The sequence below is a fragment of the Citricoccus sp. genome (assembly GCF_032154715.1).
GTDB lineage: Bacteria > Actinomycetota > Actinomycetes > Actinomycetales > Micrococcaceae > Citricoccus.
Window position 1 is genome coordinate 1 of record NZ_JALDXU010000016.1, and the last position, 46,559, is coordinate 46,559.

Sequence of the window (46,559 nt, forward strand, 5' to 3'; positions counted from 1 at the left end):
GCGGAGTTTTTCGTGCTGCGGAAACATCGGCGCAGCGGCGCCGGCACCGCGGCCCTCGGGGGCCTCGCGCACCGACAGTTCGAAGTCGTCGCCATGCTCCTCGATGCCGCGGCGCACGGCATTCTTGATGGCCGTGCGGGCGTAGTCCCGGCGGATCGCCTCCGGGTCCGTGGACAGGTCCCGCAGGAAGGCGACCACCATGAGCAGCAGTATGACGGAGAACGGCAGGGCGATGAGGATGGTCAGGTTCTGCAGGCCGGTCAGGACCGTCTCGCCGCCGACCAGGAGCATCACCACCGCGATGCCCATCATGCACAGGCCCCAGAAGACCACGACGAGCTTGTTGGGTTCGGGGTTGCCGCGGGAGGACATGGTCCCCATCACCACCGAGGCCGAGTCCGCCGAGGTGACGAAGAAGATGGACAGCACCGCGATCACGATGAAGGGGGTGATCTGGGACAGCGGCAACTGGTCGAACAGGGTGAAGAGCAGGGACTCCGAGGAGGCCGAGCCGTCGGTGCCCTCCACGCCGTTGCGGTTCATCCAGATGGCGGCACCGCCGAAGATGGTGAACGCGAAGATCAGGATGGAGGTCGGTACGCCCATGACCACCAGGACGAACTCCCGGAGCGTCCGGCCGCGGGAGATCCGGGCGATGAAGACGCCGACGAACGGCGTCCAGGCGATCCACCAGGCCCAGTAGAACCCCGTCCAGATGGACTGGAAGTCCACGGTGTCCGCACCCCAGGACAGGGACTTGCCCATCATGGAGAACATCTCGTCCGCGTACTCCATGACGCCCGAGGGCAGCAGGTTCAGCAGGAACAGGGTGGGCCCGGTGATGAACACGAACAGGATCAGGCCCAGCGTCATCAGGATGTTGATGTTGGACAGGTAGCGGATGCCGCGGGCCACGCCGGAGATCGCGCTGACGACGAAGGCGGCGGTGAGCACGGCCAGGATGATGATGAGCCCGTTGTTGCCCAGGGGCCCGGCCCCGGAGAGGATCTCCACGCCCTGGCCGATCTGGATGGCGGCCAGTCCGAGCGTGGCAGCGGTGCCGAAGAGGGTGGCGATGATCGCGAAGATGTCCACGACCTTGCCCGCCAGGCCTTCGGTCTGCCGTGCCCCGAAGAGGGTCCGGAACACCGAGCTGATCAGGGGGACGCGGCCGCGCCGGTAGGAGGCATAGGCGATGGCGCCGCCCACCAGGGCGTACATGGCCCAGGCGTGCAGGCCCCAATGGAAGTGGGACTGGGCCATGGCCTGGTGCAGGGCGGAGTCCGTGCCGGCGGCCACGGTGTCCGGCGGCGGGGAGAGGTAGTGGGAGAGGGGCTCGGAGGGACCGAAGAAGAAGATCCCGACGCCGATCCCCGCACCGAACATCATGGCCACCCACGAGAAGCGGGAGAACTCCGGCTCCTCGTCGTCACGGCCCAGGCGGATCTTGCCGAAACGGCTGAAGCCGATGAACAGCATGGCCCCGAGAGCCACCATGGCGGTGATGTTCAGCAACCAGCCGGCGTTGGTCATGGACCAGCCGAAGGCCGAGGCGGAGACCTCGGACACGGATTCCGGTGCTATGACGCCCCACGTCACGAAGGCGACGATCAGGGCACCCGTGATACCGAAGACGAGCTTGTCCAGGCCGAAGCGGTTGCGCTGCTCGTCCACGCCGATGCCTGGCACCAGGCCGGGGTGGATGTCGTGCGGGTACATCCCGACGGCACCGGACGTCTCCGGCGGGCTCGTCGGCAGACCGGGTGTGGCAGGGGAGGGGGTGGTGTCGGGCACCGGGGTCCCTTCGGTTGTGACCCGCCCAGGGTGACGCGCAGACCGGACCGGCCGGGCGCTTCGATGGCGCCCTGGGGGAGGCCGGTGGATGATTCGGCCTCCCAGTATTCCTGCCCGATGGCATGGGCGCAAAGGCGGGGACGCCGGAGAGGGGCCTCGGAGTGGTCTGCCGGGGGGCCTACTCCAGTGCGGCCAGGCGGCTAGAGCCGGACGTACGTGAGATCGAACACGAGCCGTCCCGCGCGCAGCGCCTTGTTCTCGAAACTGGTCAGCGGGCGGCCCTCGAACCGGGGCGCCCACCCGCCCTCGTGGTCCACGGGGTCCTCCAGGCCGGCCCCGGACGTCGCCTCACTGACCCCGGCACGGGCCGATCCGGTGCGGGGAGCGAGGGGCTGAGCCCCGACCTTCAGCTCCCTGCCCTCCAGCCGGACCCGGGTCAGCGGAGAGTCCTCTCCGGTGGCGCGGCCCGGATGGGCGTTCGCCAGCTGAGGGTGGGCCTCCATGGCTGATCGCATGTGCACGGCGTAGCTGGACCAGTCCGTGGCCAGGCGCAGCACGCCACCGGGGGCCAGGACCCGGGCCACGCGGTCGGCGAAGGCCGGGCTGACGAGGCGGCGCTTGTGGTGGCGGGTCTTGTGCCACGGATCCGGGAAGAACACCCAGATCTCCTGCACCCCACCGGAGGGCAGCAAGCGGTCCAGGACCTCGGGGGCGTTGGCCTGGACGCCGCGGACGTTCTCCAGGCCTTCATCCTCGACCCGCACCAGCAGGGCGGCGAGTCCGGGCGTGTAGACCTCCACGGAGATGAAGTCCCACTCCGGGTGGTTGATCGCTCCCTGGGCGGTGGACTCCCCGAGGCCGGAGCCGATGTCCACCACGAGCGGGGCCGTCCGGCCGAAGACCTGGTCCCAGTCGATGTCCGCGCCTTCGGCCACGGATGTGGTGGCGCGGTCCCGGGGCACGTCCACGATGTACGTGCCGTGGGAACGATCCCACGTCTTCTGGCGGCGGGGGTTCAACCGCTCGCCGCGACGCACGAAGGATACCGGCTCGGTGCGGTAAAGCTCTGGATCGGGGCGGTTGTTGTGCCCGTGGGCGTGCTGCGCGGGGGCGGGATGTTCGCTGGACATAAGGATGTCAAGGGTACCGGGATCCGCAGGAGCCGGGGACCCTGTCAGCGGATCACCCCTCCGAAGGGATGAGCTCCTCCACGGCGGTCAGGAAGTCCCGGACCACCGGCCCGTTGTCGTGGCCGCCGCCGAGCCCCACGTTGAAGAACAGGGCCACGGCCAGGTCACCGTGGATCGCGACCAGCCAGGTGTGGGCGAGGTCCTCGCCATCGGCGACGAACTCGGCCGTGCCGGTCTTGGCCAGCACGGGGGCGCCGGGAACGTCCTGCAGCATCTCGGCGGTGCCGGTCTCCACCACCCCGGACATCAGCGTCTGCAGCAGCTCGGACTCCTCGGCCGTGACCCCGGATTCCGGGGCGGCAGGGGCCTCCACGGTCGGATCGGTCACGAAGAGGGGGCGTACCGTCTGCCCGGCGGCCACCGAGGCGGCCACGGTGGCCATGCCCAGCGGCGAGGCCTCCACAACGCCCTGGCCGAAGAGGTTGGCGGCGTGCTCGGTTCCGGTGGAGTCGTCCGGGACGGAACCGAGGAAGGCGGAATCGAGCCCGGTCACCGGCTCGGTGGTCAGCCCCAGCGCCTCGGCGGCCTCGGCCTCGTCAGCGGCGCTGACCTCCTCGTGGGCGCCCACGAAGACGGTGTTGCAGGACTCGGCGAAGGCCTCGGAGAACGGGATCTCGCCCACGGACGCATCCGGGTAATCGTCATAGTTGCCCACCACCATGCCGCCTACATTGAGCGTCTCCGGGCACTGCACCATGTCCCCGGGGGCGGTGCCGGACCGCAACATGGCCAGGGCGGTGACGACCTTGAACGTGGAGCCCGGGGCGTAGGACCCGGACACGGCCACGGGCCATCCCTCGGGGCCGGAGGCCGCGGCGAGCACCTGTCCGTCCGAGGGCCGCAGAGCCACCAGCCCGGCCGGCACGTCCGAGGCGGCGACGACGGCCTCGGCCTCCTCCTGCACGCGCCGGTTGAGCGTGGATGTCAGGTCCTGACCCGGCACCGGGTCGGTGCTGAAGACCGGCCCGTCCGTCTCCTCCGTGTCGGCGCCGGCCGTCGGCGTGGCGGCCGCGGTGGCGCTGGGAGAGCTGGAGCTATCCGGCCCGGACTCACCGGCGTCCGGCTGATCCGGGTTGTCGATGGTGATCTGTACCCCGGGGAGGCCAGCCAGGTGGTCCTCCCACGAGGCCTGCAGGCCGGACAGGCCAACCTCGACGCCGGCCTCCAACGCACCGTCGGAGGCCTCGACCTGCTCGGCGTTGGGTTCACCGTAGGTGCCCAGCACGTCCCGCGCGAAGGCGCGGGTGGGAGCCAGGACGGCGGTGTCCTCAAGGACTCGGCCGCCCGGGACGGCCAGCAGCTGGTCCGTCGGGATTTCGGTGTCCCCGTTGTCGCGCACGGTGATGGCCTGCACGAAGGCCTTCTCTCCGGCGGCCTCAGCCTGTGTCACGAAGGCGTCCTCATCCACCCCGGCGATCTCGGCCACCTGGCGGGCGGCCTCGGACAGGGCCTCCGGGTCGTCGGCCTCGAGGTGGGACTTGTCCAGCCCGAGGACGGCCACATCCCGTTCCATCATCAGTTCCTCGCCCGCGCCGTCGAGGATGCTGCCGCGTTCGGCGGGGACGGACGTGAGACTGACGGTGCCGCCCTCGGCCAACTGCGGGACGACCGTCTCCGGGGCCAACTCCACGAGCCACTCCTGGGACTCCTCGTCCCACTGCATCTCGGCGGTGGTCCGATAGGACCAGGTCCGTTCTGAGCCAGTGCCCGCGCTGGCCTCATCGTCAGCGCTGGCTTCGGCCGCATCGCTGGAGCTTGCGCCGGCCTCGGCGTCCGCATCAGCGTCTGCCTCAGTGTCGCCGCCATCGAGCTGCCAGTCGACGGTCAGGGTGGCGGTGGCACGGTCGTTGTCCTCGCCGTCCACCTCGGCCGAGGCCACGGTGACCGTGCGGTCCACGTCCTCCAGGTCCGCCAACGCTTCGGTGAGCTGCTCGGGGACGTCTCCGGAGTCCGGTGTCAGGGACACGGTGGAGTAGTCGCCGGAGGAGATCGCTCCGGCCAGGTCCGTGGCGGTCTCCTGTGGCGCGGGGCGGGAGTCACCGAAACAACCGGTGGCGGTCAGCACCAGGGCGGCGGAGAGGCCCAGCACCGCCGCGGGACGGCCGAGGCGTGGGCCGCCGTGGGGACGCGTGGCCCGGCTGGACGGCTGGAGAGGATGGGAACGGCCCGCTGACTGGTGCTTCTGCATGAAATCTCCTGACAAGACTCCCGCCAGAGTAGCCGTTGACCCGGACGTGCTGGGAGCATGGGCACATGAATCGTCCCCTGAACCTCATCCTCAACATCATCTGGCTGGTCTTCGGTGGCCTGTGGCTGGCCGTGGGCTACTTCCTGGCCGGACTCATCTGCTGCATCCTCATCGTCACCATCCCCTTCGGCATCGCCTCGTTCCGGATCGCGGGGTACGCCCTGTGGCCCTTCGGCCGCGTGGTGGTGGACACCCAGCCGGGCATGGGCGTCTTCACCGGCCTGGGGAACATCATCTGGTTCATCGTGGCCGGCGTCTGGATCGCCATCGGCCACGTCCTGACCGCCATCCCCATGTTCGTCTCGATCATCGGCATCCCCTTGGGCATCGCCAACCTGCGCATGATCCCGGTCTCGCTCCTGCCCCTGGGCAAGAAGATCATGGACTCCGGCGAGGCGCGCTCGCTGCCGCAGTACCTCCCGGCCGCCCAGGCCGGCTACCGGTAACCCGCAGGAGCGCTACTTGCGGCCGTGCTGGGAGTCGGCGAGGAGGGCCTCCATGCGGGCCACCGCCTCGTCCGCCGAGGGCGGCACGTAGTTCGGGTCCTTGGCGCGCCGGCGGTTGCGGAGGATGCGGGCCGTCGCCCACCACGCGATGAACACGATCACGGCGATCAGCACGAGGTTGGAGAAGACATCCGCGTAGTCGGACACCAGATGCCAGTTGTCCCCGAGCGTGAAACCCGCCCAGACGAAGATGGTGTTCCAGATGCCGGAGCCGATCAGCGTGAAGAGGGTGAACAGCCACAGGTTCATGCGCTCGATGCCCGCGGGGATGGAGATCAGTGAGCGGAAGATCGGGACCATGCGGCCCAGCAGCACGGTCCAGTAGCCGTGACGGTTGAACCAGCGCTCCGTCTTCTCGACGTCCTCGATGTCCACGAGCGGCAGCCAGTCGGCGATCCGGTACAGCCGGCGGCGGCCCAGCCACGCGCCGAGTCCGTAGAGCAGGAGGGCGCCCAGCACGGAGCCCACGGTGGCCCAGATCAGGGCCTCCCACGGACTGAATGACCCGTCGGCCGCGGTGAAGCCGGCCAGGGGGAGGATCAGCTCGGAGGGGATCGGCGGGAAGAGGTTCTCGGCGAAGACGGCCAGTGCCACACCGATGGGGCCGATGGTCTCCATGATTGAGACGACAATGTCCCCGAGCCAGCCATAGGAGGTCTCTCCCGTGGACCCGGCAGCGGACCCGGCGGCTGATGCGGTGGCGATCGAAGGCGTCATGCGCGCTATTCTCCCGGACCACCGGTCTGAACTCCGAACCGACGGGCCGGGGAGGGCAGGCATAATGGGAGGCATGCGGTTTAAACCCGACGCGGCCGGGCTGGTCGGAGCCCATGTCATGAGTTGGGTGTCACTATCCCCCAGTTTCATTCCGCGTGCGTGGTGGATGACGGCCGTGAACACGGGAATCTCCCAGACGTTCGGCTATGTGGTCGGGGCCGGCGGGACGGCAGCGGCCCGGGCGGTCGGCCGGCAGTTCGGGATCGAGATCAGGATCGACGAGGAGAAGGCCCGGCCCGCCACCGAGGCCCTGCCGTGGCTCATGTTCGGAATCAGCGGGCTGTCCTGGCTGCGCAACCTCCGGGCCCAGACGGAGATCGCCGGCCTGATGGAGACCCGCCCCATCCGCAGCCGGGAGCATATGGTCGGCGTGATCGGCGGCCTGGCCCTGACCGCCGGGCTCGTGTCGCTCGGCCGGGGCATCAACGCGATCGCCACTCACCTCTCCGGGGCGCTCAAGCCGGTGATGCCCGCCCCCGTCGCCGCCGCCATCGGTGCGGGCGCCACGGCCACGGGTACGGCCTTCGTCCTGGACAAGGTGGTCTACCGCCGGCTGCTGGAGTGGCTGTCCAAGACCGCCCAGGAGACCAACGCGAAGCTGCTGCCGGGCCGGGTCCCGCCGGTGGAGCCCGAACGCTCCGGCTCGGCCGACTCCTTCGAGGCCTGGAGCACCCTGGGAGCCAAGGGGCAGGCCGTCGTCTCGGACGGGCCCCGCGCCGTGGACATCGAGGAGGCCACCGGCAAACCTGCCCTGACCCCCATCCGGGCCTATGCCGGGTGGCGAGAGGGGCGGGACCTGGAGGAGACCGCGGCCGCCGTCGTCGCCGAGCTGCACCGCACCGGGGGCTTCGACCGCGAGGTGCTCCTGGTGCTGACCTCCACGGGCACCGGCTGGCTGCAAGAGTGGTCCGCTTCCTCCGTGGAGTTCCTCACCGGCGGCGACTGCGCGCTGGCGTCCATGCAGTACACCTACCTGCCCTCCGGCGTGGCCTTCCTGGCCGACCGGATCTCACCCGTGCTGGCCGCCAGGGCCCTGCTCGCCGCGATCGAGGCGGAGCTGGAACAACGCCCCCCGGAGCGGCGGCCGAAGCTGCTGGTCGGCGGGGAGTCGCTGGGCGCCCTGGGCGGTACCAAGGCCTTCGAGGGCCTCGAGGACATGATCGGCCGCGTGGACGGTGCCGTCTGGTCCGGCCTGCCGCGGTTCGCCGAGTTCTGGGAGTCCCTCGTGCCGTTCCGGCGGCGCGGTACCCCGGAGATCGCCCCCGTGATCGACGACGGCCGGCACGTCCGTTTCGCCACCAGGCCCGAGGACCTGGTCACCGATGTCACCGGCGTCCCGTACGGTGCGTGGGACAGCCCCCGGATCGTGGTGGCCCAGCATGCCTCCGACCCCGTGGTGTGGTGGAGCCCGGAGCTGATGTGGCGCAAGCCCGACTGGGCCAAGGAGAAGGCCGGCTCGGATGTGTCCCGCAGCCTGCAGTGGCAGCCGTGGGTGACGTTCTGGCAGGTGGCCTCGGACATGCCACAGTCCGTCTCCGTGCCGGGCGGCCACGGCCACCGCTACGTGGAGGACATGCTCCAGTACTGGGCCGCCGTGCTCGACCAGGACCCGTTGACGGACTACTCGACCATCGCCCAGGCGATCCGCCGGACGATCGTGCCGAACTTCGCCTGAGCCGGCCGGTTTCCGGCTGAGCCTTCCCAGGGCATGCCCGGGTCCGTCCGGTGCGGTTGGGCCGGCTGGGTCCCTGCGGATCCGGCTGATGGCGAACGGTGGACCCACGTCGGCTGATGGGCGGACACTGGACGCATGAGCGCGTCACGCCCCACCGCCACCGCACGCCAGCTCGTCACCTGCCTGTGGTTCACCGGCCAGGCGGAGGAGGCGGCCCGGTTCTACGTCGACGCCTTCTCCGGCTACCGCCCGGACACCCACGTGGGCGCCGTCCACCGCAGCAACATCGACGTGGCGCCGCAGGGGGAGACCGTGCTGCAGCGTGGGCAGGTGCTGACCGTCGACTTCACGCTGGACGGGCAGCGCTTCGTGGCGCTCAACGGCTCGACCGAGCCGGTGCCCTACACGGACGCCGTCTCCTTCCAGGTCCTGTGTGCGAACCAGCAGGAGATCGACCACTTCTGGACGGCCCTGACTGCGGAAGGCGGGCAGGAGGTCGCCTGCGGATGGGTGACGGACCGCTACGGGGTGCGGTGGCAGGTGGTCCCGCACGTCCTGTTCGAGCTGTTGTCCGGTGAGGACCAGGACGCGGCGGCCCGGGTGCAGAACGCCATGATGGGCATGGGCAAGCTCAGCATCGAGGGCCTGATGGACGCGGCCCAGGATGCCTATGGGGCCGAGGAGGAGTAACCGGCGCCGAGGTGTGGGGCAGTGGTGCCGGCCCGCCGGTCCGGTCCGCAGTGAGGATCAGCGGGAGAGGACCGCGACCAGGAAGTCGGCGTCGTCGCTGAAGGGGTCGAGCTGCCACGAGGAGTACCGGCCCTGGCTGTGGAAGCCGGCCTGGCCGGCGTCGTCCACGAAATCGGCGAAGTCGTAGCCGCGCCCGGCCCCGAAACCGATCACCGCACGGCCGCCGTCCCGCAACAGGCTATGCAGGTGCTGGAGCACGTCCCCGCGGGAGGCCGGGGAGAGGAAGCCGAAGACGTTGCCGGCGGAGAAGACGAGGTCGAACGGCTCGGACTCACCCAGGGCGGCCAGGGCGTCCGTGTCCAGTGCCTCCAGGTCCGCCACGTACCAGTCAGCCTCGGGATGGTCCTCGTTCGCGACCTCGATAAGGTGCTCGTCCAAGTCCACGCCCGTCACCCGGTGGCCGCACCGCGCCAGGTAGCCACCCACGCGGCCGGTGCCGCAACCGGCGTCGAGGATGCGGGACCCTCGGGAGGCCATCGCGTCGATGAGCCGGGCCTCGCCGTCCAGGTCCATGCCCTCGGAGGCGAGGCGGCGCCAGCGTTCGGCATAACGGCGGGAGTGCTCGGGATCATGGGCCACCATGGTGGCCCAGAGGTTCTGGCTCGCGTTCTCATCCATCACCCCAGTATCGCCCCTGCCGGCCCGGGGACGCCTGTGTTGATCCGGGTTCGTCTGGGTTTGACCGGGTTTGTCCGGCCACGATGGCTCAGGGTTTCCGGCCGGTCTCCCCGTGGGCCCCGTGTGCCTATAGGCTGACCTTGGAACCAGACGGACCTTCGGAAGGAAATTCCATGAGCATCGCGCAGCTCCCGCTTCGGCTGACCGCCGGAGCCTTCATCCTGAACTCGGGCATCAACAAGACCAAGCTCACGGACGAGCAGGCTGAACAGATGAGGGACCTGGGGGCCAACGGGCTTCCGTTCCTCAAGGACCTGACCCCGAAGCAGTTCAAGCAGTTCATCAGCGCCTCCGAGATCGGCATCGGTGCCGCCTGCCTGCTGCCGTTCGTGCCGGGATGGCTGGCCGGTGCCGCCCTCACCGCCTTCTCCGGCGGCCTGCTGGCGATGTACAAGAACACCGACTTCATGACCGAGTCGGACGGCATCCGCCCGTCCGAGCAGGGCACCGCCGTGGCCAAGGATGTGTTCCTCTTCGGCATCGGCACCGCCCTGATGGTGGACGGCGCAGTGAACCGCACCGGCCGCAAGAACGCCGCGGCGTCCAAGCGCGCCCACAAGCTGGGGGTCGCCAAGGAGGCCAAGGTCGCCGCGATCGAGGCCGCCAAGGAGGAGCAGGCCGAGACCATCCGTGCCGCCGCCGCGGAGAAGGCTGAAGCCATCAACAAGGCCCGCGTGGAGCAGACCGAGGCGCTGCGCACCGCCCGCAAGCAGATGCAGCAGGCCCGCAAGAAGATCTGATCTCGCTGCGCCGTCAGACGGCGCGTGCGAGACTCCGGGGGCAAACTGTCGCTCTGACGCCGATGTTCCGGCCTCAAAGCGACAGTTTGCCCCCCGGAGTTTTTTGCCTCCGGAGTTTTCTCCGGCGCTTCACCGTGAGCCGACGGGCCCCGAGCTCCCGGCCACGGGCCCTCAGCGCGGGTGGCGGGCCTTCTGGATGGCATCGGCGGCCCGGATGAGCGCGAGGTGGGAGAACGCCTGCGGGAAGTTGCCCGCCAGGCGACCCGAGCCGGCGTCGTACTCCTCGGCCAGCAGGCCGAGGTCAGTGGCGCAGGAGCACAACAGCGTCAGGATCTCCTCGGCGTCGCCCAGCCGGCCGGACGCGGCGTACTGCTCCACCAGCCAGAACGAGCAGATCAACAACGCGTACTCGTGCCCTTCCAGACCGTCGAGGTCGGCACCGGTGCGGTAGCGGTGGACCAGCCCGCGCGTGCCCATCAGGTCCCGTTCGATGGCGGCCACCGTACCGAGCATCATCGGATCGTCGGCGGCCAGGAAGCCGGTGTGCGGCAACTGCAGCAGGGAGGCGTCCACCTCGCTGCCGCCGTAGGTCTGGGTGAACGAGTCCAGTGCGGTGTTGAAGCCGCGCTCCAGGATTTCCGCACGCAGGGCATCCCGGTGCCGGGTCCAGGATGCCACGTCCCCGTCCAGCCCATGCTCGGTGACGGCCCGGATGCCCTCGTTGAACGCCGCCCACATCATCACCCGGCCGTGGGTGAAGAAGTGCGGTTCGCCGCGCATCTCCCAGATCCCATGGTCCTTGCGGTCGATGTTGCGGACGCAGAAGGACAGCAAGGACGTCTGCAGCCGCCACGAGTACTCGTCCTCGGTGACGCCGGCGTCCCGGAGCTCGGCGAGGGCGAGCATGACCTCGCCGACCACATCGGCCTGGTACTGGTCCGCCGCGCCGTTGCCGATCCGGACGGGGCGGGAGTCGGCGTACCCGGCCAGGTGGTCCAGCTCCTTCTCATCCAGCTCCCGTTCCCCGGCGAGGCCGTACATGATCCGCAGCTTCTCCGGGTCCCCGGCCACGGCCCGCAGCAGCCAGTCCCGCCAGTGCAGGGCACCCTCCGTGAACCCGTGGGAGACGAGGACCTCGATCGTCAGGGCCGCATCCCGCAGCCAGGTGTAGCGGTAGTCCCAGTTCCGCGAGCCGCCGAACTCCTCCGGCAGGGAGGTGGTGGGCGCCGCGACGATCCCGCCCGTCTTCAGATTGGTGAGCGCCCGCAGCACCAACAGGGAGCGGGCCACGAGGTGCTCCTGTGGAGAATCAACCTCCAGCCGGGACGCCCAGTCGCTCCAGAACTCCTGGGTCAGGCGCTGAGCCGCCTCCGGCTCCACCGGGACCGGAGGTTGCTCCCAGGAGGGGAACCACGTCAACACCCAGTCCAGCCGCTCGCCGGCGCGCAGCCGGAACCGGCCGGCCAGCCGGGGTGCCGGAAGGCCGCCGGAGTCCGGGGAACCCGCTGGCCGGTCTTGCTCGCCGATCTCGCGCCCCTGCTCGGAGGCCCCGCTGACGGGATTCCCGACGCCGGCCCCGCCCTGGCTGCCGCCGGCCGCCTCCGCGGATCGCTCGTCGTCCGCGGTCGGCCGGGTGGTGGAGTAGAGCAGGGGGCCCGTGACCAGCACACCGTCCGGCCCGGCCGTGCACAGCAGCGCCGGCTCGGGTCCCTCGGTGCGGCGGAACCAGGGCAGGGCGCGGGCATAGTCGAAGCGGATCCGCAGGTCGTGTTCCACCACCACCTCACCGGTCAGGCACTCCACCCGGCGGTACAGGTCATCCTGCGCCTCGGCCGGTGGCAGGAAATCGGTGACCCGCACGGTACCGGTCGGGGTGCGCCAGACGGTCTCGAGGATGAAGGTGTACGGCACGTAGCGGCGTTCCACGACCTCCCCGTCCACGGCCCAGAGCTTCCACCGGCCGTCGTCGGGTCCGCCGAGCAGGGCGGCGAACAGGGCGGGGGAGTCGAAGCGCGGCAGGCACAGCCAGTCGATGGCCCCGCGGCGGGACACCAGCGGTCCGGTGCTCAGATCGGACAGCAGGGCGTAGTCCTCCAGCGGAGTGGCCCCGGTGGGCTGGGGGGACTGCGGACGGGAGGATCTGGGCCATTCCGGTGAACCGGGTGCCGGGTGCCGTCGGGCAGCGGAGGTCTGGTCTGTCATGTCCCCTGTCTACCGAATGACCCGTTCCCGGCATAGGCCCGGGCCGATACGGTGGGTTCATGAGCGAACTGCGCACGCTGGTCATCTTCGGCGCCGGGGGTGACCTGACCCGGCGGCTGCTGTTGCCCGGACTGGCCACAAGTTTGGCCGCCGGGGTGCCGGAACACGGCATCACGCTGATCGGCTCCGGCCTGGACGAGCGGGAGGACTTCGCGGCCGTGGTGCGGGAGGCGTTCGCCGGTGAGCTCGACGAGGACCAGCTGGCCCTGCCGGCGGTGCGCCACACGCTGGATGCGGCGCGATGGATCACCGCGGACGCCACCGATCCCGACCACCTCGCCGCACTGCTGGACGAGGTGGAGGGCCCTCTCGGCCTGTACTTCGCGCTCCCGCCGTCCGTGACTATGGCCTCCTGTGAGGCGCTGTCGAGGGTGCATGACGCGGGGCGGTTGCCCCGGGACACCGTGCTCGTGCTGGAGAAGCCCTTCGGCACCGATCTGGACTCCGCGCGGGCCCTCAACGCCCTGCTGGCCGGGTTCGTCCCCGAGGAGCGGATCTTCCGCGTGGACCACTTCCTCGGCCTTCCCGGCGTGCTCGGCTTCGTGGGCCTGCGCTTCGCGAACCGCATCCTGGAACCCCTGTGGAACCGGGACCACATCGAGCGGATCGAGATCGTGTTCGACGAGGTGCTCGGTCTGGAGGGGCGAGCCGGGTTCTATGAGGCCACCGGCGCCGCGAGGGACATGATCCAGTCCCACCTGCTTCAGGTCATGGCGCTGGTGATGATGGACCCACCGACCCGGTTCGACGGCGTGGAGATCCCCGCCAACACGGCCCACATCCTGCGGGCGGCCCGGTTGTGGTCCCGGGGCGCGTCGGCGGAAGGGGGCGAGGACGACAGGGCCTCTGGCAAGAACGCTGACGGTGACGCGCGGCCTCCGGCCGAGCTGCCGGACGGGACGCCGGCCGTGGTGCGCGGCCGGTACACCGCCGGCACCGTGGACGGCAGGACCATGCCGTCCTATGTGGACGAGGAGGGCGTGGACCCGGCGCGCGAGACCGAGACCTTCGCCCAGGTGGTCGTCGAGGTGGACTCCTGGCGCTGGAACGGCGTGCCGGTGGTGCTGCGGAGCGGCAAGGCCATCGGCTCGCCGCGGCAGGAGATCGCCGTGGTCTTCCGCCGCCCACCGCACGACTACGAGCAGTTCCCCTCGTCAGGACCCCAGCCCCCGGACGTGCTGCGGGTCGGCTTCGAGGACGAACGGATCGACCTGGAACTCAACGCGGGCGGCCCGTTAGATTCCCGGGGCATGACCCGAACGGTGCTCTCCGCGGAGTTGCCCGAGGCCGGGCTCACCGCCTACGGCTCGGTGCTGCGCTGGGTGCTCGAGGACACAACGGCCTTCACCGTCCGCGGTGACGGGGCCGAGGAGGGCTGGCGCATCCTGGCCCAGATCGCGGCTGCCTACGCCTCCGGGAACGTGCCCTTGCAGGACTATGAGGCGGGATCGGCCGGCCCGGCCTCCGCGGGGCTGGCCGGCACGCCCTGACTGGCTAGCCTTCGAACTGGCTAGCCTTCGACCGCCATCCGGGACCACCCGCCGTCGGGATCTGCCGGAAGGTCCTTGACGGGCCGCGCGGGCATCCCCACAGCGACCACGTTCGCCGGCAGGTCCCGGGTGACCACGGCGCCCGCGCCCACCACGGTGTTCTCGCCGATCGTCACGCCGGGACCCACGATCACGCCGCCGCCGAGCCACACGTTGTCCGCGATGGTGATGGGCGCGGCACCCTCCCACTTGTCCCGGCGCGGGCCCGGCTCCAGCGGGTGGGTCGGGGTGAGCAGCTGGACGTTCGTGCCGATCTGCACATCCGCACCGATCCGCACCGGGGCCACGTCCAGCACCATCAGGCCGAAGTTCGCGAAGGTGCGGTCACCGATGCTGATGAACCGCCCGTAGTCCACGTGGAACGGCGGGCGGATCACCACCTCCTCGCCGAGGGATCCCAACAGCTGGGACAACAGCCGCCGGCGGAGGGCCGGCTCGGTGACGGAGGTGGCGTTGTACTGTTCCGTCACCAGGGCGGCCGCCGTGGAGAGTTCCACGAGCCGCGGGTCATCGGCGATGTAGGGGTCACCGGCGAGCATCCTCTCGTACATGGTCCGGCCGTCCGGGAAGAACGGGGACGGGGAGGCAGCGTCACGAGTGGCGGCGTCAGGAGCGGCAGGGGACTGGTCCGGGTCAGGCAGCATGGACCCAGCCTGCCAGAGGGTCCACAATGGGCGCATGCCACGCCATGAAGTGCACCGCGAGCCCACGGGGTCAGTCGTCGACGGTCCGGAGGGCCCCACGATCCAGATCCAGCGCACCCTCGGGCATCCGCCCGAGGACGTCTGGAGCTACCTGGCGGACCCGGAGCTGCTGCGCTGGTACGGCACCTACACGGGGGACCCGGCCAGCGGGAGCGTGCAGCTGGCCATGGTGGAGGCGCCGGAGCATCCGGGCGAGTGCGTGATCGAGGTCTGTGAACGGCCCTCGCGGTTGCACGTGACGCTGGCCGATCCGAACGGCAACCCCTGGCGGCTCCGGGTGTCCCTGGACTGGGCCGCCTCCGGCGCGGGGGCGGACACCGATCTGGTCTTCCGCCAGCCGCTGGCCGGCTCGAAGGATGAGGCCGGGGATATCGGCCCCGGCTGGGAGTACTATCTCGACCGGCTAGCTGTGGCCCTGGACGGCGGCGACGTGGACGCGGTGGACTTCGCGGACTACTACCCCGCCCAGAAGACGCACTACAGCCCGGGGGCCGGGACGGCCTGAACTGGAGTCACGGCCATCGTGCCAGGCCACAGAGATAATCCGTGTGGCCTGGCAGGATGAGTGTGACGGCCGAGGTGACGGCCTAGAGCTCGACGCCGGTCGGGTTCAGGACCCGGCGCAGGAAGTCCTGGGTACGTGGCTGGGTGGGGGAGCCGATGACCTGCTCGGCCGGGCCCTCCTCGACGACCACGCCGCCGTCCATGAACACCACGCGGTCAGCGACCTCGCGAGCGAAGCCCATCTCGTGGGTGACCACGAGCATGGTCATCCCGGCGCCGGCCAGCCCACGCATCACGGAGAGCACCTCGCCCACGGTCTCCGGGTCCAGGGCGGAGGTCGGCTCGTCGAAGAGCATCAGCTGCGGGTCCATGGACAGCGCGCGGGCTATGGCCACGCGCTGCTGCTGGCCGCCGGAGAGCTGGTCCGGGTACCGGTCCTCGAAACCGTCCAGCCCCACGCGGCGCAGGTTCTCGCGCGCGACGCCGGCCGCCTCGGCCTTGGCGCGGTGCAGCACCTTGACCTGGGCCACCGTGCAGTTCTCCAGCACGGACAGGTGGGGGAACAGGTTGAACTGCTGGAACACCATGCCGACGTGGCGGCGCATGGCGTTGAGGTCCACCTCCGGATCGGTGGCGTCGAAGCCGGACACGGCCACCGTGCCCTGGTTGGGGGTCTCCAGCAGGTTCACGCAGCGCAGCAGGGTGGACTTGCCCGAGCCGGAGGGACCGATCAGGCACACCACCTCACCGGGGGCCACGGTCAGGTCGATGCCCTTGAGGACCTCATTGGAGCCGTAGGACTTGTGCAGGCCGGTGATGGCGACGCCGCCGGCGCGGATGGCGCTGGCGTGGCTGGTGGTCTCGGTCATCGTGGCCTCTCAGACGCGCGTGCGGTTGGTGCGCGATTCGAACTTCCGCGCCAGCAGGGACAGGGGAACGGTGATGATCAGGTACATGACACCGGCCACGAGCACCGGGGTGAGGCCGGCGTCCAGGGCGGTGATGCCGTCCCGGCCGAACTTGGTCAGCTCGTACTCGTGGGCGGCCAGCCCCAGGACGTAGACGAGGGACGAGTCCTTGGTCAGCAGGATGACCTCGTTGGTCAGGGGCGGCAGCACCAGGCGGAAGGCCTGGGGGATGACGATCGTGACCATGGCACGCCAGGCCGGCATGCCCAGGGAACGGGCGGCCTCCGCCTGTCCCTTCGGCACGGCCTGCAGGCCGGCGCGCAGGGTCTCGGCGATGTAGGCCGAGGAGACCATGCCTAAGGAAGCCATCACCACCAGGGGAATGGGCCACTGGACGCCGAAGGCGAAGGGCACGCCGTAGCCGAAGGCGATGAAGACGAGCAGGGCGGGCAGGCCGCGGAACAGCTCGATGTAGGCGGTGGCCAGCCAGCGGTACGGCGGGAAGGAGGAGAGCCGCATCAGGGCCAGCAGCGTGCCGCCCAGCAGGCCGACCACGAACGAAGACGCCGTGTACAGCAGGGTATTGCCCAGGCCCACCAGGATGATGTCCGGAAAGAGCGGTCCGATCTCCGCGAAGTTGAAGACGGACTGGCCCAGGGTCGGCCAGTCCATGACGGCCACGAGGATCACGATGGCCAGGACGAAGACGCCGGCCTGCAGGCCGAGGGAGATCTGCCGACGGCGCCGGTTGCTCATCGTGCGGCCGGTCCGCGGGCTGTTGCCCGGAGAGGGGTTGGGGCCCGAGGCCGGGCCGGTGGTGTTGACGGTGCTCACTGATCGCCCTCCGTTGCTGCCTCGCCGAACCAGCGCACGCGGGACTCGTCGAGGGTGCCGTCCTCTTCCATGCCCTGCAGCGACGCGTTCACGGCGGACAGCAGTTTCGCCTGCTCCGGGGCCACGGCCACGCCGAGCTGCTCACCGGTGGGCAGCTCCGCGACTACCTCGTACTGGGGGTCGTCCTTGACGTTGTAGAGCACCACGGACTGGTTGCCGAGCACGGCCTCCACGGTGCCGGCCCGGAGGGCCTCCAACTGCATGCCGCCGTCCTCGAACTGAATCGGGGTCAATCCATTCTCCTCGGCGAACGCCTCGCCGGTGGTGGCGGCCTGGACGCCCACACGCTTGCCCTGGGCTGACTCGAGGTCGGTGATGCCGGACCCCTCCTCGGCCACGAGCACCAGGTCGTCGTCCAGGTAGGGGACGGAGAACGCCATGATCTGCTGGCGGGCCTCGGTGATGGAGATCGAGGAGGCGTTGATGTCGCAGCCGGTCAGTGAGGACCCGGACTCGATGGCCTCGAAGGAGGAGTCCACCACGGAGAGGGGGACTCCGAGGTCGTCGGCGATCCGCTGGACGATGTCGATGTCATACCCGACCAGGTCGCTGCCCTGCATGAACTCGAAGGGAGGGTACGGGATGTCGGAACAGACGGTGAGCTGTCCGGGGTTGACCAGGTCGAGGCTCTCGACCAGGGGCGAGGAGGCGCCGGTCTCAGAGTCGCCGAGCTGAGGGCCGAGCACGGCACATCCACTCAGGGCCAGTGAACCGGCTCCCAGGACGGCCACCAGGGCGAGTCGGTTGCGGGACGGGGTCATGAAGGGTCTTCCGGTGCGGGGGGCCCTGCTGCAGCGCAAGGGCGTCGAGACGGACAGTCTACCGGGAAGCGGGGAGGGGCACCGGGCGGGCCGGCGCGCGGCCTGCCCGGTGTGCCCGGTGTGCCGTCGAGTGTGGGATCAGTTCCCGTGGCTGCCCTCCTCCACCCCCGTCACGGTGGTCAGCAACAAGACGCTGTCCTCCCGGGCCGTCACACCGTGGCGTTCCTTCGTGAGCTGGACGAGGTGGCCCTGTTCCAGGTGCAGATCCGCTCCGGACCCGGCGGTGACGTCCACCGCACCGAGCAGCACCTGCAGCGTGGCGGCGGGCGGGGCGTTGTGGTCGGCCAGGTGCGCCCCGGACTTCAGGGCGATGATCGACTGGCGCAGGTGGCCGTCCCGCAACAGCAGGTCACCGTGACGGCCATGCGGGTTGTCCAGTGCGGCTTCGAGCGTGGTGCGGGTCAGCGCTGTCAGGTCGTGGGGGCCGGGCGAGTAGGTCATGATGCCACCGTAGCCCGCGCCGGTTCAGGCCACCACGGAGAGCATGCCGTAGAAGAGCAGCCCGAACACGGTGGAGTACAGCACGATGGCCACGGCCTGCCAGGTGATGACCCGGCCCTTGGTGATGCCGAAGGATGTCAACGCGGCGGCGGTGAAGTGGGTCGGCAGGAGGAAGGGACCGAGCAGGGAGACACCGGGGACGCCGTACTTGTCCAGCGCACGGCGGACCTTCTGCTGCTTCTCCGAGGCCGGCTTCGGCGTCTTGCCGGCGGCGATCCGGCGGTTGATGATCGCGGCGCGGATCTTCTCGAAGGACAGGACGATCACCACCACGATGGCCAGGTTGGCGAGGATGGCCACCGGGATGGCGAGCCAGGGATCCATGCCGGCGATGATGCCGACGATGGCGGCGCCCTCACCCTCGATGTAGGGGATGAACCCGGCGAGCACGACTCCGAGGAACCGCAGGGCGGTCGGCAGGGACTCGGTGAAGGACTGGATGTTGGCGAGGATGTCCATGATGGTGCCTTTCGGTGCCGAGACCGGTGTGACGGCCCCGATGCGGTTGAACAGCAGTTCTGCGGTGGGTGTGCTTCCAGCCTCGTCGGAACGGCGGATCCGCGGCAGTGCCCCGCTGTCATCCCCGCCCCCGAAAGCGTCACCGCCACCCCGTGACAGTTGTCATCGGCCTACCCTGGGAACCGTGAGCCAGCCAGAACCCTCCGTGAGCCGACCTTCGGGGCAATTGCCCTCGACGGTGTCCGGCCGGTCCGTCCGCGGCGTGCGGGTCACCTGGTGGTACACGTACATCTCGATGGTCGTGTTCGCCGTGTTCATGGCCTTCATCGCGGCGGCCATGCTGCTGTTCTTCCACCTCGAGGCCGGCGGCGGGAACGGCTGGCTGGTGCTCGTCTCCGCCGTGCTGATCGCGATCGGCGGGCTGACCCAGTCCGGCTGCAGCTGGCTGGTCAGGAACGGCATGGGAGCGGGCTGGCCGCACCCGTGGGCCACCGTGCTCCTGCTGGCGCCCGCGGGCCTCGCGTGGGTACTGACCCTGTGGCTGCCGGGGGGAGCCTTCCCCGGGGGGGTCTCCCTGTGGATCGCCGCGAACATCCTGGCCATCCTGGTCCACGGCGTGACCCGGCGGGTGGTCATCGGGGGCGGAATCGCGCTGATCGTGGTGCACTGGTGGGCCGGGCGGCTCATCACGGGGGTGGCCGTCCCCAGCGAGGCGGCAGCGCAGCAGGTGCCCCCGCTGATCTTCTTCGTCGTCTTCGTCCCGGTGGTCTTCCTCTTCTCCGCGTGGTGGTGGAACATCGTGGTCGAGCTGGACGTCGCCCGCCGGGATGCGGCCCAGCTGGCCGTGGCCCGGGAACGGCTCCGGTTCGCCTCGGACCTGCATGACATCCAGGGCCACCACCTGCAGGTCATCGCCCTCAAAGCGGAGTTGGCGGAGCGCCTGATGGGTGCGGGCAAGGCCGACGCCGCCGCGGAGAACATCCATGAGGTCCGGACGATCGCTCGCACCGCCCTGGATGAGACGCGCTCGCTGGTGCGCAATCTGCGTGAGGTCTCCCTCGAGGAGGAGATCGCCAACGCCAAGGACGTCCTTGAGGCCTCCGGCGCCACCGTCACCATCCGGGGGGTCCTCGTGGAGGACCCCGCCGTGCGCACCCTGCTCGGCCTGGCCGTCCGTGAGGGAGCCACCAACATCCTTCGCCATGCCGCCACGGCCACCAGGGTGTCCATCGCCCTGGAGGACACCGACGGCGGCCTGCGGCTGGCCATCGTGAACGACGGCGTCGAGAGGCCCGCCGGCGAGGTGGGCGACCACGGCGGCGAAGGTTCCGGAGCGCCAACCGGACCTGGGGCACCCGGGGGCGGGCCGGCGTCGGGCACGGGGTTGTCCGGTCTGAACCGGCGGTTCGCCTCCTCCGGGGGTGCGGTGACCGGCCGGTACGACGACGGCGCCTTCGTCCTCGAGGCCCGGTTGCCCGCAGTGCCGGGACGGGGCCGCCCCGAATCCTCCACCGTCCGTCCGAAGGAGCCCACCGCATGATCCGTTTGCTGATCGCCGACGACGAGGTGCTGATCCGCGGCGCGCTCGAGACCCTGCTGGGCCTGGAGGAGGACTTCGAGGTGGTGGCCGGCGTGGACAACGGGCTCCAGGCGGTGGCTGCTGCCCGGGAGCTGACGCCGGACGTCTGCCTGCTGGACCTGGAGATGCCGGAGATGGACGGCGTAGAGGCCGCCGGGCAGATCCTGCGGCAGGTGGCCACGAAGGTCATCATCGTGACCCGGCACGCCCGGCCCGGGGTGCTGCGGAGGGCGCTGAACGAGAAGGTGTCCGGATTCGTGCCGAAGTCCACGCCCGCCGAGGAGCTGGCGAAGGTGATCCGGGACGTGGCCGCCGGCAAGCGGTACGTGGACCCGGACATCGCCGCCACAGCTCTCGGCGGGGAGCGGAGCCCCCTGACGGACCGGGAGCTGGATGTGCTGCGGGCCGGACGGGACGCGGCCACCGTGCAGCAGATCGCCGAGCGGCTGCATCTGGCGCCCGGAACGGTGCGTAACTACCTGTCCTCGGCCATGGGCAAGCTCGGGGTGGGGACGCGGCGGGAGGCCTCCCAGGTGGCCTGGGAGCAGGGCTGGATCTAGACGGGCTCGTGGTCCGGGGACGGTGTCCGGTAGGGCTTCCCCGTGGAGACCGGCCGGTCAGACGAGTCGATGGACCAGAACGTGTCCGCCTCGGCGATCCAGGGACTCCTGGACATGGTGACGGGCTCGCCGGTGCGGACCGACTCGACCACCGCCCGAGCGGTGGAATGGGCCTCGGCGGCGTCCTCGTCCAGGAACTCGAGGGTACGGGTGTACCGGGTGCGCAGCTGCAGGGCGTCCCAGGCTGGCAGGCCGGCGGCCAGCTGGCGGCCGCGGAGGAGTTCGGCGTCGAAGGCGGCGCCGGCCACGAGCACGACGAAGCTGACCCAGGAGACCATCATGACCACGCCGAGGCTGCTCAAGGTGCCGAGGATCCAGTTCAACGCCGCGGCGTAGGTGGCCAGCCATCCGAGGAGCAGGGTCATGGCGAAGAGGGCGAGGACGGCAGTCAGCCCGCCCCAGGACAGCCACCGGAAGCGGGGCTGCACTACGTTCGGGCCCAGGTGGTAGGCCACGGAGACCACGAAGACGAGCACGGCCAGGATGGCCGGCCACTTCAGCACGTTCCACAGGGTCACCGTGGCTGCGGTGAGGCCCAGCAGGTCACCGATCCGAGCGGAGAGGTCCCCGCCGATCAGCACCAGCAGCAGAACGAGGATCAGGGCGACCATCAGGACGAGGGTCTCGAAGAAGATCACCGTGCGGAACCAGAAGAACGGCCGGCCCTCACGGGTGTCGTAGATGCGGTGCATGGCCCGGTGGAAGGAGGCCAGCGCGTTGGAGGCGGAGATGATGGAGCCGACGAGGCCGAGGACGAGGCCCAGCACGCCCGTGGAGCTGTTGGCCAGGGACAGCAGCGTGGAGGCGAGGACCTGCGGATTGATCTCGGGCAGCAGTTCGTGGACCAACCCGGCGGCGGTCACCACGGTCTCGTCCTCCAGCCCCAGCATGGAGACGATCGAGACGATGGCGATCGCCCCGGGCACCACGGACAGCAGCGTGTAGAAGGTCATCCCGCCGGCCACGTCCCACACCTGCATGCCCACCAGTTTCATGATGGTCCGGCGGAGTACGTGGAACAGGGTCAACCGCGGCCGCACGTAGGTATGGGCCGGTGCCGAACGGCGAAGCAGGCGGCGGGGCATGGTGTCGAGGTTATCCGGTGCGGTGCTGGTGGCGGTACCTCGCAGAGGGCCGTCCATCCTCACGGCCCGGGCGGGCAATCTCCCCGAAATGGGCGCACTGAGCGCCTGACCACGCCCGCTCCCGGGTGTCATGATGGGGCCATGGCAGGAACGTGGTATGCGGTGACGGTGGAACGGGCCGGCGTCGGAGCGGAGGCCGGGGTCTGCAGGGGAATAGCGCCTGCGCCGCCAGGGTTGAGTTAACTAGACTCAACTTTGACTGAGTACTCCTGCGACGACGCAGGACGCGATGGCAGACCTCCCGGACCGAGAGTCCGGCCGGGACCGAAGACAAGGAAGGACCAGCATGGACGCAAAGTTCACCACCAAGAGCCAAGAGGTGCTGTCCGGGGCGGCGATGAACGCCTCCACCCTCGGCAATCCGCAGATCGAACCGGCACACCTGCTCAAGGCGCTGATGGACCAGCGCGGCTCCGTGGCCGTCGCGGTCCTCAAGGCCGCCGGCGTGGACCCGGACGTCGTCTCCATCGCCGCCTCCACCGCGATCAAGGAGCTGCCGGCCAGCTCGGGATCCTCCGTGGCGCAGGCCCAGCTGTCCCGCCAGGCGTTGCTGGCGGTCCAGGCGGCACAACAGCAGGCCGAGGCCCTGGGAGATGACTACGTCTCCACCGAGCACCTCCTGCTCGGTCTCGCCGCCGACGCCGGCAAGGCCGGCACCGCCCTGCGTGACGCCGGTGCCAGCGTCGAGGCGCTCTCCGCCGCCGTCAAGGAGGTCCGCGGGGACAGCCGCGTGACCACACCGGACCCGGAGAACACCTTCCAGGCCCTGGAGAAGTACGGCACCGACCTCACGGAGATCGCCCGTGCCGGCAAGCTCGATCCGGTCATCGGCCGCGATTCCGAGATCCGCCGCCTGGTGCAGGTGCTCTCCCGCCGCACCAAGAACAACCCGGTGCTCATCGGCGAGCCCGGCGTCGGCAAGACCGCCGTGGTGGAGGGCCTGGCCCAGCGCATGGTGGCCGGAGACGTCCCCGAATCCCTGCGCGGCAAGACCCTGATCTCCCTGGACCTGGGATCCATGATCGCCGGGGCCAAGTACCGCGGCGAGTTCGAGGAGCGGCTGAAGTCTGTGCTGGAGGAGATCAAACAGTCAGATGGCCAGATCGTCACCTTCATCGACGAGATCCACACGGTCGTCGGCGCCGGGGCCTCCGAGGGGGCCATGGATGCCGGCAACATGCTCAAGCCCATGCTGGCCCGTGGCGAGCTGCGCCTGATCGGCGCGACCACCCTGGATGAGTACCGGGAGAACATCGAGAAGGACCCGGCCCTGGAGCGCCGGTTCCAGCAGGTCTATGTGGGGGAGCCGACCGTGGATGACACGATCGCCATCCTGCGCGGGCTCAAGGAGCGCTACGAGGCCCACCACAAGGTGGCCATCGCCGACTCCGCACTCGTGGCCGCCGCCAACCTCTCGGACCGGTATATCTCCGGCCGTCAGCTGCCGGACAAGGCCATTGATCTGGTGGACGAGTCCGCCTCCCGGCTGCGCATGGAGATCGACTCCGCCCCGGAGGAGATCGACCAGCTGCGCCGCTCGGTGGACCGCCTGACCATGGAGGAACTGGCGCTCGCGAACGAATCGGACCCGGCCTCCGTGGAGCGGCTGGCCGCCCTGCGCGAGGAGATGGCGAACCAGAAAGAGGAGCTCGCGGCACTCAACGCCCAGTGGGAGTCCGAGAAGTCGAACCTCAACCAGGCCGGTGACCTGCGCGTGACGCTGGACGAACTGCGTTCCGCGGCGGACAAGGCTCAGCGGGACGGTGACCTGGCCGAGGCCTCCCGGATCCTCTACGGGGAGATCCCCTCCCTGGAGAAGCGGCTCCAGGCTGCCGTGGAGGCCGAGTCCGGCTCCGGCGGAGACTCAGGGGGCCGCCAGCACGCGGGGCCGTCGATGGTGTCCGAGGAGGTCACCGCGGACGACATCGCGGAGGTCATCTCCGCCTGGACGGGCATTCCGGCCGGGCGCATGCTGCAGTCCGAGCAGGACAAGCTGCTGTCCATGGAGGATCACCTCGGTGAGCGCCTGATCGGCCAGCGGGCAGCAGTGTCGTCGGTGTCCGACGCCGTCCGGCGTTCCCGCGCCGGGATCGCGGACCCGGACCGCCCCACGGGCTCGTTCCTCTTCCTCGGCCCCACCGGCGTGGGCAAGACCGAGCTGGCGAAGTCGCTCGCGGCGTTCCTGTTCGACGACGACCACGCGATGGTGCGCATCGACATGTCCGAGTACTCGGAGAAGCACACGGTCTCCCGCCTCGTCGGTGCCCCTCCGGGGTACGTGGGCCACGAGGAGGGCGGCCAGCTGACCGAGCTCGTGCGGCGCCGCCCCTACTCGGTGATCCTGCTGGACGAGGTGGAGAAGGCCCACCCCGAGGTCTTCGACATCCTGCTCCAGGTACTCGACGACGGCCGCCTCACCGACGGTCAGGGCCGCACCGTGGACTTCCGCAACGTCATCCTCATCATGACGTCCAACCTGGGCTCGCAATTCCTGGTGGACCAGGGACTGGATGACGCGGCGAAGAGGGACGCGGTGATGAGGGTGGTCAACTCCTCCTTCAAGCCGGAGTTCCTCAACCGGCTGGACGACATCATCATGTTCGATCCGCTGTCCATCGAGGACCTCACGAGGATCGTGGACCTGCAGGTGGACGCACTCGCCGGCCGGCTGGCCTCACGCCGGCTGACTCTGGAGGTCACCGACGCCGCGCGGGAGTGGCTGGCCCTGACCGGATTCGATCCGGCCTACGGTGCCCGGCCGCTGCGCCGCCTGGTGCAACGCGAGATCGGTGATCAACTCGCCCGGGCCCTGCTCTCCGGCACTATCGCCGAGGGGGACACGGTCCTGGTGGATCGCGCCGCAGGCGAGGAGTCTGGCTCCGGCGAGCAGGACCGCCTCTCCGTCACCCGCAAGGCTGACTGACGTCAGCTAGCCATCCACGTGGTCTGTCCAGTCCTCCAGGACGGGTTCCGCCACGAGGGAGGCGTTCAGGGTGCCGTCATGGGCCACGGCGAGGCAGTCCACGCGGCGGTCGCCCTCGTCCCACGTGCCCTGGGTGGGATGGGAGATCTCGACGATGACCTGGGCATCCGGAGCGCTGTCCAGTTCGATCGTGGCACAGAACCGCTCGGCGGCCGCCCGCATGTCCTCGGGGAAGGCGCGACCGGTGGGCCAGAGTTTGCGGCCGACCAGCTCGGCCTCATGGTCGCGGTCGCACTCCACCACGGTGGAAGGCTCGCCCACTGACTCGAAGTCCGTCAGGCAGTCGCCGGGCAGGACCTGGGCGGGGGGCACGTCACGGGCCACGATCCCGTCCAGCCCGGGCTCGGCGTTGCGGGACACGCTGGGCCCGGGCTGGACGGTCTCACCGGAGGGGCCGGTCTGCGCAGAGTTCAACAGCGGCCAGAGGGCGAACACGGCCAGCGCCGCCACCACCAGGGCGCCGAGGGCGATCCACCAGCCCCGCAGCCGCCGGGGCCGGGGCTCCGGCGCGCTCTCGGGCTGGCGGGGCGGCAGGTAGGGGACGTAGCGATCCCCAGCGCCGGCAGCCTCAGCTGTCTCAGGGGCCTCCGTCGACTCCGCGGTGTCGGCCGCGTTGGTGGGTTCGGGGGCGTCAGGGCTTGACTCGTCGCCTGACCCGTCCGGGCGTGTGTCCATGGTCATGGTCCTTTCGGTGCCGTCACGCTGGCAGGCGGCTCCAAGGGGTGCTGAAACATGTTAACCTAGTGTCCACGAACCATCATGATCAGTGCATACTCCGGACCAGCCCTGCCTAGGGGCTGACGGCACGGGGACGGACAACAAAGGGGGTCACGCTCATGGGGCGCGGCCGTCAAAAGGCAAAAGCAACCAAGCAGGCCCGGGACATGAAGTATTTCTCCCCGGCCACAGATTTGTCGGCACTGGAGCGTGAGCTGGCCGGCAACAGCGGTTCCAGCCATGACGATGACCAGTACATCGACTACGCGGACAAGTACGCGGACTATGTGAAGGATGCCGAGGAGGACGACGATCCCCGCACGCAGGGTTGATCGTCGCCATGTCGACTGAACCACCGTTCGCCGAGCCTCCTCGGGACACGTCGGCGACGGCGGACACGGCAGGTACTGCCGCGTCGGTGGAGAAGCCAGATGGATTTCCGGGCACCACCCTGCGCCCGGGCCATCCGGCGGCCAACGGACATCGGGCCGCCCTGCGCTCGATCGCCCGCGTCGTGGAGGACGCGGCCCCGCCACAGGATCCTGCCATCGCGCGAGCGGGCATCATGGACCTATTGCGGGAACACCGCCCGCTGGTGATCACCGGCGCCGGCATCTCCACGGACTCCGGCATCCCCGACTACCGCGGGCCGCAGGGATCCCTGCGGCGGCACCGGCCGATGACCTACCAGGAATTCCGGCACGACGACGGCGCCCGGCACCGCTATTGGGCGCGGTCCTTCGTGGGCTGGCGGCAGATGGACGCCGCCTTCCCGAACCGGGCCCACCACATCCTGGCGGGCTGGCAGCGCGCGGGGATCCTGGCCGGCGTCGTGACCCAGAACGTGGACGGACTGCACGCCGCGGCGGGCACCCCGGGCCTGGTGGCCCTGCACGGGGACCTGGACCGGGTGCGCTGCCTGCACTGCGGGGCCCTGGAGGATCGCCGGTCCTTCGACGCCCGGCTGGTGGAGGCGAATCCCGGCTACCTCGAGGCCGTCCGGGTGGACCCGCAGATGGTCAACCCGGACGGGGATGTGACGCTGGGGCAGGAGTGGGTGGACCGGTTCCACCTGGTCGGCTGCCTGGTGTGCGGTTCCGTGGAGCTGAAGCCGGACGTCGTCTATTTCGGCGAGAGCGTTCCGGCCGAGCGGAAGGCCGCCGCCCGGCAGGCGTTCGAGCGGGCCGGTTCTGTCCTGGCGATCGGCACGTCACTGGCCGTCATGAGCGGCTACAAGTTCGTGCTGGACGCCGAGAAGCAGGGCAAGCCGGTAGCGGTCCTCAACGGCGGCCCCACGCGCGCTGACACCAGGGCCGCCTTCCGCTGGCGCACGCGGCTGGCGCCGGCGTTGGAGTGGCTGGATGCCCGGCTCTGAGCGTTCTCGCGCCGGGTAGTGCGTCAGGCGGTGGCGTAGTCCCCGGTCAGCAGCACCGCTCCGCCGTCCACGCCCTTGGCGCCTTGCATGAAGTCGGCTCCGGCATTCCGGGCCTCGTCGGTCACACGGCCCACGGTGCCGGCGACCCAGGAGGTCAGGCCACGGGCGTTGAGCCGGGTCAGCGCCTCATCGGCGGCTGCCGGATCCACCACGGCGACCATGCCGACACCGAGGTTCAGGGTGCGCTCCAGGTCCTCCAGCGGGACGCGGCCGAGCTGGCCGACGAGGGAGAACACGGCCGGCAGTGACCAGGTTCCGCGGTCCACGGTGGCCATCAGGCCCTGCGGGAGCACGCGGGCCAGGTTGGCCGCGAGCCCGCCGCCGGTGACGTGGGAGAAGCCGTGCAGCGCCGCTTCACCGGAGGCGGTCGCCACCGCGGGCGTGGTGCCCGCGATCGGATCCCCGTTGAGGTGGCGCATCACGTCGAGGCAGTCGGCGGTGTAGATGCGGGTGGGCTCGAGCAGTTCCTCCCCGAGCGTGCGGCCCAGGTCGGTGACCTCACGGTCGAGGGACCAGCCGGCGTCGTTGATGACGCGGCGGACCAGGGAGTAGCCATTGGAGTGGATGCCGGAGGAGGCCATGGCGATGACCACGTCCCCCTCCCGGACGCGCTCGGGCCCGAGCAGGGCCGAGGCCTCGACCACGCCGGTGGCGGCACCGGCCACGTCATACTCGTCCACACCCAGCAGGCCGGGGTGCTCGGCGGTCTCCCCGCCCACCAGGGCGGTGCCGGCGGCCGCACAGCCGGCGGCGATGCCGCGGACGATGTCCGCGATGCGCTCCGGCACGACCTTGCCGCAGGCGATGTAGTCGGTCATGAACAGCGGTTCGGCGCCGACCACCACGATGTCGTCCACGACCATGCCGACCAGGTCGAAGCCGATCGTGTCGTGCTTGTCCAGTGCCTGCGCGATCGCGACCTTGGTGCCGACGCCGTCCGTGGAGGTGGCCAGCAGCGGCTGGGAGTACTTCAGCAGCGCGGAGACGTCATACAGTCCGGCGAAGCCGCCGAAGCCGCCGACCACGGAGTCGTGGTGGGTGGCCTTGACGGCGTCCTTCATCAACTCGACGGCCAGGTCCCCGGCTTCCACGTCCACGCCGGCGGAGGCGTAGGTGGTCCCGGGGGCGGTCGCGGCGGTGCCGGGCACGGCGCCGGCCGGATCGTGGGGGTGCTCGGAAGCGGTCACAGCGGGGTCCTGTCGGTTGCGGTCAGCAGGTCTTCGTAGGGCGCGTCGGGTCCCGGGTCGCAGCCGACGGCGCCGGGACGCTCGTCCGGGTCCACGGTGGACGCCGGGTCCGCGACGGGATCGGACACGGCGCTGGACGCGGCCCCGGACGCCGTGGCGGTGACCGGCTGCTCCAGCAGGTGCTTGCCGCGCTCGTCCTCGCTGGGCAGCGGGATCGGGTAGTCGCCGGTGAAACAGGCGGTGCACAGCGAGCGGCGGGGCTGCTCGGTGGCCTCGATCATGCCATCAGCGGAGATGTACTCCAGAGAGTCGGCCCCGATCGAGGCGGCGATCTCGGCGACCCCGGCGCCGTTGGCAATCAGCTCGGCGCGCGAGGCGAAGTCGATCCCGTAGAAGCAGGGCCACTTGATGGGCGGCGAGGAGATCCGCACGTGCACCTCGGCGGCACCGGCTTCCTTGAGCATCCGGACCACCGCGCGCTGGGTGTTGCCGCGGACGATCGAATCGTCCACCACCACCACGCGCTTGCCAGACACCACGGCGGGCTGGACGTTGAGCTTGAGCCGGATGCCGAGCTGGCGCAGGGTCTGTGAGGGCTGGATGAAGGTGCGCCCCACATAGGAGTTCTTGACGAAGCCCTGGCCGAACGGGATGCCGGACTCCTCGGCATAGCCCACCGCGGCGGGCGTGCCGGACTCGGGGACCGGAATGACGACGTCGGCTTCCACCGGGTTCTCCCGGGCCAGCGCGCGCCCCATGGCCCCGCGCGACTCGTACACGGAGCGGCCGCTGATGGTGGCATCCGGCCGGGCGAGGTAGACATACTCGAAGACGCAGTGCGCCGGCTTGGACTCGGCGAAGCGGGTGGAGCGGATGCCCTCCTCGTCGATGGCGATGAGCTCACCGGGAGCGACCTCGCGGATGAAGGAGGCCCCCACCGTGGCCAGGGCGGACTGCTCGGAGGCCACCACCCAGCCGCGCTCGAGCCGGCCGAGCACCAACGGGCGCACGCCCTGCGGGTCCCGTGCGGCGTAGAGGGTGTGCTCGTTCATGAACACGAAGGAGAACGCGCCGCGGATCAGGGGGAGCAGCTCGGTGGCCGTCTGCTCGAGGGTGGAACCCTCCTCGCCCTGCAGCAGGGCCGTGACGAGGGCGGTGTCCGTGGTGTTGCCCTGGGCCATCTCTCCCCGGGTCTGCTTGCCGTAGCGGCCCTGCACCATCCGGTAGAGCTCGGCCGAGTTCACCAGGTTGCCGTTGTGGCCCAGGGCCACGGTGCCGTCCGCGGTGGCGCCGAGGGTCGGTTGGGCGTTCTCCCAGTTGTTGCCGCCGGTGGTCGAGTACCGGCAGTGCCCGACGGCGATGTGCCCGGTCAGGGTGTTCAAGGTCGCCTCGTCGAAGACCTGAGAGACGAGGCCCAGGTCCTTGTACACGGAGATCCGCTTGCCGTCCGAGGTGGCGATGCCCGCCGACTCCTGCCCGCGGTGCTGCAGGGCGTACAGGCCGTAGTAGGCGAGCTTGGAGACCTCCTCACCGGGGGCCCAGACGCCGAACACCCCGCATTCGTCCTGGGGACCCTTCTCATGAGGGTCGAGGTCGTGTGTCAGCAGGCCGTCACCGCGCATCTTGGTCACGCTCCCCATTCTCCCACTTGTCCGTCCACTGCTGCAGATCGTGGTCCTGGACGGCGTAGTCGGCGTCCTCGTAGCGGTCCACGGACTGGGCGGTCGCGGTGTAGGTGTGCCTCTTCGACCGGCGGTCCAGCACCAGCCAGACGAGCGCTCCGACCCCCACCCCGAGGACGCCGAAGATCACCAGGAAGTACCCGAACGTGGAGCCGAAGGTGAACTCGGGGTTGGCCTCACCGAGGGCGGTCACCAGCAGTGCGACGATGACGCCGAGCAGAGCGCCCCCGATCAGGAACATCTGCACCTTCGGGGCCCGGCGGACCACTAGCGTGCGGCGGTCCAGGGCATCCGGCTCGGGGGAGGCCGGTGAGCCCGTGGCGCGCCGTTCTGCCTCCGGCTGCACCGGCGCCTGCCGGGCCACCTCTGGCCGGTTCGGCCCTGGTGTGGTGGGTTCGTCTGCCGGGGTACTCGCGGGGGTGTCCGCGGAACCGTCGGGGGGAAAAGTCATGCCTTCCATGGTACGGGGCGGGAAGGCGTCTTCCTGCCCCGAGTCGGCTACGCTCGCGACTGCGAAAGTGCCGTTGCAGGTAAGGGTTGCGGACGGTGTCGACGCCGGTGTCGGTCTCTGTGAACGACGTCTCCGCCGGCTCGGGCAGCCGCAGGGTGGGGCGGGACGAGAGGACGGCGACCAGCCCGGACCCCAGTGCCACGAGCAGCAGGAGGGCCGTTGCTATGACGCTGACGAGGGCCGCTCCGGCGGACTGGAACGGGATGAAGGTGGCGGCCGCCACGAACACCAGGGCGGTGGCGATGACGGAAGACCGTGCCGCTCTGGAAGCGTAGCGCCCGGAAGCCGCGGAGAACAGCACCCCGATCAGGCTGACGAGCGCGCGGAAGTCCAGCACGGCCCCGGCCACGGCGGCGATGGCCAGGGCCACGGCGAAGACTAGCGGCAGCCAAGCGCCTTGGCCGATCTCGACGGCGTCCAGCAGCGGCAGGACGAGCGCTAGGCAGGCCAGGGCCAGCGGGGTGGCCAGATGGCGCGGAAACCGCCGGCCGGTGCGCTCCATCGGGGTCGCGACGGCGGCGGACTTGCCGGCCACCACGGCGGTGGCGGCCAGTAGCACTCCGGCCATGGAGAGGGTCCGGAGGACGGCGTTGTAGCCCTCGATGCCGATCGCGCGGTCGACCACGCCGAGGGGTATGAAAGTCCGGACGGCCGACAGGATCAGGGCGGTGGCCAGGGCCACGGATGCAAGGGTCTGAGCCGCCCGGCCGCCGGAGTTCGCCCGCCGGTCCCGGAGGGCCAGGGCCAGGCCGAGGACTCCCAAGAGCCCGACGATGGCGGCGAGGGCATAGCTCAGAACCCAGAGCCCGCCGTTCAGCGCCGCGGGTGAGGCGCTATTGGCGATTACTGCCCAGGTCGCGAGCGAGACCAGGATGGCGCCCATGGTGTGCAGGGCGACGGCGGCAGGCAGGGCCAGGTGTGTCGCGGTCTTCACGATGGTTCCCCTCAGGATGAGGACGGCATCCCGCATCTAATCTTGTTGGATGGACGACTTGGAGTTCTCGATGGATGATGAGTTGTTCGGCGTGAGTCAGAGGCGGCAACCCACCGGGATGATGAGCTACGACTTCGAGCGGATCAACGGTCCGGGCCACGGCAATTACGGTTTCACCGTGGGCCTCTCAGTCGATTGGTCGGATTCCAGGGCACAAATGACTCCGGAGCAGCTGATGGAGGAGGCGCGTGGCTTCATCGAAGGGTTCTATGAACCTGGTGGCATCGGGGAGGCAGACTTTCCTGAACACATTCCAGCTCGCACGCGCAGGACGGGCGATCAAGAGACGGTCCGCCCTACGGGCCGGTACCGGTGGCCCCTGACCATGTGCATGGAGGAATCCCTGTGGAGATTCCGGCGGTGAACGCCTCATCAGCCACGGCCAGACTCTTCGGGCGGGCGTTTTCTGACAAGATGGAATACCGCGTAGGCCAGAAGAAGGCAACTCAGAATGAGGACGACCCAGGAGGCCCACGCAAGTCCTCGGTCCGATGAAAGTAATAAGAGAACCTGACTCGCAATAGTCAACAACATAGCGATGGCAATGAGTCCGGAAACGGATCGTGTTGGTCGATTCATCAATTCGAATCTCATATCCGAAGTCTAGGTCTCCGCTCATCCTCGCCGGTGCGCTCGGTCTATGCAGTGACGTCGTGAACCCCGAAGGCATCCGATCATTGACTGCAGAGGGATGGCCTTTCGGAGAGCGCCGTCGCACTAGGCTCGGCCCATGGAACACGTGCTGAGGCAGATGGCGCTCTTCGATCCCCGGGCGGTCACGGCGTTGGACGTCATTGCCGCGTTCGATGAGCTGGCCGCCAGTGAAGGTTGGAACGAGGCGGACGTGGCTTTGGCTTTGGCTTTGGCGGTAGACCTGCCCGTACGCGTCGCCGTGCCCAAGACCGGGCTTGTGCTGCGTGCTACGCCTGGCGGTGACGTCGGCTATGCGAGCGACACCTTGCACGAGCGGTGGGTCAGCGAAGCCGTGATCGAAGGTGAGGGGCCGGGGCTCTGGTTGGAATTGATCGGAACGTTGGACGTGGTCCAATCGACCGCGATGTTCTCTGCGGCGCGTTTGCTCCGCGCCCGGCGCCTGGACGGGGCAGATCACAGGGCGGCAGGCACGATCGATCATCTGGCCGCGCTGGTGGATGAGGACCACGGGCCGGCTGTGCCCGAAATCCTGTCTCGGTTGGGCTTGCAATCGAGCTCCCGGTGCCTCGCAGTGGCCCAACCGGGTGGCATCGTCAGCGTCCTCACGCTGCGTCCCGGCGACGAGGGACGAGGAATGCATCCGGACGAGGAGAGCAGGCTCTTCGGCGACGGCAGAACCGGGCTGGGTGAGGTGGTGGACGCGTTCAATCTACGCACGTCCTGGCATCAGGCTCGGATAGCGTTGGCGTTTGCCGCCGAGGGCACCGATGTGGATCCTGGCCCGTCACTGGTCAGATTTGAGGAGCTGGGTGCAGTCTCACTCTTGTCCGATACCGACGGGGCCGACCATCCCGATGTGCGGGCACTTGAGGCGGTGTGTGCCGAGTACCCGTGGGCAGCAGCCACACTCGATGCCCTGGTCAGGCACTCAAGCCTCCGCCTTGCAGCGTCGGCCCTCTACACGCACCACTCCACCGTGCAATCAAGGCTGAAAACCGTGGAGACTCGCCTTAACTGGGATCTGCAATCGGCGGGTGGTCGGCTCCGACTGCATCTCGCGTTGCAACTCAGACGACTGGCACGGCACCCGGTCGAGCAGGGGAGTGCTCGCAGCGCTCCGCTCCCGTTCCTGAGCTTGGTCTAATCACCCCGACGAGTGGCTCATCAAACCCTCCGTATGGCGCGGTCGCGCCCCTTGAGGCCTTCTCGCCGCGTTGATGGACTGGCGTGTGGCGCGTCACAGGCAAATGGCGGCGTCGTCAACCCGACAGGAAGGCTCGACCATGACCTCTGCCCCCGGAGTGCCAGCAATCACGGACATAGCATTCGTCTCAGGTGCCAACGATCTGAATCAGTGGATTGATACGCGCGAAATTCCTCGTGCTGAAGTGCCATCAGAGCGCATCAGCGCAGATGCCCTGAATGCGGCCGTTTCACACCTTCAGGGCACCAGTGTCATCTCTGCGCAGCTCAATAGCGAGGGATTCATTGACTCTCCCGAAGGTCGGGCGGACCGACTTCCAGACGTCATTGACGTTCGGGTCCAGATCCGCGGAGACCGGCGCACCACGAACCTGACCCTGTGGGCACCGTTGCGATGGAACGGTCGGCTCCTGGCAGTCGGCGGGGGCGGCAACCGCACCTCACCCCTATGGGTCAAAGAGCCGGCCATGACCGCACCCACTCTGGCTGACGGTGTGCGCAACGGCTTCGTGACCGCTTCCACGGACGGTGGGAACCAGGACTCGCGATTCTTCGCCTGGGGTCTGGATGAAGCCACCGGTGATATCGACTGGGAGCTCACAAACAACTGGGCCTACGGCGCAACTCATCAGCTAGCCGTGATCTCCAAACTGCTGACCGAAGCCATCTACGGGGCTGCACCGGTGTATTCGTACATGATGGGAGCCTCCGGCGGAGGTCGACAAACCTTGGCCACGGCGCAGAAGCACCCGGAGGACTTCGACGGCTACTGGGCCGAATGCCCGGCCATCAACTGGTCGAAGATGTCCATCGCCCAACTCTGGCCGGCCATCGTCATGAAAGACTTGAAGAACCCCGTGCCCTCCGCGCGCTTCGCCGCCATGCGTGAAGCAGCCATTGCCGCACTGGACACAGAAGACGGGGTCGAAGACGGCCTGCTCTGGCGCTCCGACTTCCCTGTCTGGGACCCCAGCCCCGCGATTGGCACAGAAACCGAGGCGGGGCCGGTCACCGAACTCGATGTGGAAGTCATGCGGCTGATCTGGGACGGGCCCAGAACCAGTGACGGACAACAGCTTTGGTATGGGCTACCGGTCGGTGCCGAGAGCTGGAACGAGTACATGCCAGTAGGAATGCTGAACTGCCATGAAGTCGACAGTGTTCTCGAACCGGACCCGTTCTTCCTCACCAAGGACTGGGCGTCGTCCTGGATCATGCGAGACCCCAGCTTCGATTGGCGCACGGTGACCATGGAGAACTTCGGGGAGATGTTCCATCGCAGCGTGCAGATGTTCGCCGACTACGACTTCAGTGATTCGGACCTGACCGGCGTGCGAGACGCAGGTGGAAAAGTACTGATCTCCCACGGCATGGGTGATGAAGTCATCCCACCGCAAGGCACCGTCGAATACCACGAGCGAGTGGTGGAGACCATGGGCGGGCGAACGGCCACGGCCGAGTTCTTCCGCGTCTTCCTTCTCCCCGGCCATGGACACTCATCGCTCAAGGGATACGGGCCTGGCCTCTCCCTGGCAGACGGAATGACCGCACTCATGCACTGGGTCGAAAGCGACACCGCACCCGGTGCCATCCTGGCCACGCACGTCCGCGACAGCGACGACCTGGTAGATCTACGCCGCCCGGTCCTGCCGTATCCAGCAGTAGCCAACTACACCAGTGGCGACCCTTCAGTCCCATCCAGCTGGAATTCCGAAGGAACACGGCCCTGAGGTCACCGGGAACTGATCGCAGAGGCAACCCCCGCCGGACAATATCATCGCTGACCTGCACGAACGGGAGCACGCCTTGAACGTGCCCCGTAAGACCCGTCCGGTGACCTGTCCGGCGGCGGTCTCCGGTCAGCGGGCGGCGCGCTGTGAAACATGATCGGACAGGTCTGTCAACCGCAGGGTGCAACGTCGGCTGCGCCGATGACCGATCACCCCGGGTGCATGGTGTTCAGCGGCCGAACCGCAGACGGCTAGGGCTGCAGCGGCATCCATTCGGACAGGTTGGCGCGGGAGCCGGAGGCGAGCACCGTCCCGGTCCCGACGGCGGCCTCCCAGTCCGTGAGCCCCGTGGCCAGTTCCAGCCACGTCGCCGGGTCCATCTCGATGACGTTCGGGGGAGTGCCGCGCGTGTGGCGCGGACCCTCGACGCACTGGCAGACCCCGAACGGGGGGACCCGGACCTCCACGGAGTTCCCCGGGGCCCGGGTGGCGAGCTCCTCCAAGGTGTAGCGGACGGCGGTGGCCCGGGTGCTGCGGGGCAGGGCGGCGGCGTCCCGCGCCCCGTCCACCCCGGCCGAGCGGGCGCGGAACCAGGACTCGAGGGCTGCGCGGCCGTCGTCGTCAGAGATGCGGCGCTTGACGGACATGACTGCTGACGCGCCCTTCAGTCCAGCAGATCCAGGACGGGGCGGGCCAGCTGGACCCGGCCGACGGGCTGGCCGCGGCCGAGGATCTTCGGGGCCACGGTGTCCAGGACGCCCGGCAGGGCCTCCAGGTCGATCTGCCCGGGGGCGAACTGGGCCAGCAGGACCAGGGCAACGAGATTGCCGGCGCGCGTGCCGCCGTCGAGCGCCTTGACGGCCACCGCCGTGCCGTCCTGCGCGGCCATGACCATGACGCCGTCCGCGCCGAGCTTGGCCAGCACCCCGAGCTCGCGGATCACCACGGTGTTCGTGTTGGTCTCGCCGTGCACGGCCCAGGGGTGCTCCAGCATGGCCGTGGCCACGGAGGCGGCATGCACCTCGGAGTCGCGGCGGTGCGGGGCCGCGGCGACCCGGCCGATGCCTCGGGCCAGGCCGGTCAGGGACAGCACCGGGGCCGGGGCGCCGCAGCCGTCCACGCCCCAGTGGGCCACCGGTTCCCCGCAGTACTCCTCGAGGACGGCGGCCACCTCACGCTGGATGGGGTGGTCGAGGTCCAGATAAGTGCCCACATCGTGCCCGCCGTGCTTGGCGGCGGAGAGGAAACCGGCGTGCTTGCCGGAGCAGTTGTAGGCCAGCGGGGTCTGGCGGGGGCCACCGGGACCGGCGTCCCCGGCCATCTCGATGATGCCGGCGGGATCCGCGGGCCAGGCCGGTGGGCACTGCAGGAAGGACTCGTCCATGCCGGCGTAGGACAGGACCGTGGCAGCCGTCTGGCGGTGACGGGCCGTCCCGCGGTGTGACCCGCACGCCAGCGCAATCTGTTCCTCGACCAGCCGGGCCCCATGCCGCAGGGACGAGATGGCCTGCAGTGGCTTGAGCGTGGAACGCGGGTAGACCAGCGATTCCGGGCTGCCGAGGGAGGCCAGCACCGCGCCGTCCGGCGCCGTCACCACGGCCGAACCGATGGTGCGGGACTCGATGAACCCGTTGCGGACCACGTGCACCAGTTCCACGGCCTCGTTGACCGTGAAGGTGGCCGAGGGGCTCCGGACGGGCTGGCGGGGCTCGTGCTGGTGGGGATGCTGCTGCGGTGCGGGCATGGACACTAGCTTGTCACTACTTCAGGCGGAGAGCACCCCGAGCACCGGTTCCGCGAGTTCGGCGCGGCCGACCGGCTGGCCCCGGCCGAGGACCGCCGGTGTCACCACGCCGAGGACGTTCCGCAGCGCCGGCAGGTCCACCTGGTCCGGGGCAAAGCGGGCCAGGAGGTTCAAGGCCACGAGGTTGTTGGCCCGGGAGGCCCCGTCCAGGGTCTTGACCGCCACGGCGGTGCCGTCCGGAGCCGCCACCACCAGGACGCCGTCCGCCCCGGACTTGGCCAACAGGCCGAGCTCACGCATGATCCGGGTGTTCGAGCTGTTCCGGCCCTGGACGGCCCAGGGGTGGCGGAGCATGGAGACGGCCACCTGGATGGCATGGTCGTCGATCGGCAGCCCTTGGCCGGCCCGTTCGGGCGCGGAAGCGACCCATCCGAATCCGCGCGCCAGCCCGGCCAGGGCCAACCGGGGTGCGGGGCCGCCGCAACCGTCCACGCCGACGTGCACCGGTTCCGTCCCGCAGTACTCCTCGATCACCCGGAACACCTCCTGCTGCAGTGGATGGTCCGGTTCCAGGTAGCTCTCGGTCTCCAGACCGGCGGCCACACAGGCGGACAGCCAGGCGGCGTGCTTGCCGGAGCAGTTGAAGGCCAGCCGGTTCGGGCGGGGGCCGTCCGGTCGCCGGGTGCGGGCAGCCATCTTCAGCAGCTCGTGGCGGTCCTTGGGCCAGGCGCGTGGGCACTGCAGCGCCGACTTGTCCAGGCCTGCCGCGGCCAGGATCTCCCGGACCAGGGCACGGTGGCGGGAAGAGCCGCGGTGCGAGCCCGAGGCGATGGCGATGTGGCGGCTCTCCAGCGCTGCGCCGAGGCGCAAGGAGGCGATGGCCTGCAGCGGCTTGAGGGCTGAGCGGCCGAACACCACGGCGTCGGCCGGACCCACCGCGGCCAGCACGCCGCCGTCCGGGCCGGTGACCACGGCAGCGCCACTGTGACGGGACTCCACCTGACCGTTGCGGGTCAGGTGGACCAGCTCCGCGGCGTCCTGCTGGGCGAAGACGCCGGGCGTGGTGCCGGACGCGCCGGGCCTGGTGGTCATGCTGTTCGTGAGGGCCATGCGCTCATCGTGCTCGAGCAGCATGAGCCGGAGATGAGGGACGCATGAGCCAACGCTGAGAACCCTGGCGGAAGGCTGGCGGACCAGGGTCAACCAGGTCCGGCCCGGGAAACCACAGGGCCCCGCCTCAGCGCCCGCGGCGGGTGGCCCAGACGGTCACGGCGAGGGCCCCGGCCAGGGACGCCACGAGGGAGACCACGGCGGCCCCCACGTCCCCGCGTTCGAAGCCGAGCAGCCGGGTCCCGAACCACATGATCACGGCGCAGGTCAGCCAGACGATCACGAAGGTGTAGACGGTGCGCAGGTGCTTCCCCGAGCCCCCGGACCCGGCGAGGCGGGGTGCGCGGCCGTACGGGTGGCCGTACTGCTGCTGCCCGTTGTCGTGCCCGTCCGGGCCCTGCTCCCCGGGGCGGCCACCGTGCTCCGGGAGGTGCCGGCCGTCGTCGGGCCCGGGGTGTTGAGACGTCATGAGGCCATCGTACGGACCGGTAAGGCCGGGCCGGGCGCACACACGCGCGACCGGATGGCCCGGACGGTCTAGGCTTGGGCACCGTGAAGATCCTCGTCCTCGGCTCCGGCGGCCGCGAACACGCCCTCATCCGCGCCCTGCAGCTGGACCCTGAAGTCCAGGAGGTCCATGCGGCCCCCGGCAACGCGGGCATCGCCCTCGATGTCGCGGTGCACGCCGTGGATGCCACCGACGTCACCGGCGTCACCGTGCTGGCCGGCGAGCTCAACGCGGACCTGGTGATCGTGGGTCCCGAGGCCCCGCTGGCGGCCGGAGTCTCCGACGCGCTGCGGCAGGCCGGGTTCACCGTCTTCGGTCCCTCCAAGGCAGCCGCCGAGCTCGAGGCCTCCAAGTCTTTCGCAAAGGACGTGATGGCCCAGGCCGGCGTCCCCACCGCGGCGGCCCATACCTGCTCCACGGCCGCGGAGGCTGAGGCTGCCCTGGACGCGTTCGGCGCCCCCTACGTGGTCAAGGACGACGGGCTGGCCGCCGGCAAGGGGGTGGTGGTCACCTCGGACCGCGCCGAGGCCCTGGACCACGCCCGGTCCTGCTTCGACGTCAACGGCACCGTGGTCATCGAGGAGTTCCTGGACGGCCCCGAGGTCTCCCTCTTCGTCATCTCCGACGGCACCAACGCCGTCCCTCTGGTCCCGGCGCAGGACTTCAAGCGCATCGGCGACGGCGACGCCGGCCCGAACACCGGTGGCATGGGCGCCTACACCCCGCTCGACTGGCTGCCGGAGGGCTTCGTGGACGAGGTCATGGAGGCCGTGGCCCGCCCCGTCATCGCCACCATGGCCGACCGCGGCACTCCCTTCGCGGGTGTGCTGTACTGCGGCCTCGCCCTCACGAGCCGCGGCCTCCGCGTGATCGAGTTCAATGTGCGCTTCGGCGATCCGGAGACCCAGGCCGTCCTGGCCCGGCTGCAAACCCCGTTCGGCCGGTTCCTGATGGACGCCGCCACGGGATGCCTGGCCGGGGTGCGGGAGCTGGAGTGGTCGGACGACTACGCCGTGGACGTGGTGGTGGCCGCCGCCGGCTACCCGGAATCACCGCTCAAGGGCGGGGCGCTGACCGGCGTCGCCGAGGCGGACGCACTGGAGAACGTCTCGGTCCTGCACGCGGGCACCTCCACGGCGCACGACGGCGGACTGGTCGCCTCCGGCGGCCGGGTGCTGGCCGTCGTCGGGCTCGGGGAAGACCTGGCCGCAGCGCGGGCCAGCGCGTACGCGGGGGTGGACGTGATCTCCCTGGAGGGATCACAGCACCGCACCGACATCGGGCTCAAGGCCGAGCGCGGCGAGATCTCACTCCCGGACGGAAGGGCACGCTGATGACCGGATTCTCTCAAGGCTTCGACGCCCCGGCAGTGGAGTTGCCGGGCTGGCGGCACGCCTATTCGGGCAAGGTCCGGGACCTCTATGAACCGGTCGATGCGGCACCCGGGGAGTCCGAGACGCTGCTGGTGGTCGCCTCGGACCGGATCAGCGCCTACGACTTCGTGCTGGAGACCGAGATCCCGGACAAGGGCGCGGTGCTGACCCAGCTGTCCCTGTGGTGGTTCGCGCAATTGCAGGTGCCGCACCACGTGGTGTCCCTGGACGTGCCGGAGGCCGTGGCGGGGCGCGCCATGGTGTGCCAGCGGCTGGACATGTACGAAGTCGAGTGCATCGCCCGCGGCTATCTGACCGGGTCCGGGCTGGCCGAGTACCGGGAATCCGGCACGGTCACCGGGATCGAGCTGCCGGAGGGGCTGGTGGACGGCTCTAAGCTGGACCCGGCGATCTTCACCCCCTCCGCCAAGGCCGATGTGGGCGAGCATGACGAGAACATCACGTTCGAGCAGATGGCCCGGCTGATCGGGGACACCCCCGCCCAGCGGCTGCGCGAGCTGACCCTGGATGTGTACCGGCGGGCCGAGGCGATCGCCCGGGACCGCGGGATCATCCTGGCGGACACCAAGGTGGAGTTCGGCCTGGATGCCACCGGGCGGATCGTGCTGGGTGACGAGGTCCTGACGCCGGATTCCTCCCGGTTCTGGGATGCCGCCCAGTATGAACCGGGCCGCGCCCAGCCCTCCTTTGACAAGCAGTTCGTCCGCGATTGGCTGACCGGCCCGGACTCCGGCTGGGACCGGGCTGCGGGTGAGGCACCGCCGGCCCTGCCGGCCGACGTCGTCGCCAAGACCCGCGCCCGCTACATCGAGGCCTACGAGACACTGACGGGCCAGACCTTCAGCTCCTGACCACGCGGCGTGGCCACACTGTGCGGGCCATAGTGGTGGGTCAGTGTTTTGCGGGCAATAGTTATGGGTCAGTGCGTGATGGTCGTCTGCTGGTAGAGCGTCATCCGGAGACGACCCTCGACCAGCCGGTAGTGGCTGGACATCAGGGCGGTGAAGGGCTCCGGATCACCGGGCCGGGAGGCTGTGGCCGTGTACACCAGAGCCGCTGAGTCCGTCCCCGTGGGAACCAGCCGGGCCCCGTCCAGACGATACTCGGACCACGGTGGAGCCTGGTCCAGGGTTGACGCCACGGCGTCCCGGTCCAGGACCATGCCGTTGACGAGCACCATGACGGCGGCGCTGGTCATCAGCTCGCCGTAGAACGTGCCGCCCCGGGCCGAGCACAGGGCGTCCCAGCCCCCGTGTTCGAGGGCCAGCAGGTCGCTGAAGGTCAACGTGGCCATGCCTTCAGGCTAGTGGCCCCGCTCTCAGCCGACCAGCGAGTCCTTCCAGGCCGCATGGAGTTCGGCGAAGCGGCCGCCGGCCGCGATCAGCTCGGCGGGGGACCCGTCCTCGACGACCCGCCCGTCATGCACCACGAGCACACGGTCGGCGATCTCCACGGTGGACAACCGGTGGGCGATGATCAGCGCGGTGCGGTCACCCAGCAGCCGGGTCAGCCCCTGCTGCACGAGCCGCTCGCTGGGCAGATCCAGGGAGGAGGTGGCCTCGTCCAGGATGAGCACGGCCGGATCGGCGAGGAAGGCCCGGGCGAAGGACACGAGCTGGCGCTGGCCGGCGGAGAGGCGCCCTCCGCGCTTGGTCACGTCGGTCTCGTAGCCCTCGGGCAGGGACAGGATGAATTCGTGGGCGCCCACGGCCTTCGCCGCCGCCTGGATCTCGGCATCCGAGGCATCAGGCCGGCCCAGGGCGATGTTCTCGGCCACGGAGCCGGAGAACAGGAACGCCTCCTGCGTCACCATGACCACATTGCGCCGCAGATCGGCCGCGGAGAGCTGGTCCAGGTCCACTCCGTCCAGCGTCAAAGAACCGGAGGAGAGGTCGTAGAACCGGGCGATCAGCTTCACCAGCGTGGACTTGCCGGCCCCGGTCTGGCCCACCACGGCCACCGTCTGGCCCGCGGGGATCGTCAGATCGAAGCGTGGCAGGATCACCTGACCGTCCCCGTAGCCGAACTCGGCATCCGCGAACTCGATCCGCCCGGCGGCTTCCGGCAGGGGCACCGGATGTTCGGCTTCCCGCACGGTGGGCGCCTCCTCCAGCAGTCCGGATACCTTCTCCAGCGCCGCGGTGGCGGATTGGAAGGAGGAGTAGAACATGGCCACCTGCTCCATGGGCTGGAACACGCGCTTGCCGGCCAGCAGCAGCGCCACGAGCACGCCCACGGCCAGGGTGCCGTCCAGTACGCGGAACCCGCCGAAGAGCAGCATGGCCACCACGGTCAGGTTCCCGGTGATCACCAGGGTCGGCTGCAGGATGCCGAAGAGGTTCAGGGACTTCACCATGTCATCGCGGTACTTGCCGGCCAACGTCTCGTACGTCCGGTCATTGGCGCTTTCCTTCCGGAAGGCCTGCACGGCGCGGATGCCCGTCATGGTCTCCACGAAGTGCACAATCATCCGGGCGGAGGACACCCGTGACTCCCGGTACACCGCCTCGGAACGCACCTGGTACCAGCGCACCGCGATCGCCACCGGGATGAACGCCACCATCAGGATCAGCGCCGAACGCCAGTCGAGGACGACGATCGAGATACCCGTGAACAGCATGAACATCAGCCCGGACACGAGCGAGGACACGCCCTGGTCCAGCAGCTCGCGCAGCGAGTCCAGGTCCGAGGTCTGCCGCGAGATCACCCGACCGGACGTGTACTTCTCGTGGAACTCGAGACTGAGCCGCTGTGTGTGCCGGAACACCCACACACGCAAGTCCAGCAGCATCGCCTGGCTCACCCGGGCCGTCAGCCACGTGTAGGTGCCCAGCAGCAGTCCCGCGGTCAGCGCGGCTCCCACATAGGTGCCCCCGACGGCGGCCACCACCGGTGCCGCGGAGCCCCCGGCCTCCAGCGTGGAGACGACCTGCGGCAGCCCCCAGTCGATGCCCCACGCGATGATCAGTGGGAACGACGCGCGGGCGGCATTCGAGATCACCACGAGCAGCGCCGTCAGGATGAGCCTCCACTTGACCGGCCGGGCCAGGTCCTTGAGCAGGACCCAGGAGCGGGCTCTGACGTATTTCCGCTCCTGCACGCTGAGGTCCAGGCGTTCCTCGCCCTGGGTGCCCAACAGGGTCGGGTCGGGTCGCTGGGCCGCTCCGGGGGTGGAGACGTCGACCGCCTGACGGCCGCGGCGCTGAGCCCGGTCCGCGCGGCTCATGGTCGGTCCCCTTCGGTGCCGGTGCTGGCGCCCGCGCCGGTGTCGTAGCCCTTGCCATGACCAGGCTCGCCATCGCCACCGGACGGTTCAGGTGTGGGCACCACCGGCGTCATCCCGGTGATCACCCCGGAATCCATGACGGACTCAATGGACTTGTCCTCCTCGAAGCTGGAGATGATGAAGCGGTATCCCGCCGACCGGCCCAGCAGCTCGGCGTGCGTGCCGACGTCCTGGATCGCCCCCTCGTGGAGCACCGCCACGCGATCGGCGAGGGCCACGGTGGAAGGCCGGTGCGCCACGATCAGGGTGGTGGTCCCGGCCAGGACGGAGCGCAGCCGCTGCGTGACCACCTCCTCGGTGCGGACGTCCAGCGCGGACAGCGGGTCGTCCAGGACGAGGATCTCCGGTTGCGCGGCGATGGCGCGCGCCAGGGCGAGGCGCTGGCGCTGGCCGCCGGACAGGCTCAGCCCCTCCTCACCGATCTGGGTGTCCACGCCCTCGGGCATGGAGTAGGCGAACTGGGCCTGCGCAGTGTCCAGGGCCAGTGTCAGCAGCTCCTCCGCGGCCTGCGGATCGGCAGCATCCGGGCCGGCGATCTCCGGCGGGGCTCCCAGCAACACGTTGTTGCGGATCGAGTCGGAGAACAGGGTCGCGTCCTCGAAGGCGATGGACACCGTGCGCCGCAGCTCCAGCAGTGAGTGATCCCTGACGTCCACCCCGTCCACCAGCACGCGCCCGGACGTGGCGTCGTAGAGCCGGGGGACCATCTGGACGAGGGTCGACTTGCCGGATCCCGTCAGCCCGACCAAGGCCATCGTCTCGCCGGACTGCAGATGCAGGGTGACGTCCCGCAGGATCGGCGTCGACTCCGCGGTGGCATCCGGGTAGCGGAAGCCGACACCCTCGAAGGCGAGGCTCGAACCCCTGGAGCCGACGTCGGATCCGGAGGCGGAGCCGGAATCGGGTCCGGTACCAGTGGCCGGATCCGCGATGTCGACGGCGGTGTCCATGACCTCGAAGTGGCGGTCGATCGCGGTCTTCGCCGACAGGGACATGCCCATGAGCTGACCGACGGATTCGACCGGGCCGGCGAGCACCGCCGTCGTGGCGAAGAAGCCGGCGAGGGCGCCCACGGAGAGTTCCCCGGTCGCGACGAGGTAGACGCCGGTGGCCAGTGAGATGCCGATGACGGTCTCCGGCAGGGCGACGATCAGGGCGATGAACTGGGAGAGCACCGTGGCCTTGCGGACTTCCGTGCCGCGCAGGGTGTCCGCCTGGCCGCGGAATCCCTCCAAGGCCTCCCCACCGCGCCCGAAGGCCTTGAGCACGCGGATGCCGTGGACGGACTCCTCCACGGTGGTGGCGAGGTCACCGGCCTGATCCTGGGACAGGCGGGACGCGCTCCGGAAGTCGTTGCGGAAGTAGAAGGAGCGCCACATGATCGGCACGGCACCGGCCAGGTAGATCAGCCCGAGGATCCAGGAGGAGTTGAGCAACAGGACGATGCCGACCACGATCGTGACGATCGAGACCACGAACATCACCGTGCCGAAGGCGATCCAGCGGCGCAGCAGGGACAGGTCTCCGACCGAGCGGGAGAGCAGCTGCCCGGAGGGCCAGGAGTCGTGGAAGGAGACCGGCAGCCGCTGCAGCCGGGTGAACAGGGCGATGCGGGCTCGGTTCTCCACTCCGGCGGCGGGCGGCAGGATGAAGAAGCGGCGGCCGAAGATCAGCAGTCCCTCGGCGATGCCCAGTCCGGCCATGAGCCAGACGGCACCCCACACGTCCGCCGTGGACCCGCCGGGACGCAGCACGGAGTTCACCAGTTGCTGGATGACCTGCGGGATGGACAGGGCGACCAGCCCGGCCAGCATGGCCGAGACGAGCCCGGCGGCCCAACGCCAACGGATACCCTCCAGGTAGGGGGAGAGGCGGGGGATCGCCTCGAGCATGGACCGCTCCCGGCCGCCTGGGCCACGGTCATCCGGGCGGCCACCCTGGCCGAGTCCCTCTGGCTGTCCCCGCCGGTGCGGCGTGCCACGCGGTGAGTCGGTGCGGGCAGGCGTGGACAAGGCAACCCCTCCAGAGAAGAACACGTGGCCGGCATCAAGGGATGCGGCGATCCACCATCCTACGGTCGCGGGGGGAGTTCTGAAAGAGTCCTGCAATAAATCGCCCGGCATCCAGGTCTCACGAATTGACCCCGCGGCACCCCGGAGAGCACCAATATGTGCGACTCAGATGCGGGGGGCGGGGGAGACCACGTCCAGCACGACGGCCTCGGGGCGGCAGGCGAAGCGGACGGGCGCCTTGGGTGAGGTGCCGATGCCGGCGGACACCTCGAGCGGGACGGTCCGCCCGCCGGAGGACCACTCGGTCAGACCGGAGGCCTGCCAGGTCGGCAGGTCGCAATTGGTGACGAGCGCGCCGTACCAGGGCACGCAGATCTGGCCCCCGTGGGTGTGGCCGGCCAGGATCACATCAGCGCCGCCGTCGGTCATGGCATCCAGGACCCGGCGGTAGGGCGCGTGGGTGACCCCGATCCGCAGGGAGCGGCCCGCGCCCGCGCCGGGGAAGCCGGGCCACTCGTCCCGGTCCAGGTGTGGGTCGTCGGTGCCGGCGAAGTCCAGGCGGATCCCGTGGAGCACCCGGGAGAAGTGCTGATTGGACAGGTTGAGCCAGCCCCGGGCCTCGAAGGTGCTGAACAGGTCCTCCCACGGCAGCTCGGTCCGGTTCGGATCCTGCCGGGACGGCCCGGCCAGGTAGCGCAGCGGGTTGGCCGGCTTCGGCGCGTAGTAGTCGTTGGATCCCGGGACGAAGACCCCGGGTACGTCCAGCAGGGGATCCAGGGCCCGGAGCAGCGGCGCCACGGACGCGGCCGCACCGATGTTGTCACCGGTGTTGACCACCAGGTCCGGCTTCAGGCCAGCCAGGCCGGCCAGCCAGTCGAGCTTGTCCTGCTGGGACGGGAGGAGGTGGATGTCCGAGAGGTGCAGGATCCGGAACGGGCGTGCGCCCGGCGGCAGGATGCGCAGCCGTTCGGTGCGCACCGCGAAATTGCGTGCCTCCACGAGGGCACCCCAGGCCACCATGCCGGCGCCGGTGGTGGCCACGGCCTGGACCCGCAAGTTGCAGTGCGGCGCCGTAGACGCCGACGCCCTGCAGGACTTCGTCGA

Annotated in this window: 42 protein-coding genes; 16 read left to right on the top strand and 26 right to left on the bottom strand. The window is 69.7% G+C overall.

Features of this window, described 5'->3' with window-relative positions:
* From RUH65_RS04565 to RUH65_RS04575, 3 genes are all read right to left on the bottom strand, one after another.
* Positions 1 to 1,794: BCCT family transporter (locus tag RUH65_RS04565; RefSeq protein ID WP_313816040.1), on the bottom strand; the 1,794-nt coding region annotated here is incomplete at its 3' end.
* 200 nt (positions 1,795 to 1,994) lie between these two features.
* Entirely contained in the window at positions 1,995 to 2,924 is a 930-nt protein-coding gene (gene trmB / locus RUH65_RS04570; RefSeq protein WP_313816041.1) for a tRNA (guanosine(46)-N7)-methyltransferase TrmB, read from the bottom strand.
* A 52-nt stretch (positions 2,925 to 2,976) separates the two neighbouring features.
* Entirely contained in the window at positions 2,977 to 5,172 is a 2,196-nt protein-coding gene (locus RUH65_RS04575) for a penicillin-binding transpeptidase domain-containing protein (RefSeq protein WP_313816042.1), read from the bottom strand.
* 65 nt (positions 5,173 to 5,237) lie between these two features.
* Between RUH65_RS04575 and RUH65_RS04580 the strand changes: the two genes are divergently transcribed.
* Positions 5,238 to 5,678 carry a YccF domain-containing protein gene (locus RUH65_RS04580; protein ID WP_396179602.1) on the top strand — a complete coding sequence of 147 codons (441 nt, stop codon included), beginning with the start codon at positions 5,238 to 5,240 and terminating at the stop codon, positions 5,676 to 5,678.
* A 12-nt stretch (positions 5,679 to 5,690) separates the two neighbouring features.
* On the opposite strand, the gene RUH65_RS04585 is transcribed toward RUH65_RS04580, so the two are convergent.
* A complete protein-coding gene (locus RUH65_RS04585) occupies positions 5,691 to 6,455 on the bottom strand; it encodes a DedA family protein (RefSeq protein WP_313816043.1) in 765 nt (254 codons plus the stop codon).
* Between the two features lie 118 nt (positions 6,456 to 6,573).
* Here RUH65_RS04585 and RUH65_RS04590 point away from each other — a divergent pair, with 118 nt between their 5' ends.
* Both RUH65_RS04590 and RUH65_RS04595 read left to right on the top strand, forming a co-directional pair.
* On the top strand, positions 6,574 to 8,190 hold the full coding sequence (locus RUH65_RS04590; protein WP_313816084.1) for an alpha/beta-hydrolase family protein: 1,617 nt from the start codon (positions 6,574 to 6,576) through the stop codon (positions 8,188 to 8,190).
* 135 nt (positions 8,191 to 8,325) lie between these two features.
* Positions 8,326 to 8,880 (top strand): VOC family protein, encoded by a 555-nt coding sequence (locus tag RUH65_RS04595; protein WP_313816044.1) that lies wholly within the window; start codon positions 8,326 to 8,328, stop codon positions 8,878 to 8,880.
* A gap of 57 nt (positions 8,881 to 8,937) precedes the next feature.
* Here RUH65_RS04595 and RUH65_RS04600 read toward each other — a convergent pair whose 3' ends face one another.
* The gene (locus RUH65_RS04600; protein ID WP_313816046.1) at positions 8,938 to 9,558 is read right to left on the bottom strand and encodes a class I SAM-dependent methyltransferase; all 621 of its coding nucleotides are present in this window, start codon (positions 9,556 to 9,558) and stop codon (positions 8,938 to 8,940) included.
* 173 nt (positions 9,559 to 9,731) lie between these two features.
* Here RUH65_RS04600 and RUH65_RS04605 point away from each other — a divergent pair, with 173 nt between their 5' ends.
* Positions 9,732 to 10,358: a hypothetical protein gene (locus RUH65_RS04605; protein ID WP_313816047.1), complete on the top strand. Its 627-nt coding sequence runs from the start codon at positions 9,732 to 9,734 to the stop codon at positions 10,356 to 10,358.
* Between the two features lie 171 nt (positions 10,359 to 10,529).
* On the opposite strand, the gene RUH65_RS04610 is transcribed toward RUH65_RS04605, so the two are convergent.
* A complete protein-coding gene (locus tag RUH65_RS04610; RefSeq protein WP_313816048.1) occupies positions 10,530 to 12,560 on the bottom strand; it encodes a glycoside hydrolase family 15 protein in 2,031 nt (676 codons plus the stop codon).
* Positions 12,561 to 12,619: 59 nt separating this feature from the next.
* Here RUH65_RS04610 and RUH65_RS04615 point away from each other — a divergent pair, with 59 nt between their 5' ends.
* Complete coding sequence (locus RUH65_RS04615; protein WP_313816049.1) at positions 12,620 to 14,110, top strand: glucose-6-phosphate dehydrogenase; 1,491 nt, start codon at positions 12,620 to 12,622, stop codon at positions 14,108 to 14,110.
* A gap of 20 nt (positions 14,111 to 14,130) precedes the next feature.
* On the opposite strand, the gene RUH65_RS04620 is transcribed toward RUH65_RS04615, so the two are convergent.
* Complete coding sequence (locus tag RUH65_RS04620) at positions 14,131 to 14,721, bottom strand: sugar O-acetyltransferase (RefSeq protein ID WP_313816085.1); 591 nt, start codon at positions 14,719 to 14,721, stop codon at positions 14,131 to 14,133.
* 127 nt (positions 14,722 to 14,848) lie between these two features.
* On the opposite strand from RUH65_RS04620, the gene RUH65_RS04625 reads away from it, so the two are divergent.
* Positions 14,849 to 15,379, top strand: coding sequence for an SRPBCC domain-containing protein (locus RUH65_RS04625; protein ID WP_313816050.1), 531 nt, complete (start codon positions 14,849 to 14,851; stop codon positions 15,377 to 15,379).
* A gap of 82 nt (positions 15,380 to 15,461) precedes the next feature.
* On the opposite strand, the gene RUH65_RS04630 is transcribed toward RUH65_RS04625, so the two are convergent.
* From RUH65_RS04630 to RUH65_RS04650, 5 genes are all read right to left on the bottom strand, one after another.
* Positions 15,462 to 16,247: an amino acid ABC transporter ATP-binding protein gene (locus RUH65_RS04630; RefSeq protein ID WP_313816051.1), complete on the bottom strand. Its 786-nt coding sequence runs from the start codon at positions 16,245 to 16,247 to the stop codon at positions 15,462 to 15,464.
* 9 nt (positions 16,248 to 16,256) lie between these two features.
* Positions 16,257 to 17,042, bottom strand: a complete 786-nt coding sequence (locus RUH65_RS04635; RefSeq protein WP_313816086.1) for an amino acid ABC transporter permease — start codon at positions 17,040 to 17,042, stop codon at positions 16,257 to 16,259.
* Positions 17,043 to 17,116: 74 nt separating this feature from the next.
* On the bottom strand, positions 17,117 to 17,941 hold the full coding sequence (locus RUH65_RS04640; protein WP_313816052.1) for an ABC transporter substrate-binding protein: 825 nt from the start codon (positions 17,939 to 17,941) through the stop codon (positions 17,117 to 17,119).
* A 138-nt stretch (positions 17,942 to 18,079) separates the two neighbouring features.
* Positions 18,080 to 18,442 (bottom strand): cupin, encoded by a 363-nt coding sequence (locus RUH65_RS04645; RefSeq protein WP_313816053.1) that lies wholly within the window; start codon positions 18,440 to 18,442, stop codon positions 18,080 to 18,082.
* Positions 18,443 to 18,466: 24 nt separating this feature from the next.
* A complete protein-coding gene (locus RUH65_RS04650; protein ID WP_313816054.1) occupies positions 18,467 to 18,961 on the bottom strand; it encodes a small multi-drug export protein in 495 nt (164 codons plus the stop codon).
* A gap of 184 nt (positions 18,962 to 19,145) precedes the next feature.
* On the opposite strand from RUH65_RS04650, the gene RUH65_RS04655 reads away from it, so the two are divergent.
* Together RUH65_RS04655 and RUH65_RS04660 are read left to right on the top strand one after the other, a co-directional pair.
* Positions 19,146 to 20,501, top strand: a complete 1,356-nt coding sequence (locus tag RUH65_RS04655; protein WP_313816055.1) for a histidine kinase — start codon at positions 19,146 to 19,148, stop codon at positions 20,499 to 20,501.
* Entirely contained in the window at positions 20,498 to 21,100 is a 603-nt protein-coding gene (locus RUH65_RS04660; protein ID WP_313816057.1) for a response regulator transcription factor, read from the top strand. The genes RUH65_RS04655 and RUH65_RS04660 overlap by 4 nt, the downstream gene beginning before the upstream one ends.
* Here the strand turns inward: RUH65_RS04660 and RUH65_RS04665 are convergent.
* Positions 21,097 to 22,245, bottom strand: coding sequence for a YihY/virulence factor BrkB family protein (locus RUH65_RS04665; protein ID WP_313816059.1), 1,149 nt, complete (start codon positions 22,243 to 22,245; stop codon positions 21,097 to 21,099). The genes RUH65_RS04660 and RUH65_RS04665 overlap by 4 nt on opposite strands.
* 346 nt (positions 22,246 to 22,591) lie before the next feature.
* Here RUH65_RS04665 and clpB point away from each other — a divergent pair, with 346 nt between their 5' ends.
* Positions 22,592 to 25,228, top strand: a complete 2,637-nt coding sequence (gene clpB / locus RUH65_RS04670; RefSeq protein ID WP_313816060.1) for an ATP-dependent chaperone ClpB — start codon at positions 22,592 to 22,594, stop codon at positions 25,226 to 25,228.
* A gap of 6 nt (positions 25,229 to 25,234) precedes the next feature.
* Here clpB and RUH65_RS04675 read toward each other — a convergent pair whose 3' ends face one another.
* The gene (locus RUH65_RS04675) at positions 25,235 to 25,963 is read right to left on the bottom strand and encodes a hypothetical protein (protein WP_313816061.1); all 729 of its coding nucleotides are present in this window, start codon (positions 25,961 to 25,963) and stop codon (positions 25,235 to 25,237) included.
* Positions 25,964 to 26,124: 161 nt separating this feature from the next.
* On the opposite strand from RUH65_RS04675, the gene RUH65_RS04680 reads away from it, so the two are divergent.
* Positions 26,125 to 26,337: a DUF3073 domain-containing protein gene (locus tag RUH65_RS04680; protein WP_188805886.1), complete on the top strand. Its 213-nt coding sequence runs from the start codon at positions 26,125 to 26,127 to the stop codon at positions 26,335 to 26,337.
* 119 nt (positions 26,338 to 26,456) lie between these two features.
* Entirely contained in the window at positions 26,457 to 27,380 is a 924-nt protein-coding gene (locus RUH65_RS04685) for a Sir2 family NAD-dependent protein deacetylase (RefSeq protein ID WP_313816087.1), read from the top strand.
* A 23-nt stretch (positions 27,381 to 27,403) separates the two neighbouring features.
* On the opposite strand, the gene purM is transcribed toward RUH65_RS04685, so the two are convergent.
* The 4 genes from purM to RUH65_RS04705 form a co-directional block, all read right to left on the bottom strand.
* On the bottom strand, positions 27,404 to 28,501 hold the full coding sequence (purM, locus tag RUH65_RS04690; protein ID WP_396179612.1) for a phosphoribosylformylglycinamidine cyclo-ligase: 1,098 nt from the start codon (positions 28,499 to 28,501) through the stop codon (positions 27,404 to 27,406).
* Positions 28,502 to 28,623: 122 nt separating this feature from the next.
* Positions 28,624 to 30,249 carry an amidophosphoribosyltransferase gene (purF, locus tag RUH65_RS04695; RefSeq protein ID WP_313816089.1) on the bottom strand — a complete coding sequence of 542 codons (1,626 nt, stop codon included), beginning with the start codon at positions 30,247 to 30,249 and terminating at the stop codon, positions 28,624 to 28,626.
* The gene (locus tag RUH65_RS04700; protein WP_313816063.1) at positions 30,239 to 30,550 is read right to left on the bottom strand and encodes a hypothetical protein; all 312 of its coding nucleotides are present in this window, start codon (positions 30,548 to 30,550) and stop codon (positions 30,239 to 30,241) included. The genes purF and RUH65_RS04700 overlap by 11 nt, the downstream gene beginning before the upstream one ends.
* The gene (locus tag RUH65_RS04705; protein WP_313816064.1) at positions 30,486 to 31,754 is read right to left on the bottom strand and encodes a hypothetical protein; all 1,269 of its coding nucleotides are present in this window, start codon (positions 31,752 to 31,754) and stop codon (positions 30,486 to 30,488) included. The genes RUH65_RS04700 and RUH65_RS04705 overlap by 65 nt, the downstream gene beginning before the upstream one ends.
* Before the next feature lie 49 nt (positions 31,755 to 31,803).
* On the opposite strand from RUH65_RS04705, the gene RUH65_RS04710 reads away from it, so the two are divergent.
* The 3 genes from RUH65_RS04710 (at position 31,804) to RUH65_RS04720 (ending at position 35,401) form a co-directional block, all read left to right on the top strand.
* The gene (locus tag RUH65_RS04710; protein WP_313816065.1) at positions 31,804 to 32,178 is read left to right on the top strand and encodes a hypothetical protein; all 375 of its coding nucleotides are present in this window, start codon (positions 31,804 to 31,806) and stop codon (positions 32,176 to 32,178) included.
* Between the two features lie 366 nt (positions 32,179 to 32,544).
* Positions 32,545 to 33,612: a helix-turn-helix domain-containing protein gene (locus tag RUH65_RS04715; protein WP_313816066.1), complete on the top strand. Its 1,068-nt coding sequence runs from the start codon at positions 32,545 to 32,547 to the stop codon at positions 33,610 to 33,612.
* Between the two features lie 139 nt (positions 33,613 to 33,751).
* Complete coding sequence (locus RUH65_RS04720) at positions 33,752 to 35,401, top strand: tannase/feruloyl esterase family alpha/beta hydrolase (RefSeq protein WP_313816068.1); 1,650 nt, start codon at positions 33,752 to 33,754, stop codon at positions 35,399 to 35,401.
* Positions 35,402 to 35,652: 251 nt separating this feature from the next.
* Here RUH65_RS04720 and RUH65_RS04725 read toward each other — a convergent pair whose 3' ends face one another.
* The 4 genes from RUH65_RS04725 to RUH65_RS04740 all read right to left on the bottom strand — a co-directional run bounded on the left by RUH65_RS04725 (position 35,653) and on the right by RUH65_RS04740 (position 38,724).
* Complete coding sequence (locus RUH65_RS04725; RefSeq protein ID WP_313816070.1) at positions 35,653 to 36,048, bottom strand: sterol carrier family protein; 396 nt, start codon at positions 36,046 to 36,048, stop codon at positions 35,653 to 35,655.
* Positions 36,049 to 36,065: 17 nt separating this feature from the next.
* Positions 36,066 to 37,145, bottom strand: a complete 1,080-nt coding sequence (locus RUH65_RS04730) for an asparaginase (protein WP_313816071.1) — start codon at positions 37,143 to 37,145, stop codon at positions 36,066 to 36,068.
* 21 nt (positions 37,146 to 37,166) lie between these two features.
* Complete coding sequence (locus tag RUH65_RS04735; RefSeq protein WP_313816072.1) at positions 37,167 to 38,255, bottom strand: asparaginase; 1,089 nt, start codon at positions 38,253 to 38,255, stop codon at positions 37,167 to 37,169.
* Between the two features lie 127 nt (positions 38,256 to 38,382).
* Positions 38,383 to 38,724, bottom strand: a complete 342-nt coding sequence (locus RUH65_RS04740) for a hypothetical protein (protein WP_313816073.1) — start codon at positions 38,722 to 38,724, stop codon at positions 38,383 to 38,385.
* A gap of 83 nt (positions 38,725 to 38,807) precedes the next feature.
* Here RUH65_RS04740 and purD point away from each other — a divergent pair, with 83 nt between their 5' ends.
* Both purD and RUH65_RS04750 read left to right on the top strand, forming a co-directional pair.
* Positions 38,808 to 40,097 (top strand): phosphoribosylamine--glycine ligase, encoded by a 1,290-nt coding sequence (gene purD, locus RUH65_RS04745; protein ID WP_313816075.1) that lies wholly within the window; start codon positions 38,808 to 38,810, stop codon positions 40,095 to 40,097.
* Positions 40,097 to 41,008 carry a phosphoribosylaminoimidazolesuccinocarboxamide synthase gene (locus RUH65_RS04750; RefSeq protein WP_313816077.1) on the top strand — a complete coding sequence of 304 codons (912 nt, stop codon included), beginning with the start codon at positions 40,097 to 40,099 and terminating at the stop codon, positions 41,006 to 41,008. The genes purD and RUH65_RS04750 overlap by 1 nt, the downstream gene beginning before the upstream one ends.
* Before the next feature lie 68 nt (positions 41,009 to 41,076).
* On the opposite strand, the gene RUH65_RS04755 is transcribed toward RUH65_RS04750, so the two are convergent.
* From RUH65_RS04755 to RUH65_RS04770, 4 genes are all read right to left on the bottom strand, one after another.
* Positions 41,077 to 41,451 carry a nuclear transport factor 2 family protein gene (locus tag RUH65_RS04755; protein WP_313816078.1) on the bottom strand — a complete coding sequence of 125 codons (375 nt, stop codon included), beginning with the start codon at positions 41,449 to 41,451 and terminating at the stop codon, positions 41,077 to 41,079.
* Between the two features lie 24 nt (positions 41,452 to 41,475).
* Positions 41,476 to 43,383, bottom strand: coding sequence for an ABC transporter ATP-binding protein (locus RUH65_RS04760; RefSeq protein ID WP_313816080.1), 1,908 nt, complete (start codon positions 43,381 to 43,383; stop codon positions 41,476 to 41,478).
* Complete coding sequence (locus RUH65_RS04765) at positions 43,380 to 45,335, bottom strand: ABC transporter ATP-binding protein (protein ID WP_313816082.1); 1,956 nt, start codon at positions 45,333 to 45,335, stop codon at positions 43,380 to 43,382. Before RUH65_RS04765 ends, RUH65_RS04760 begins: the two co-directional genes overlap by 4 nt.
* A gap of 285 nt (positions 45,336 to 45,620) precedes the next feature.
* Positions 45,621 to 46,511 (bottom strand): metallophosphoesterase, encoded by an 891-nt coding sequence (locus tag RUH65_RS04770; RefSeq protein WP_396179614.1) that lies wholly within the window; start codon positions 46,509 to 46,511, stop codon positions 45,621 to 45,623.
* Positions 46,512 to 46,559: the final 48 nt, after the last annotated feature.

Excerpts from the sequence above, each read along its gene's own strand:
- trmB (WP_313816041.1), bottom strand. The coding sequence starts at position 2,924 with ATGTCCAGCGAACATCCCGCCCCCGCGCAGCACGCCCACGGGCACAAC.
- RUH65_RS04575 (WP_313816042.1), bottom strand. The coding sequence starts at position 5,172 with ATGCAGAAGCACCAGTCAGCGGGCCGTTCCCATCCTCTCCAGCCGTCC.
- RUH65_RS04580 (WP_396179602.1), top strand. The coding sequence starts at position 5,238 with ATGAATCGTCCCCTGAACCTCATCCTCAACATCATCTGGCTGGTCTTC.
- RUH65_RS04585 (WP_313816043.1), bottom strand. The coding sequence starts at position 6,455 with ATGACGCCTTCGATCGCCACCGCATCAGCCGCCGGGTCCGCTGCCGGG.
- RUH65_RS04590 (WP_313816084.1), top strand. The coding sequence starts at position 6,574 with ATGAGTTGGGTGTCACTATCCCCCAGTTTCATTCCGCGTGCGTGGTGG.
- RUH65_RS04595 (WP_313816044.1), top strand. The coding sequence starts at position 8,326 with ATGAGCGCGTCACGCCCCACCGCCACCGCACGCCAGCTCGTCACCTGC.
- RUH65_RS04600 (WP_313816046.1), bottom strand. The coding sequence starts at position 9,558 with ATGGATGAGAACGCGAGCCAGAACCTCTGGGCCACCATGGTGGCCCAT.
- RUH65_RS04605 (WP_313816047.1), top strand. The coding sequence starts at position 9,732 with ATGAGCATCGCGCAGCTCCCGCTTCGGCTGACCGCCGGAGCCTTCATC.
- RUH65_RS04610 (WP_313816048.1), bottom strand. The coding sequence starts at position 12,560 with ATGACAGACCAGACCTCCGCTGCCCGACGGCACCCGGCACCCGGTTCA.
- RUH65_RS04615 (WP_313816049.1), top strand. The coding sequence starts at position 12,620 with ATGAGCGAACTGCGCACGCTGGTCATCTTCGGCGCCGGGGGTGACCTG.
- RUH65_RS04620 (WP_313816085.1), bottom strand. The coding sequence starts at position 14,721 with ATGTACGAGAGGATGCTCGCCGGTGACCCCTACATCGCCGATGACCCG.
- RUH65_RS04625 (WP_313816050.1), top strand. The coding sequence starts at position 14,849 with ATGCCACGCCATGAAGTGCACCGCGAGCCCACGGGGTCAGTCGTCGAC.
- RUH65_RS04630 (WP_313816051.1), bottom strand. The coding sequence starts at position 16,247 with ATGACCGAGACCACCAGCCACGCCAGCGCCATCCGCGCCGGCGGCGTC.
- RUH65_RS04635 (WP_313816086.1), bottom strand. The coding sequence starts at position 17,042 with ATGAGCAACCGGCGCCGTCGGCAGATCTCCCTCGGCCTGCAGGCCGGC.
- RUH65_RS04640 (WP_313816052.1), bottom strand. The coding sequence starts at position 17,941 with ATGACCCCGTCCCGCAACCGACTCGCCCTGGTGGCCGTCCTGGGAGCC.
- RUH65_RS04645 (WP_313816053.1), bottom strand. The coding sequence starts at position 18,442 with ATGACCTACTCGCCCGGCCCCCACGACCTGACAGCGCTGACCCGCACC.
- RUH65_RS04650 (WP_313816054.1), bottom strand. The coding sequence starts at position 18,961 with ATGGACATCCTCGCCAACATCCAGTCCTTCACCGAGTCCCTGCCGACC.
- RUH65_RS04660 (WP_313816057.1), top strand. The coding sequence starts at position 20,498 with ATGATCCGTTTGCTGATCGCCGACGACGAGGTGCTGATCCGCGGCGCG.
- RUH65_RS04665 (WP_313816059.1), bottom strand. The coding sequence starts at position 22,245 with ATGCCCCGCCGCCTGCTTCGCCGTTCGGCACCGGCCCATACCTACGTG.
- clpB (WP_313816060.1), top strand. The coding sequence starts at position 22,592 with ATGGACGCAAAGTTCACCACCAAGAGCCAAGAGGTGCTGTCCGGGGCG.
- RUH65_RS04675 (WP_313816061.1), bottom strand. The coding sequence starts at position 25,963 with ATGGACACACGCCCGGACGGGTCAGGCGACGAGTCAAGCCCTGACGCC.
- RUH65_RS04680 (WP_188805886.1), top strand. The coding sequence starts at position 26,125 with ATGGGGCGCGGCCGTCAAAAGGCAAAAGCAACCAAGCAGGCCCGGGAC.
- purM (WP_396179612.1), bottom strand. The coding sequence starts at position 28,501 with ATGAAGGACGCCGTCAAGGCCACCCACCACGACTCCGTGGTCGGCGGC.
- purF (WP_313816089.1), bottom strand. The coding sequence starts at position 30,249 with ATGCGCGGTGACGGCCTGCTGACACACGACCTCGACCCTCATGAGAAG.
- RUH65_RS04700 (WP_313816063.1), bottom strand. The coding sequence starts at position 30,550 with ATGTTCCTGATCGGGGGCGCTCTGCTCGGCGTCATCGTCGCACTGCTG.
- RUH65_RS04710 (WP_313816065.1), top strand. The coding sequence starts at position 31,804 with ATGGACGACTTGGAGTTCTCGATGGATGATGAGTTGTTCGGCGTGAGT.
- RUH65_RS04715 (WP_313816066.1), top strand. The coding sequence starts at position 32,545 with ATGGAACACGTGCTGAGGCAGATGGCGCTCTTCGATCCCCGGGCGGTC.
- RUH65_RS04720 (WP_313816068.1), top strand. The coding sequence starts at position 33,752 with ATGACCTCTGCCCCCGGAGTGCCAGCAATCACGGACATAGCATTCGTC.
- RUH65_RS04725 (WP_313816070.1), bottom strand. The coding sequence starts at position 36,048 with ATGTCCGTCAAGCGCCGCATCTCTGACGACGACGGCCGCGCAGCCCTC.
- RUH65_RS04730 (WP_313816071.1), bottom strand. The coding sequence starts at position 37,145 with ATGCCCGCACCGCAGCAGCATCCCCACCAGCACGAGCCCCGCCAGCCC.
- RUH65_RS04735 (WP_313816072.1), bottom strand. The coding sequence starts at position 38,255 with ATGGCCCTCACGAACAGCATGACCACCAGGCCCGGCGCGTCCGGCACC.
- RUH65_RS04740 (WP_313816073.1), bottom strand. The coding sequence starts at position 38,724 with ATGACGTCTCAACACCCCGGGCCCGACGACGGCCGGCACCTCCCGGAG.
- RUH65_RS04750 (WP_313816077.1), top strand. The coding sequence starts at position 40,097 with ATGACCGGATTCTCTCAAGGCTTCGACGCCCCGGCAGTGGAGTTGCCG.
- RUH65_RS04755 (WP_313816078.1), bottom strand. The coding sequence starts at position 41,451 with ATGGCCACGTTGACCTTCAGCGACCTGCTGGCCCTCGAACACGGGGGC.
- RUH65_RS04760 (WP_313816080.1), bottom strand. The coding sequence starts at position 43,383 with ATGAGCCGCGCGGACCGGGCTCAGCGCCGCGGCCGTCAGGCGGTCGAC.
- RUH65_RS04765 (WP_313816082.1), bottom strand. The coding sequence starts at position 45,335 with ATGCTCGAGGCGATCCCCCGCCTCTCCCCCTACCTGGAGGGTATCCGT.